At 61.3% G+C, this 57671-nt stretch carries 40 protein-coding genes and 1 other RNA gene (2 of these 41 running past the window's edge); 25 read left to right on the top strand and 16 right to left on the bottom strand.

All coding sequences use genetic code 11. The features are described 5' to 3' along the window. From prpB to prpD, 5 genes are all read left to right on the top strand, one after another. Positions 1 to 750, top strand: partial view of a methylisocitrate lyase gene (prpB, locus tag CAF79_RS21855; protein WP_007951973.1) — the 3' portion only. 141 nt of this gene lie to the left of the window's left edge; only the last 750 of its 891 coding nucleotides appear in the window; its start codon lies off the left edge, out of view; it ends in the stop codon at positions 748 to 750. 43 nt (positions 751 to 793) lie between these two features. Continuing rightward, positions 794 to 1921: a 2-methylcitrate synthase gene (gene prpC, locus CAF79_RS21850; RefSeq protein ID WP_085700251.1), complete on the top strand. Its 1128-nt coding sequence runs from the start codon at positions 794 to 796 to the stop codon at positions 1919 to 1921. Between the two features lie 202 nt (positions 1922 to 2123). Next, the gene (gene acnD, locus CAF79_RS21845; RefSeq protein WP_085700250.1) at positions 2124 to 4718 is read left to right on the top strand and encodes a Fe/S-dependent 2-methylisocitrate dehydratase AcnD; all 2595 of its coding nucleotides are present in this window, start codon (positions 2124 to 2126) and stop codon (positions 4716 to 4718) included. Between the two features lie 54 nt (positions 4719 to 4772). After that, positions 4773 to 5975 (top strand): 2-methylaconitate cis-trans isomerase PrpF, encoded by a 1203-nt coding sequence (gene prpF / locus CAF79_RS21840; protein WP_085700249.1) that lies wholly within the window; start codon positions 4773 to 4775, stop codon positions 5973 to 5975. Positions 5976 to 6093: 118 nt separating this feature from the next. Further along, positions 6094 to 7578: a 2-methylcitrate dehydratase gene (prpD, locus tag CAF79_RS21835; protein WP_085700248.1), complete on the top strand. Its 1485-nt coding sequence runs from the start codon at positions 6094 to 6096 to the stop codon at positions 7576 to 7578. Positions 7579 to 7710: 132 nt separating this feature from the next. Here the strand turns inward: prpD and CAF79_RS21830 are convergent, their stop codons facing one another. Then, the gene (locus CAF79_RS21830) at positions 7711 to 8529 is read right to left on the bottom strand and encodes a pyruvate, water dikinase regulatory protein (RefSeq protein ID WP_011333245.1); all 819 of its coding nucleotides are present in this window, start codon (positions 8527 to 8529) and stop codon (positions 7711 to 7713) included. A gap of 174 nt (positions 8530 to 8703) precedes the next feature. Between CAF79_RS21830 and ppsA the strand changes: the two genes are divergently transcribed. From ppsA to CAF79_RS21790, 8 genes are all read left to right on the top strand, one after another. Continuing rightward, a complete protein-coding gene (ppsA, locus tag CAF79_RS21825) occupies positions 8704 to 11079 on the top strand; it encodes a phosphoenolpyruvate synthase (RefSeq protein ID WP_085700247.1) in 2376 nt (791 codons plus the stop codon). A gap of 98 nt (positions 11080 to 11177) precedes the next feature. After that, positions 11178 to 12167, top strand: coding sequence for an alpha/beta fold hydrolase (locus CAF79_RS21820; RefSeq protein WP_085700246.1), 990 nt, complete (start codon positions 11178 to 11180; stop codon positions 12165 to 12167). Positions 12168 to 12393: 226 nt separating this feature from the next. After that, entirely contained in the window at positions 12394 to 12885 is a 492-nt protein-coding gene (rraA, locus tag CAF79_RS21815) for a ribonuclease E activity regulator RraA (RefSeq protein WP_007951984.1), read from the top strand. A gap of 24 nt (positions 12886 to 12909) precedes the next feature. Further along, positions 12910 to 13905: a zinc transporter ZntB gene (locus tag CAF79_RS21810; protein WP_085700245.1), complete on the top strand. Its 996-nt coding sequence runs from the start codon at positions 12910 to 12912 to the stop codon at positions 13903 to 13905. Positions 13906 to 13968: 63 nt separating this feature from the next. After that, the gene (locus CAF79_RS21805) at positions 13969 to 14217 is read left to right on the top strand and encodes a CrfX protein (RefSeq protein ID WP_085700244.1); all 249 of its coding nucleotides are present in this window, start codon (positions 13969 to 13971) and stop codon (positions 14215 to 14217) included. A gap of 2 nt (positions 14218 to 14219) precedes the next feature. Next, a complete protein-coding gene (locus tag CAF79_RS21800; protein ID WP_007951987.1) occupies positions 14220 to 15044 on the top strand; it encodes a mechanosensitive ion channel domain-containing protein in 825 nt (274 codons plus the stop codon). Positions 15045 to 15134: 90 nt separating this feature from the next. Then, positions 15135 to 15725, top strand: coding sequence for an RNA polymerase sigma factor SigX (gene sigX / locus CAF79_RS21795; protein ID WP_011333251.1), 591 nt, complete (start codon positions 15135 to 15137; stop codon positions 15723 to 15725). A 107-nt stretch (positions 15726 to 15832) separates the two neighbouring features. Next, a complete protein-coding gene (locus tag CAF79_RS21790; RefSeq protein WP_085700243.1) occupies positions 15833 to 16867 on the top strand; it encodes an OmpA family protein in 1035 nt (344 codons plus the stop codon). Positions 16868 to 16942: 75 nt separating this feature from the next. On the opposite strand, the gene cobA is transcribed toward CAF79_RS21790, so the two are convergent. From cobA to CAF79_RS21745, 8 genes are all read right to left on the bottom strand, one after another. Then, positions 16943 to 17695, bottom strand: a complete 753-nt coding sequence (cobA, locus tag CAF79_RS21785) for a uroporphyrinogen-III C-methyltransferase (protein WP_085700242.1) — start codon at positions 17693 to 17695, stop codon at positions 16943 to 16945. 12 nt (positions 17696 to 17707) lie between these two features. Continuing rightward, the gene (locus tag CAF79_RS21780; protein ID WP_085700241.1) at positions 17708 to 20422 is read right to left on the bottom strand and encodes a nitrate reductase; all 2715 of its coding nucleotides are present in this window, start codon (positions 20420 to 20422) and stop codon (positions 17708 to 17710) included. Then, a complete protein-coding gene (gene nirD / locus CAF79_RS21775; protein ID WP_007951992.1) occupies positions 20422 to 20739 on the bottom strand; it encodes a nitrite reductase small subunit NirD in 318 nt (105 codons plus the stop codon). The genes CAF79_RS21780 and nirD overlap by 1 nt, the downstream gene beginning before the upstream one ends. Continuing rightward, positions 20736 to 23189 carry a nitrite reductase large subunit NirB gene (gene nirB / locus CAF79_RS21770; RefSeq protein ID WP_085700263.1) on the bottom strand — a complete coding sequence of 818 codons (2454 nt, stop codon included), beginning with the start codon at positions 23187 to 23189 and terminating at the stop codon, positions 20736 to 20738. The genes nirD and nirB overlap by 4 nt, the downstream gene beginning before the upstream one ends. A 310-nt stretch (positions 23190 to 23499) precedes the next feature. Continuing rightward, entirely contained in the window at positions 23500 to 25170 is a 1671-nt protein-coding gene (locus tag CAF79_RS21765; RefSeq protein ID WP_085700240.1) for a bifunctional protein-serine/threonine kinase/phosphatase, read from the bottom strand. 7 nt (positions 25171 to 25177) lie between these two features. Beyond that, the gene (locus CAF79_RS21760; protein WP_085690197.1) at positions 25178 to 26389 is read right to left on the bottom strand and encodes a NarK/NasA family nitrate transporter; all 1212 of its coding nucleotides are present in this window, start codon (positions 26387 to 26389) and stop codon (positions 25178 to 25180) included. 342 nt (positions 26390 to 26731) lie between these two features. Then, on the bottom strand, positions 26732 to 27307 hold the full coding sequence (locus CAF79_RS21750; RefSeq protein ID WP_007916390.1) for an ANTAR domain-containing response regulator: 576 nt from the start codon (positions 27305 to 27307) through the stop codon (positions 26732 to 26734). A 15-nt stretch (positions 27308 to 27322) separates the two neighbouring features. Next, positions 27323 to 28534, bottom strand: coding sequence for a CmpA/NrtA family ABC transporter substrate-binding protein (locus CAF79_RS21745; RefSeq protein ID WP_085700238.1), 1212 nt, complete (start codon positions 28532 to 28534; stop codon positions 27323 to 27325). 222 nt (positions 28535 to 28756) lie between these two features. Here CAF79_RS21745 and CAF79_RS21740 point away from each other — a divergent pair, with 222 nt between their 5' ends. Next, positions 28757 to 29776 (top strand): quinone-dependent dihydroorotate dehydrogenase, encoded by a 1020-nt coding sequence (locus tag CAF79_RS21740; RefSeq protein ID WP_085700237.1) that lies wholly within the window; start codon positions 28757 to 28759, stop codon positions 29774 to 29776. Between the two features lie 259 nt (positions 29777 to 30035). Here CAF79_RS21740 and rmf read toward each other — a convergent pair whose 3' ends face one another. Further along, positions 30036 to 30251, bottom strand: a complete 216-nt coding sequence (rmf, locus tag CAF79_RS21735; RefSeq protein WP_003223300.1) for a ribosome modulation factor — start codon at positions 30249 to 30251, stop codon at positions 30036 to 30038. Between the two features lie 530 nt (positions 30252 to 30781). On the opposite strand from rmf, the gene rlmKL reads away from it, so the two are divergent. Further along, the gene (gene rlmKL / locus CAF79_RS21730; RefSeq protein WP_085700236.1) at positions 30782 to 33052 is read left to right on the top strand and encodes a bifunctional 23S rRNA (guanine(2069)-N(7))-methyltransferase RlmK/23S rRNA (guanine(2445)-N(2))-methyltransferase RlmL; all 2271 of its coding nucleotides are present in this window, start codon (positions 30782 to 30784) and stop codon (positions 33050 to 33052) included. Positions 33053 to 33198: 146 nt separating this feature from the next. Beyond that, complete coding sequence (locus CAF79_RS21725; RefSeq protein WP_085700235.1) at positions 33199 to 35583, top strand: diguanylate cyclase; 2385 nt, start codon at positions 33199 to 33201, stop codon at positions 35581 to 35583. A 127-nt stretch (positions 35584 to 35710) separates the two neighbouring features. Here the strand turns inward: CAF79_RS21725 and dacB are convergent, their stop codons facing one another. Beyond that, positions 35711 to 37171 carry a D-alanyl-D-alanine carboxypeptidase/D-alanyl-D-alanine-endopeptidase gene (gene dacB / locus CAF79_RS21720; RefSeq protein WP_085700234.1) on the bottom strand — a complete coding sequence of 487 codons (1461 nt, stop codon included), beginning with the start codon at positions 37169 to 37171 and terminating at the stop codon, positions 35711 to 35713. Positions 37172 to 37405: 234 nt separating this feature from the next. On the opposite strand from dacB, the gene CAF79_RS21715 reads away from it, so the two are divergent. Next, entirely contained in the window at positions 37406 to 37747 is a 342-nt protein-coding gene (locus CAF79_RS21715; RefSeq protein ID WP_085700233.1) for a YggL family protein, read from the top strand. A 40-nt stretch (positions 37748 to 37787) separates the two neighbouring features. Here CAF79_RS21715 and CAF79_RS21710 read toward each other — a convergent pair whose 3' ends face one another. Beyond that, positions 37788 to 38978, bottom strand: coding sequence for a benzoate/H(+) symporter BenE family transporter (locus CAF79_RS21710; protein ID WP_085700232.1), 1191 nt, complete (start codon positions 38976 to 38978; stop codon positions 37788 to 37790). A 347-nt stretch (positions 38979 to 39325) separates the two neighbouring features. On the opposite strand from CAF79_RS21710, the gene CAF79_RS21705 reads away from it, so the two are divergent. Beyond that, the gene (locus CAF79_RS21705) at positions 39326 to 40090 is read left to right on the top strand and encodes a GntR family transcriptional regulator (RefSeq protein WP_007952027.1); all 765 of its coding nucleotides are present in this window, start codon (positions 39326 to 39328) and stop codon (positions 40088 to 40090) included. A gap of 192 nt (positions 40091 to 40282) precedes the next feature. Here the strand turns inward: CAF79_RS21705 and guaD are convergent, their stop codons facing one another. The 4 genes from guaD to xdhA all read right to left on the bottom strand — a co-directional run bounded on the left by guaD (position 40283) and on the right by xdhA (position 46438). Next, the gene (gene guaD, locus CAF79_RS21700; RefSeq protein WP_085700231.1) at positions 40283 to 41587 is read right to left on the bottom strand and encodes a guanine deaminase; all 1305 of its coding nucleotides are present in this window, start codon (positions 41585 to 41587) and stop codon (positions 40283 to 40285) included. Positions 41588 to 41600: 13 nt separating this feature from the next. Then, the gene (gene xdhC, locus CAF79_RS21695) at positions 41601 to 42458 is read right to left on the bottom strand and encodes a xanthine dehydrogenase accessory protein XdhC (RefSeq protein WP_007952025.1); all 858 of its coding nucleotides are present in this window, start codon (positions 42456 to 42458) and stop codon (positions 41601 to 41603) included. Between the two features lie 139 nt (positions 42459 to 42597). Further along, positions 42598 to 44991 (bottom strand): xanthine dehydrogenase molybdopterin binding subunit, encoded by a 2394-nt coding sequence (gene xdhB / locus CAF79_RS21690; RefSeq protein WP_085700230.1) that lies wholly within the window; start codon positions 44989 to 44991, stop codon positions 42598 to 42600. Continuing rightward, entirely contained in the window at positions 44984 to 46438 is a 1455-nt protein-coding gene (xdhA, locus tag CAF79_RS21685) for a xanthine dehydrogenase small subunit (protein ID WP_085700229.1), read from the bottom strand. The genes xdhB and xdhA overlap by 8 nt, the downstream gene beginning before the upstream one ends. A gap of 266 nt (positions 46439 to 46704) precedes the next feature. Here xdhA and CAF79_RS21680 point away from each other — a divergent pair, with 266 nt between their 5' ends. The 7 genes from CAF79_RS21680 to CAF79_RS21650 all read left to right on the top strand — a co-directional run. Beyond that, entirely contained in the window at positions 46705 to 47364 is a 660-nt protein-coding gene (locus tag CAF79_RS21680; RefSeq protein ID WP_085700228.1) for a GntR family transcriptional regulator, read from the top strand. Positions 47365 to 47366: 2 nt separating this feature from the next. Further along, positions 47367 to 50855 (top strand): chromosome segregation protein SMC, encoded by a 3489-nt coding sequence (smc, locus tag CAF79_RS21675; RefSeq protein WP_085700227.1) that lies wholly within the window; start codon positions 47367 to 47369, stop codon positions 50853 to 50855. A 258-nt stretch (positions 50856 to 51113) separates the two neighbouring features. Then, on the top strand, positions 51114 to 51980 hold the full coding sequence (gene zipA, locus CAF79_RS21670) for a cell division protein ZipA (protein ID WP_064378762.1): 867 nt from the start codon (positions 51114 to 51116) through the stop codon (positions 51978 to 51980). A gap of 87 nt (positions 51981 to 52067) precedes the next feature. Then, a complete protein-coding gene (gene ligA / locus CAF79_RS21665) occupies positions 52068 to 54425 on the top strand; it encodes an NAD-dependent DNA ligase LigA (RefSeq protein WP_085700226.1) in 2358 nt (785 codons plus the stop codon). 154 nt (positions 54426 to 54579) lie between these two features. After that, on the top strand, positions 54580 to 55746 hold the full coding sequence (locus CAF79_RS21660; protein WP_085700225.1) for a putative zinc-binding metallopeptidase: 1167 nt from the start codon (positions 54580 to 54582) through the stop codon (positions 55744 to 55746). A 111-nt stretch (positions 55747 to 55857) separates the two neighbouring features. Further along, an RNA gene (gene ffs, locus CAF79_RS21655) (signal recognition particle sRNA small type) lies at positions 55858 to 55954 on the top strand. A gap of 228 nt (positions 55955 to 56182) precedes the next feature. Next, positions 56183 to 57671: the 5' portion of a hypothetical protein gene (locus CAF79_RS21650; RefSeq protein ID WP_085700224.1), read on the top strand. Its footprint extends 467 nt past the window's final position; the window shows 1489 of its 1956 coding nt (coding positions 1-1489); it begins with the start codon at positions 56183 to 56185; the stop codon falls past the right edge of the window.

Raw genomic sequence — 57671 nt, 5'->3', positions numbered from 1 at the left:
GGTGGCGGGGTGGCTGCCGGCTCCCTCGGCGTACCGGACCTGGGCATCACCGGCCTGGATGACGTACTGACCGACGTGCGCCGCATCACCGATGTCTGCGACCTGCCGCTGCTGGTAGACGTGGACACCGGTTTCGGCGCCTCGGCGTTCAACGTGGCCCGCACCGTGAAGTCGATGATCAAGTTCGGCGCGGCGGCGATTCACATCGAAGACCAGGTCGGCGCCAAGCGCTGCGGCCACCGCCCCAATAAAGAGATCGTGACCCAGCAGGAAATGGTCGACCGCATCAAGGCCGCCGTCGATGCCCGCACCGACGACAGCTTCGTGATCATGGCCCGCACCGACGCGTTGGCCGTTGAAGGTCTGGAATCGGCACTGGATCGCGCTGCCGCGTGCATCGAGGCCGGCGCCGACATGATCTTCCCGGAAGCCATCACTGAACTGGAGATGTACAAGCTGTTCGCCAGCCGCGTGAAAGCGCCGATCCTGGCCAACATCACCGAATTCGGCTCGACGCCGCTGTACACCACCGAGCAGCTTGCGGGAGCAGATGTGTCGCTGGTGCTGTACCCGCTGTCGGCGTTCCGCGCGATGAACAAGGCTGCGGAAAACGTCTACACCGCGATCCGCCGCGACGGCACTCAGCAGAATGTCATCGACACCATGCAGACTCGCATGGAGCTTTACGATCGCATCGATTACCACACCTTCGAGCAGAAGCTCGACGCGTTGTTTGCGGCGAAGAAGTAAGCCGCAACCGTACTCCCTAATAAATTCAAGATTGGAGACAACAATGGCTGAAGCAAAAGTACTCAGTGGCGCCGGGCTCCGGGGCCAGGTTGCCGGGCAAACCGCACTGTCCACCGTGGGCCAGGCCGGTGCCGGGCTGACCTATCGCGGCTATGACGTGCGCGAACTGGCGGCAGACGCACAATTTGAAGAAGTGGCGTACCTGCTGCTCTACGGAGAGCTGCCGACCCAGGCACAACTCGCCGACTATCAAGGCAAACTGAGCAAGCTGCGCGACCTGCCGCAAGCGCTGAAAGAAGTGCTGGAACGCATCCCCGCCGACGCCCACCCGATGGACGTGATGCGTACCGGTTGCTCGTTCCTGGGCAACATCGAGCCGGAGAAAGACTTCTCCGAGCAACGCGACAAGACCGACCGCCTGCTGGCCGCGTTCCCGGCGATCATGTGCTACTGGTATCGCTTCAGCCACGACGGCAAACGCATCAATTGCGTGACGGACGAGCCGTCCATCGGCGGCCACTTCCTGCACCTGCTGCACGACAAGAAACCGAGCGAACTGCACGTCAAAGTGATGAACGTGTCGCTGATCCTCTACGCCGAGCACGAATTCAACGCCTCGACCTTCACCGCTCGGGTGTGTGCTTCGACCCTGTCCGATCTGTACTCGTGCGTCACGGCAGCCATCGGCTCGCTGCGCGGCCCGCTGCACGGCGGCGCCAACGAAGCGGCGATGGAAATGATCGAGCGCTTCTCGTCGCCGGAAGAGGCGATCAAAGGCACCCTCGGCATGCTCGAGCGCAAGGACAAGATCATGGGCTTCGGCCACGCGATCTATAAGGACAGCGATCCGCGCAACGAGGTGATCAAGGGCTGGTCGAAAAAACTCGCCGACGAAGTGGGCGACAAGGTGTTGTTCCCCGTTTCCGAAGCCATCGACAAGACCATGTGGGAGCAGAAGAAACTGTTCCCCAACGCCGACTTCTACCATGCCTCGGCGTACCACTTCATGGGCATCCCGACCAAGCTGTTCACCCCGATCTTCGTCTGCTCGCGCCTGACCGGCTGGGCGGCGCACGTGTTCGAACAGCGCGCCAACAACCGCATCATCCGTCCAAGCGCCGAGTATGTAGGCGTCGAACAGCGCAAGTTCGTGCCAATCGAACGTCGCTGAATGGTGGGCTGACCTGGAGCTTGAGAACACCGATACACCCTGTGGGAGCGAGCTTGCTCGCGATTGCGGTACATCAGTCGACATCAGTGTTGAATGTCAGTCCGCTTTCGCGAGCAAGCTCGCTCCCACAAGGGGCTGTGTGAATCTTGAGACCCGTGCCAGGCCCCACCTTTTTGTTATCACCGTGACCGAGTCCTGACCGATGAACACAGAATTTCGCAAGAACCTGCCCGGCACGCCGCTGGACTTTTTCGACGTCCGTGCGGCTGTCGATGCGATCCAGCCCGGCAGCTACGACACCCTGCCGTACACCTCCCGCGTGCTGGCGGAAAACCTCGTGCGTCGCTGCGACCCGGCCACGCTCACCGATTCCCTGAAACAACTGATCGAGCGCAAACGCGACCTCGACTTCCCGTGGTTCCCGGCTCGCGTGGTGTGCCACGACATTCTCGGCCAGACCGCGCTGGTGGATCTGGCCGGCCTGCGCGACGCGATTGCCCAGCAGGGCGGCGACCCGGCGCAGGTCAACCCGGTGGTGCCGACCCAACTGATCGTCGACCACTCGCTGGCGGTAGAGGCGGGCGGTTTTGACAAGCAGGCGTTCGAGAAAAACCGCGCCATCGAAGACCGTCGCAACGAAGACCGATTCCACTTCATCAACTGGACCAGGAAGGCGTTCAAAAACGTCGACGTGATCCCGCCGGGCAACGGCATCATGCACCAGATCAACCTGGAGAAAATGTCCCCGGTGATCCAGGTGCGCGACGGCGTGGCATTCCCGGATACCTGCGTCGGCACCGACAGCCACACCCCGCACGTCGATGCACTGGGCGTGATCGCCATCGGTGTCGGTGGGCTTGAAGCCGAGAGCGTGATGCTTGGCCGCGCGTCGTGGATGCGCCTGCCGGAAAGCGTCGGCGTCGAACTGACCGGCAAGCTGCAACCGGGTATCACCGCCACCGACATGGTACTGGCGCTGACCGAGTACCTGCGCAAACAGAAAGTGGTCGGCGCATGGCTGGAGTTCTTCGGTGAAGGTGCTAGCGCGTTGACCCTAGGCGATCGCGCCACGATCTCCAACATGGCTCCGGAATACGGCGCTACGGCGGCGATGTTCTACATTGACCAGCAGACCATCGATTACCTGAAACTCACCGGCCGTGAAGACCAGCAAGTGCAACTGGTCGAGCAGTACGCCAAACAGATCGGTCTGTGGGCCGACAGCCTGAAAGGTGCGCAGTACGAGCGCGGCCTGACCTTCGATCTGTCTTCTGTGGTGCGCAACATGGCCGGCCCGAGCAATCCGCACGCCCGTGTGGCGGTGTCGGATCTGGCGGCCAAAGGTATCGCCGGCCAGTGGGAAGACGTGCCGGGGCAAATGCCCGACGGCGCAGTGATCATCGCTGCCATCACCAGTTGCACCAACACCAGCAACCCGCGCAACGTGATTGCCGCCGGCCTGCTGGCGCGCAATGCCAACAAGCTCGGGCTGACCCGCAAGCCGTGGGTCAAGTCGTCGCTGGCCCCGGGTTCGAAAACCGTGGCGCTGTACCTCGATGAAGCGGGGCTGACCACGGAGCTGGAGCAGCTCGGTTTCGGCGTCGTCGCGTTTGCCTGCACAACCTGCAACGGCATGTCCGGGGCACTGGATCCGGTGATTCAACAAGAAATCATCGACCGCGATCTGTACGCCACCGCTGTGCTGTCCGGCAACCGCAACTTCGACGGGCGGATTCACCCGTACGCCAAGCAGGCGTTCCTCGCTTCGCCGCCGCTGGTGGTGGCCTACGCGATTGCCGGGACCATCCGTTTCGACATCGAAAAAGACGTGCTCGGCGTGGTCGACGGCAAGGAAATCCGCCTGAAAGACATCTGGCCGAGCGACGAAGAAATCGACGCGGTGGTGAAATCTTCGGTCAAGCCTGAGCAGTTCCGTCAGGTCTACATTCCGATGTTCGCCGTCCATGAAGACACCGGCCCGAAAGTCACGCCGCTGTACGACTGGCGCGAAATGAGTACCTACATCCGCCGCCCGCCTTACTGGGAAGGTGCGCTGGCCGGGGCGCGGCCGCTCAAGGGCATGCGCCCGCTGGCGGTGCTGCCGGACAACATCACCACCGATCACCTGTCGCCGTCGAACGCGATCATGCTTGACAGCGCCGCCGGTGAGTACCTGGCGAAAATGGGCCTGCCGGAAGAGGACTTCAACTCCTACGCGACCCACCGTGGCGACCACTTGACCGCGCAGCGTGCGACCTTCGCCAACCCGAAACTGTTCAACGAAATGGTCGTGGAAAACGGCAAGGTCAAGCAGGGTTCGCTGGCGCGCGTTGAGCCGGAAGGCAAAGTGATGCGCATGTGGGAAGCCATCGAAACCTACATGGAGCGCAAGCAGCCGCTGATCATCATCGCCGGCGCCGACTACGGCCAAGGTTCATCCCGCGACTGGGCGGCCAAAGGCGTGCGTCTGGCGGGTGTGGAAGCGATTGTCGCCGAAGGTTTCGAGCGCATTCACCGCACCAACCTGGTGGGCATGGGCGTGTTGCCGCTGGAATTCAAACCGGGCACCGACCGCAAGATCCTGGGCATCGACGGCAGCGAAACCTACGACGTGATCGGCGAGCGCACCCCTCGCGCCGACCTGACGCTGGTGATCCATCGCAAGAACGGCGAACGCGTCGAAGTGCCGGTGACCTGCCGCCTCGACACCGCCGAAGAAGTGTCGATCTACGAGGCCGGCGGCGTGTTGCAGCGCTTCGCTCAGGACTTCCTCGAAGAGTCGGCGGTTGCCGTTTAAATCAGTTAGTGCGAGCGCGGGTCGGTAGACCCGCGTTTGCGGATAAGGAGCACCATGGCTCACGCAGCTAAGTTCGCACCGCAGATCAAAATCCCCGCCACCTACATGCGCGGCGGTACCAGCAAAGGCGTGTTTTTCAGCCTCACCGACCTGCCTGAAGCGGCGCAGATTCCCGGCCCGACCCGCGATGCCCTGTTGTTGCGGGTAATCGGCAGCCCCGACCCCTACGACAAACAGATCGACGGCATGGGCGGCGCCACTTCCAGCACCAGCAAAACCGTGATCCTGTCGAAAAGCATCAAGGCCGATCACGACGTCGATTACCTGTTCGGTCAGGTGTCCATCGACAAGCCGTTCGTGGACTGGAGCGGCAACTGCGGCAACCTGTCGGCAGCGGTCGGTTCGTTCGCCATCAGCAATGGCCTGGTGGACGCCAGCCGCATTCCGCACAACGGCGTGGCGGTGGTTCGCGTGTGGCAGGCCAATATCAGCAAAACCATCATTGCCCACGTGCCGATCACCAATGGCGAAGTCCAGGAAACCGGTGATTTCGAACTCGACGGCGTGACCTTTCCGGCGGCCGAAGTCCAGGTCGAATTCCTCGACCCGGCGGCGGAAGAAGAGGGCGGCGGTGGCTCGATGTTCCCCACCGGCAACCTGATCGATGAGCTGGAAGTGCCGGGCGTCGGCACGTTCAAGGCGACGATGATCAACGCGGGTATCCCGACGATCTTCGTCAACGCTGAAGATATTGGTTACACCGGGACCGAATTGCAGAGCGCGATCAACAGCGACCCGAAAGCGTTGCAGATGTTCGAAACCATTCGCGCTTACGGTGCTTTGCGCATGGGGCTGATTTCCAATCTGGATGAAGCGGCCAAGCGTCAGCACACGCCTAAGGTGGCTTTCGTGGCCAAGCCTGCGGATTACGTGGCGTCCAGTGGCAAGACGATTGGCGCCGGTGATGTGGATTTGCTGGTGCGGGCGTTGTCGATGGGCAAGCTGCACCACGCGATGATGGGCACGGCGGCGGTGGCGATTGGTACCGCAGCGGCCATTTCCGGCACCTTGGTAAACCTCGCGGCGGGCGGTATTGAGCGGAATGCGGTGCGGTTCGGGCATCCGTCCGGAACGTTGCGCGTCGGGGCTGAGGCCAGTCTGGAAAACGGTGAATGGATCGTGAAGAAAGCGATCATGAGCCGTAGTGCGCGCGTCCTGATGGAAGGTTACGTCCGCGTGCCTGGGGATTCGTTCTGACGAACATTCGCTGAGAGCGAGCCTGATCGCTCTCAGCGCTTTGCGCATTTCAATAACAAGAAAAATTAGCCCTGAACCGAGGTCCCATCAACGAACCACTTTGAAGAGTGAATCGAACATGAGCGCCAACGTCGACCTGAACAACCGTCCCGACTACGACCGTGTCCTGCAGGACATCGCCGATTACGTCCTCACCTGTAAAATCGAATCCGCCGAAGCCCTCGACACCGCCCGCAACTGCCTGATGGACACCCTGGGCTGCGGCCTGCTGGCCCTGCGTTTCCCTGAATGCACCAAACACCTTGGCCCCATCGTCGAGGGCACCGTCGTGCCGTTCGGCGCCCGAGTGCCTGGCACGTCCTACCGCCTCGACCCGGTGAAAGCCGCGTGGGACATCGGCTGCATCGTTCGCTGGCTCGATTACAACGACACCTGGCTCGCCGCTGAATGGGGTCATCCGTCGGACAATCTCGGCGGGATTCTTGCGGTGGCCGATCACCTGTCGCAAAAGCGTCTGGCCAATGGCGAGGCGCCGCTGACGGTGCGCGATGTGCTTGAAGCGATGATCATGGCCCACGAGATTCAGGGCGTGATTGCCCTGGAAAACTCCTTCAACCGCGTAGGACTCGATCACGTCATTCTGGTGAAAGTCGCCTCGACTGCCGTGACCGCCAAACTGATGGGCGCCAACCGTGAGCAGCTGTTATCCGCGTTGTCCCATGCGTTCGCCGATGGTCAGGCATTGCGTACTTACCGCCATGCGCCGAACGCCGGCTCGCGAAAATCCTGGGCGGCAGGGGATGCATCGAGCCGGGGCGTGCGGCTGGCGGATATCGCGATGCGTGGAGAAATGGGGATTCCCGGCGTCTTGACTGCCAGACAATGGGGCTTTTACGACGTTCTGTTCAGCCACACCAACAACGATCTGGCGCTCAAGCCCGAAGACAAACGCGCCTTCAGCTTCTCGCGGCCGTTCGGCAGTTACGTGATGGAAAACGTTTTGTTCAAGATCAGTTTCCCCGCCGAATTCCACGCGCAAACCGCCTGCGAAGCCGCCGTGGCCCTGCACCCGCAAGTGCGCAATCGTCTGCATGAAATCGACCGGATCGTCATCACCACCCACGAATCGGCGATCCGCATCATTTCCAAGGTCGGGCCGTTGGCCAACGCCGCCGACCGTGATCACTGTCTCCAGTACATGACCGCTGTGCCGCTGGCGTTCGGCAATCTGGTGGCCGAGCACTACGAGGATGATTTCCACAAGGCCCATCCGGTCATCGACGTGCTGCGCGAGAAAATGGTCATCGTCGAGGATCCGCGTTTCACCCGCGAATACCTCGAAGCCGACAAACGCTCGATTGCCAATGCGGTGCAGGTGTTTTTCAAGGACGGTTCGAGCACGGAAAACGTGGTGGTGGAATACCCGATCGGGCATCGCCGGCGCCGCGCCGAGGGTATCCCATTGCTGGAGGACAAGTTCAGAGCAAATCTGGCCACCCGGTTCACCGGGCAGCGCAGCGGGGAGATTGTGGCGCTGTGCAAGGATCAGGCGCGGCTTGAAGCCACGCCGGTGAACCGGTTTGTCGATTTGTTTGTTATCTGAGGGACTGCGTGATCGTTCTTCGCGGGCAAGCCACGCTCCCGCAGGGTTGTTGTGAATGCAAGATCTGCGTACACCACAAAACCCTGTGGGAGCTGGCTTGCCAGCAATGGCGGCTGCAAGGGCGCTACAAATCTATTTGAAACGCCGCTCCACGCCTTTCTCCACAAGGATCTTCGCGGAGATTTCTTCAACGGAGAAATGCGTGGAGTTGATGTGCGGAATGTTCTCGCGGCGGAACAGGTTTTCCACCTCGCGGACTTCGAACTCGCACTGGGCGTAGCTCGAATAACGGCTGTTGGGCTTGCGTTCGTTGCGGATCGCGGTGAGGCGGTCCGGGTCGATGGTCAGGCCGAACAGCTTGTGCTGGTGGGCGCGCAGGGCGGCCGGCAGTTGCAGGCGTTCCATGTCGTCTTCGGTCAGCGGGTAGTTGGCCGCGCGGATGCCGAACTGCATCGCCATGTACAGGCACGTCGGCGTCTTACCACAACGCGACACGCCCACTAGTATCAGATCGGCCTTGTCGTAATAGTGCGTACGGGCGCCATCGTCGTTGTCGAGGGCGAAGTTCACCGCTTCGATCCGCTCCATGTAGTTGGAGTTGTGGCCGATGGAGTGGGATTTGCCGACGGTGTAGGAAGAATGCTCGGTCAATTCCTGCTCGAGCGGGGCGAGGAACGTCGAGAAGATGTCGATCATGAAACCATTGGAGGTTGCGAGAATCTCACGGATGTCCTGATTGACGATGGTGTCGAAGATGATCGGCCGGAAACCGTCGGTTTCAGCGGCTTTGTTGATTTGTTGTACCATGGCCCGCGCTTTTTCAACGCTGTCGATGTACGGCCGCGTGAATTTGCTGAAGGTAATGTTTTCGAACTGCGCCAGAAGGCTTTGACCCAGGGTTTCGGCGGTGATACCGGTGCCATCGGAGATAAAGAAAGCAGATCGTTTCATTTGCACCTTGGGCCTTAAGCTAATGAGCATTTCTGGATATGATAGGCGCGATTTGCCGGCCGCCATCGGCCCGCATTCTCACTTATTTTCCAGGTCCAGGCCATACAGCCGGCCAACGCTCCCCCGAGCCGCCGGTTTCTGAGCTTTTCCAACACAGTTAGTGGAGAGATCACCTTGGTAGAGTACGTAGTTTCCCTCGATAAGCTCGGCAAACACGATGTTGAGCATGTGGGGGGCAAGAACGCATCCCTGGGCGAGATGATCAGTAACCTGGCCGGTGCCGGTGTTTCGGTCCCCGGCGGCTTCGCCACCACGGCGCAAGCCTATCGCGACTTCCTGGAACTGAGCGGTCTGAACGATCAGATCCACAAGGCCCTCGATGCGCTGGACGTCGATGACGTCAATGCCCTGGCCAAGACCGGCGCCCAGATCCGCCAATGGATCATGGAGGCCGAATTCCCTGAAAAACTGAACACCGAGATCCGCACCGCGTTCGCCGCGCTGTCGGCCGGTAATCCTGATGTGGCCGTGGCCGTGCGTTCCTCCGCCACCGCCGAAGACTTGCCGGACGCTTCGTTCGCCGGTCAGCAGGAAACCTTCCTGAACATCCGTGGCGTTGACAACGTCATCCGCGCGGCCAAGGAAGTGTTCGCCTCCCTTTTCAACGACCGTGCCATTTCCTACCGCGTGCACCAGGGCTTCGACCACAAGCTGGTCGCCCTGTCGGCCGGCGTGCAGCGCATGGTGCGTTCGGAAACCGGCACCGCCGGCGTGATGTTCACCCTCGATACCGAATCCGGCTTCCGTGACGTAGTGTTTATCACCGGCGCCTACGGTCTGGGCGAAACCGTCGTACAAGGCGCGGTGAACCCGGACGAATTCTATGTCCACAAGGGCACGCTGGCTGCCGGTCGTCCGGCGATCCTGCGTCGCAACCTGGGCAGCAAAGCCATCAAGATGATCTACGGCGACGAGGCCAAGGCCGGTCGTTCCGTGAAAACCGTTGAAGTCGACAAGACCGATCGCGCACGTTTCTGCCTGACCGACGCTGAAGTCAGCGAGCTGGCCAAGCAGGCGATGATCATCGAGAAGCACTATGGCTGCCCGATGGACATCGAGTGGGCCAAGGACGGTGACGACGGCAAGCTCTACATCGTGCAGGCCCGTCCGGAAACCGTGAAAAGCCGCACCCAGGCCAACGTCATGGAACGTTACCTGCTGAAAGAAACCGGCACCGTATTGGTTGAAGGCCGTGCCATCGGTCAGCGCATCGGCGCGGGCAAGGTACGGATCATCAAGGACGTCTCCGAGATGGACAAGGTCCAGCCGGGCGACGTGCTGGTCTCCGACATGACCGACCCGGACTGGGAACCGGTCATGAAGCGCGCCAGCGCCATCGTGACCAACCGTGGCGGCCGTACCTGCCACGCGGCGATCATCGCCCGTGAGCTGGGTATTCCGGCAGTGGTCGGTTGCGGCAACGCCACCCAACTGCTGAAGGATGGCCAGGGCGTGACCGTGTCCTGCGCCGAAGGCGACACCGGTTACATCTTCGAAGGCGAACTGGGCTTCGACGTCAAGAAGAACTCCGTGGACGCCATGCCGGAGCTGCCGTTCAAGATCATGATGAACGTCGGCAACCCGGACCGCGCCTTCGACTTCGCGCAACTGCCGAACGCCGGTGTGGGCCTGGCCCGCCTGGAATTCATCATCAACCGCATGATCGGTGTCCACCCGAAAGCGCTGCTGAACTACGACGGCCTGCCGCAGGACATCAAGGAAAGCGTCGACAAACGCATCGCCGGTTACGACGATCCGGTCGGCTTCTACGTCGAAAAACTGGTTGAGGGCATCAGCACCCTGGCTGCTGCGTTCGCACCGAAGAAGGTCATCGTGCGTCTGTCGGACTTCAAGTCCAACGAATACGCCAACCTGATCGGCGGCAAACTGTACGAGCCGGAAGAAGAAAACCCGATGCTGGGCTTCCGTGGCGCTTCGCGTTACATCAGCGAATCGTTCCGTGACTGCTTCGAACTCGAGTGCCGTGCGCTGAAGCGCGTGCGCAACGAGATGGGCCTGACCAACGTCGAAATCATGGTGCCGTTCGTCCGTACCCTCGGCGAAGCCAGCCAGGTGGTGGATCTGCTCGCCGAAAACGGCCTGGCCCGTGGCGACAACGGTCTGCGCGTGATCATGATGTGCGAACTGCCATCCAACGCGATCCTGGCTGAAGAATTCCTCGAATTCTTCGACGGTTTCTCGATCGGCTCCAACGACCTGACTCAACTGACGCTGGGTCTGGACCGTGACTCCGGGATCATCGCGCACCTGTTCGACGAGCGTAATCCGGCGGTCAAGAAGCTGTTGGCCAACGCGATTGCCGCGTGCAACAAGGCCGGCAAGTACATCGGCATCTGCGGTCAGGGCCCTTCGGACCACCCGGACCTCGCCAAGTGGCTGATGGAGCAGGGCATCGAAAGCGTGTCGCTGAACCCGGACACCGTGCTGGAAACCTGGTTCTTCCTTGCCGAAGGCCAGGCGGCGGAATAAGCCGTGAATGAAGCCTCGGCCCGGTGAACCGGTTCGGGGCTTTAAGATTGAAGTAGGGCGAGCTCTCCGGATGCCGCCCTTTTTTGTGCAAGAGCATCATGCAAAGCAGCAGCAACCTATTTCCTGTCGCCCTGATCAGCGCCGAACGACGCGGTGATCTGAGCGAAGACGTTTACCGTTTGAAACCGGGCAACAGCCCTGACTGGTCCGTGGAAATCGCAGTGACCCGTCTCGGCATGGCCGATGAGCCGGCATCGCGCGGCGTGCCGGTGATCTTGCTGCACGGCAGTTTTTCCAACCGGCGCTTCTGGTTTTCGCCGAAGGGCCTGGGCCTGGGCGCGTATCTGACGCGTCTGGGATTCGATGTGTGGATCCCGGAAATGCGCGGTCACGGTTTGTCCCAGCGTAACGAGGACTACCGCCGCAACCGCGTCGCCGACTACGCCCGTTACGATCTGCCGGCGATTGCCGCGTTTGTGCGTGAGCAGAGCGGGCAGATTCCGCACTGGATCGGCCACTCGCTGGGGGGCATCACGTTGGCCGCCGCACTGGGCGGCGAATACCTGGGTGAGCCTGCGGTGGCGTCGGCGGCGTTTTTCGGCACCCAGGTCAGCCGCACGTACTGGCCGCTGAAGATTCCGCCGGTGGAATGGAGCGGGCGCTTCATTCTCAAGCGTTTTGCCCAATTGTCAGGCTCGCGGCTCAAGCGCGGCCCGGAAGACGAACCGATCGGTCTGGCGCTGGAAAGCATGCGCTGGTACGGCCTGTTCGGTCGTTTCGGCGACAAGGACAAGGATTGGTGGGCAGGCCTTGCCGATGTGCGGGTACCGGTGTTGGCGGTGAGCGCGGCAGGCGATCACCAGGATCCGGCCTGGGCGTGCCGCAAGCTGTTCGAGCAGATCGGTTCCGAGCACAAGCAGTTCATCAACCTGGGCCGTGAGCAGGGTTTCAATGATCAGTTCGGGCATGTCGAAATGCTGGTGAGCAAGGCGGCGCAGGCTGAAGTCTGGCCGCTGGTGGCGCGTTGGCTGGCGGATCAGCACACGTCGTTGCTCGGTGAGAAGCCGGATCTGGCGGCAGCGGTCTGAGTGCGGCGCCCTGAAAAGGGCATTTCGTTCGGGTCGGCTTGCGGCTAACATATGACGCGCTGGACGGTTCTGGTCATATTTAGTGACTGTTTCGCTATTCCGTTTCAGCTTGTGTTCAGGTTCGTTCAGTGACCATGACATGGGCTAAGGTAAACAGCGACCGCCGGAACTCGTCTCAGAAGTGTGCGACATCCTTGATCGTCTTCCTTGTTACAGGAGTTATTCGATGAACCATTACCTTACGCCTGACCTGTGCGACGCCTATCCGGAGCTGGTTCAGGTGCTGGACCCGATGTTCAGCAATTTCGGCGGCCGTGATTCGTTCGGCGGCGAGATCGTGACCATCAAGTGCTTCGAAGACAATTCGCTGGTCAAGGAGCAGGTCGAACTCAAGGGTAATGGCAAGGTGCTGGTGGTGGATGGTGGCGGTTCACTGCGCCGTGCATTGCTGGGCGACATGCTCGCCGAGAAAGCCTCGAAAAACGGGTGGGAAGGGCTGGTCATCTACGGCTGCATCCGTGACGTCGACGTCATCGCCCAGACCGATCTTGGCGTGCAGGCCCTGGCCAGTCACCCAATGAAAACGGACAAGCGCGGTATCGGCGACCTCAACGTGCCGGTGACGTTCGCGGGTGTCACTTTCCATCCCGGCCAGTACATCTATGCGGACAACAATGGCGTGATCATCTCGCCAAGTCCGCTGAAAATGCCTGAATAAATCGCGGTAACCATAGGGGTGAGGATGTTCGAGGAAGAAAACGCGCAGTGGGGGCTGGTGCATGCCCTGGTGCTGGACGGTAAAGGCGGTGCGCGTTCGATAGCCCGGACTGATCTCGACGATCTGCAGTTGCAGGCTCATGAAAGCCTGTGGCTGCACTGGGATCGCAGTCACCCGCAGACCCAGACCTGGCTGCGCAAATCCAGTGGGCTCAACGAGTTCGCTTGCGATCTATTGCTGGAAGAAAATACTCGTCCACGTCTGTTGCCGTTGCCGGATTCCGAGCTGCTGCTGTTTTTGCGCGGGGTCAATCTCAACCCGGGCGCCGAGCCGGAAGATATGGTGTCGGTGCGCATTTTCGCTTCGGCCCAGCGAGTGATTTCCCTGCGATTGCGTCCGCTGCGAGCCACCGACGAGTTGCTGGTGATGTTGGGCGAGGGCAAAGGGCCGAAAACCTCGTCCGAACTGATGCTGTATCTGGCGCAACTCCTCACCAACAAGGTGCAGGATCTGGTGACTTGCCTCTCTGAAGTGGTCGATGAAGAGGAAGAAAAACTGGATGCCGACGAACGGTATACCCCCGAGCATGGCGCCATTTTGCACATCCGTCGCAGGGCCGCCGGACTCAAGCGTTTTCTGGCACCGCAGCGGGATATTTTCGGACAGCTGACAAGGATAAAACTGCCGTGGTTCGTCGATGACGATGCCGACTACTGGAACGAATTGAACAACAGCCTGACCCGTTATCTCGAAGAGCTCGAATTGACCCGAGAGCGCGTGGGGCTTGTGCTGGACGCCGAAGACCGGCGCTTGAGCGTGCGCATGAACCGCACCATGTACCGCTTCGGGATCATCACCTGCATCTTTCTGCCGATGAGTTTTCTGACCGGTCTGCTGGGCATCAACGTTGGCGGCATTCCGTTCTCGAGCAGCCCTTATGGTTTCCTGATCGCCTGCCTGACAGTGCTCGCCCTGGCCCTCGGACAATGGTGGTTGTTCCGCCGTTTGCGCTGGGTATGAAGATGCGCCATGTGACCCGACCAAATTTGCCCGCGTCTTTCACAGACATCACGAGAGGTGCGTATGCACGATCCGTTTGAACAGTCTTTGCGCGACATGCTCAACGCCTCGCCGTCCGGCCGCGACGACGATGCCTGCCTGGGCCGCGTACTCAAAACCGCCAACCGCCAGGTGGGCGCCGGCGATCTGTTCAGCCTGCTGGGCCGCTGGCTGCCCGCGCTGATGATCGCCCTGAACAACGGCTCGGCCCATGTCGCGCCGGTCTCCCGTCTCCGTAAACCTACCGCTCGCACTGCTGATAAGGCTGATTGAATATGGAACTTGATCTCTGGACTCAGAGCCTCGTCACTGCAATGACTGCGTTGTGGACCAAAGTCGCTAATTTCATTCCGAACCTGTTCGGCGCACTGGTTGTGCTGCTGTTGGGTTTTGTCGTGGCCAAGCTGCTGGACACCTTGCTGTCCAAATTGCTGGCCAAACTGGGTCTCGATCGCCTGATGGGCGGCACCGGCCTGACAAAGTTGATGTCCCGCGCGGGGCTGCAAGTGCCGATCTCGACCCTGATCGGCAAGATCGTCTATTGGTTCGTTCTGCTGATTTTCCTGGTATCGGCAGCAGAATCCCTTGGACTTGAACGAGTTTCAGCTACGCTTGACATGCTCGCGCTGTATTTGCCGAAAGTATTCGGTGCCGCGCTGGTGTTGCTGGTGGGCGTCCTGCTCGCGCAACTGGCCAATGGCCTGGTTCGCGGGGCGGCAGAAGGCGTAGGTCTGGACTACGCTTCAGGACTTGGGCGAATCGCCCAGGGCCTGGTGATCATCATCAGCATTTCGGTCGCGATCAGTCAGTTGGAGGTCAAGACCGACCTGCTGAACCATGTGATCGTCATCGTATTGATTACCGTTGGTCTGGCTGTTGCCTTGGCCATGGGTTTGGGAAGCCGGGAAATTGCCGGTCAGATTCTTGCGGGAATCTATGTGCGTGAGTTGTATCAGGTTGGGCAACAAGTGCGTATTGGCGAGGTCGAAGGCCAGATCGAAGAGATCGGCACGGTTAAGACCACATTGCTGACCGATGAGGGTGAGCTAGTCTCTCTCTCGAATCGGATCCTGCTGGAGCAGCATGTGAGTAGCCGCTAACCCGGCAAACCCTGCTAATGTATGCCGCCGCAAAATGCCAGCTGATGCTGGCTGCGGTGGACATTGACCTGACTGTCGGCACGACTTGTTTTGAATAAAGCCCAAACGCTATCCACGCGCTACGACCCCCGCGAGCTCTCTGACGAGGAGTTGGTCGCGCGCTCGCATACCGAGCTGTTTCACGTGACGCGCGCCTATGAAGAACTGATGCGGCGTTACCAGCGGACATTATTTAACGTCTGTGCACGATATCTTGGGAACGATCGCGATGCAGACGATGTCTGTCAGGAAGTGATGCTTAAGGTGCTGTACGGCCTGAAGAACTTCGAGGGGAAATCAAAGTTCAAGACATGGCTCTACAGCATCACGTACAACGAATGCATCACACAGTATCGGAAGGAACGGCGAAAGCGTCGCTTGATGGACGCACTGAGTCTTGACCCCCTTGAGGAAGCGTCTGAAGAAAAGGCGCCAAAACCCGAGGAAAAGGGTGGACTGGATCGCTGGCTGGTGTATGTGAACCCGATTGATCGGGAAATTCTGGTGCTACGATTTGTCGCAGAGCTGGAGTTCCAGGAGATCGCAGACATCATGCACATGGGTTTGAGTGCGACAAAAATGCGTTACAAACGTGCTCTTGATAAATTGCGTGAGAAATTTGCAGGCATTGCTGAAACTTAGTTCGGCGCAAATATCTCTTACGTGTAGGCAAGTTCTGATAGACTTGCCGCCGAGTTGTCCCCCGGTTTGCGGGACTGCTTCACAATCACCAGATGGGGATTTAACGGATGAAACTGAAAAACACCTTGGGCTTGGCCATTGGTTCTTTGATTGCCGCCACTTCTTTCGGCGCTCTGGCACAAGGCCAAGGCGCAGTTGAAATCGAAGGCTTCGCAAAGAAAGAACAATTCGACAGCGCTCGTAACTTCAAGAACAACGGCAACCTGTTCGGCGGTTCGATCGGTTACTTCCTGACCGACGACGTTGAACTGCGTCTGGGCTACGACGAAGTGCACAACGTGCGTTCCGACGACGGTCGTAACATCAAGGGCGCCAACACCGCTCTGGACGCTCTGTACCACTTCAACAACCCAGGCGACATGCTGCGTCCATACGTATCGGCTGGTTTCTCCGATCAGAGCATCGGCCAGAACGGCACTGGCGGTCGTAACCGTTCTACCTTCGCCAACGTTGGCGGCGGTGCCAAGCTGTACTTCACCGAGAACTTCTACGCCCGTGCTGGCGTTGAAGCTCAATACAACATCGACCAGGGCGACACCGAGTGGGCTCCTAGCGTCGGTATCGGTGTGAACTTCGGTGGCGGCTCCAAGCCAGCTGCTGCTCCAGTTCCAGCTCCGGCTGAAGTCTGCTCCGACAGCGACAACGACGGCGTATGCGACAACGTTGACAAGTGCCCAGACACCCCAGCCAACGTAACTGTTGACGCTGATGGCTGCCCGGCAGTTGCTGAAGTTGTTCGTGTTGAGCTGGACGTGAAGTTCGACTTCGACAAGTCGGTTGTGAAGCCAAACAGCTACGGCGACATCAAAAACCTGGCTGACTTCATGAAGCAGTACCCATCCACCACCACTACTGTTGAAGGTCACACTGACTCCGTCGGTCCTGACGCTTACAACCAGAAACTGTCCGAGCGTCGTGCAAACGCCGTTAAGCAAGTTCTGACCAACCAGTACGGTGTTGAATCGTCCCGCATTCAGTCGATCGGCTACGGCGAATCCCGCCCAGTTGCTGACAACAAAACTGAAGCTGGCCGTGCTGTTAACCGTCGCGTAGAAGCGCAGGTTGAAGCTCAAGCTAAGTAATTAGCTGCCGCTGCGAGAAAAGCCCGGCTTATGCCGGGCTTTTCTTTGCCTGCGATTTGGGTAAACCGAGGATTGTCAGGCCAGGCGTTCGGCTGCCCAGTCAATCGAATCGACCTGGGTCGCAGCGGCTGCGACGGCGCCTATGACCAGAATCGCAGGGCTCTTGAGCCGGAAATCAAGGGCATCGTTTTCCATGGCTGCCAGGTCGCTACGGCATTCGCGTTGTTCCGGCAACGAGGCATTCTCGATCATCGCCACTGGCGTATCCGCCGCCATCCCCCCCGCCAAGAGCTGCTCGCGAATCTCGCCGAGCTTCGCCACCCCCATGTAAATCACCAGCGTCGTTCCGCCTTGCGCCAGCGCCCGCCAGTTCAACTGGCTGTCGTCCTGGGTGTGAGCGGTGACCAGCGTCACGCCCCGGGCCACGCCGCGCAACGTCAGCGGAATATCACATTGGGTCGCGCCCGCCAGCCCGGCGGTGATGCCATTGACCAACTCCACCTCGACCCCGCGCTCACGCAACCACTGCGCTTCTTCACCGCCACGCCCGAAAATGCACGGATCGCCGCCCTTGAGTCGCACCACGCATTTGCCCTGACGGGCGTAACGCAGCATCAGCCGATGGATGAACGCTTGGGGCGTTGAGCGGCAGCCGCCGCGTTTGCCGACCGCAATGATTCGCGCAGCAGGGCAGTGCTCAAGTACCGCCTCATTGACCAGATCGTCGATCAGCACCACCTCGGCTTCGCGCAAGGCACGCACTGCTTTAAGCGTCAGCAGCTCAGGATCACCGGGACCTGCGCCCACCAACCAGACTTTCGCGCTCATGGTGTTTCCTCTTCAAATGACGGCGACCGGACGCACTTCGGCGGCCAGCAAACGCTTGATTTCCGGGACGCAGGAACCGCATTGCGTGCCGCATCCCAACTTGTTTTTCAAACCCTGCAGATCCAGACCTTCACCAATACCGGCGCAGACCGCGCTGTGGCTGACGTTCTTGCAGTTGCACAGGGTTTTGTCCGCCACAACCGGCGCGCCGGCATTGCCCGGCGGTGCACTCATCGGTGCCAGCAGCCAGCGCCGCAGTTGTTCGTCGGCGCGACCCTCCAGCCACAGGCCTTGCAACCAGTGCTGAGCGAGGGTTTCGCCAGCAAGGCGAATCGCAGTGATTCGTCCGTTTTCGATGCGTACCCGCTTGCCGATGGCACGGCGTGGATCGTCATAAGCCAGCACCGGCCCCTCGATCAGGGCCAGGCATTGGTCGATTTCATGCAGCAATTGCGGCTCTGGCGCCATAACGCTGGCTGCACGTATCAACAACGCAGGCCGTTCACGTCCGACAAGGCTGATACTTGTGTAGGAAAAAGCCTCACAGAGCGGTCGAAGCGCCTCGAAGTGCCGTTGAACATCGCCCTCGATCAGTGCGAACAGTTGCCATGGCAACTCCACCGGTTCCAGCCGCACACCGCTGTGCTTGAGTTCCGGTTGTTTCGACAAAGGATCAAAAGCCGGCAGGGTCAGGCTGTTCACGCCGCCCTTGAGGAAACGATCGCCCCAGTGCATCGGCAGGAACGCCTGGCCCGGACGTACGCTGTCATCGCTGGCGACCGCCACGATCACCGCGCCCCGACGACTTTTCAGATTCACCAAATCCCCCGACTGCAAGCGGTGGCGGCGCAACTCGTCCGGGTGCAGGCCCAACACCGCTTCGCTGACATGGCCGAACAACTGCGCCGCCGTACCCGTGCGGCTCATACCGTGCCATTGATCACGCAGGCGGCCGGTGATCAGGGTCAGGGGAAAGCGCGCGTCGCGTTGTTCCTTGGCGGCGCGATAGGGATCGGCAACGAATTGCGCGCGCCCGTTCGGCGTAGGAAAGATCCCGTCGCCATACAACCGGGCCGTACCCAGGCGGGCGCCAGCGGGGAAGGGCCATTGCTGTGGCCCCAGCTCATCAATCAATCCGTGGCTGATCCCGGACAAATCCAGATCGCGCCCCCGGGTCAGTTGTTTGTACTCGTCAAACAGCTGCGCCGATTGCTCGAAGGCAAACAGCCCCGGTTGTTGCGGGCGCAGACGTTTCTCCAGGCGTTGTGCGAAATCTACCGTGATCGCCCAGTCCGGACGCGCTTCACCCGGTGCGGCAATAGCTTTGCGTACGTGGGAAATCCGCCGTTCAGAGTTGGTCACCGAACCTTCCTTCTCGCCCCAACTGGCCGCCGGCAACAGCAGGTCGGCAAACGCCGCGGTTTCGGTGGTACGAAACGCTTCCTGCAATACCACGAACGGACAAGCTTCCAGCGCGGCGCGCACGGCGTTCTGGTCCGGCATCGATTGCGCGGGGTTGGTGCAGGCGATCCACAGCGCCTTGATCCGGCCGCTGCGCACCTGTTCAAACAGTTCGATGGCGCTGAGCCCGGTGTTTTCCGGCAGCTTATCCACACCCCAGTACGCTGCCACTTCGGCGCGATGCTCCGGATTGGTCACTTCGCGATGACCGGGCAACAGGTTGGAGAGACTGCCGGTTTCCCGTCCTCCCATGGCATTCGGCTGACCGGTCAAAGAGAAAGGTCCTGCCCCCGGTCGGCCGATCTGCCCGGTGGCCAGGTGCAGGTTGATCAGCGCACTGTTCTTCGCGCTGCCGGCGGTGGACTGGTTCAGGCCCATGCACCACAGCGAGAGAAAACTCGGCGCGGTGCCGATCCATTCGGCGCATTGCTGCAACTGCTCGGCACTGATCCCGCACAGCTGCGAAACCATGGCCGGGGTGTAATCGCGCACCAGACTTTTCAGCCCGGCGAGTCCTTCGGTGTGGGCCTTGATGAAGTCACGGTCGATCCAGTCTTCCCACAACAGCAGATGCAAAATCCCATGGAACAAGGCGACATCGGTGCCCGGCAGAATCGCCAGATGCAGGTCGGCCAGATCGCAGGTGTCGGTGCGTCGAGGGTCGATGACGACGACTTTCATGTGAGGGCGGTGGGACTTGGCTTCTTCGAGGCGGCGAAAAAGTACCGGATGGGCGTAAGCCATATTACTGCCGACGATCACCACGCAATCGCTCGATTCCAGGTCTTCATAGCTGCACGGTGGGGCGTCGGCGCCGAGGCTGCGCTTGTAGCCGACCACCGCCGAAGACATGCACAGCCGCGAATTACTGTCGATGTTGTTGGTACCGACCAGCGCCCGCGCCAGTTTGTTGAAGGCGTAGTAGTCCTCGGTCAGCAACTGCCCGGAGATGTAGAACGCCACGCTGTCCGGGCCGTGTTCAGCGATGGTTTCGGCGAAGACCTGGGTGGCATGGTCCAGCGCGGTGTCCCAGTCGCAGCGGCTGCGCGCCAGGCCTTTGCCCAGGCGCAATTCCGGGTACAACGCCCGGGCCGCAAGATCACCGGTCAGATGCAGGGTCGAGCCTTTGCTGCACAGTTTGCCGAAGTTGGCCGGGTGCGCCGGATCGCCGCTGACGCCGAGGATGCGCTCGCCGTCATGCTCGATCAGCACGCCGCAGCCGACCCCGCAATAGCAGCAGGTCGAGGCGGTCGTCTGGCGGTTCATCAGACGGCGTCCCGCAGGGCCAGTTGCACGCGGCCGTTTTCCACCCGGGCCGGGTGATGATGTGCGCAACCGACGTCCGGCGCCTGGGCTTCGCCGGATTGCAGATCGATCTGCCAGTTATGCAGTGGGCAGGCCACGCGCTTGCCGTAAATCAGGCCTTGGGACAATGGGCCGCCCTTGTGCGGGCAGCGGTCATCGAGTGCGAAGACTTCGTCGTCGCTTGTACGAAAGATCGCAATGTCACCTTTGGGCCCGGCGATGATCCGCGAACCGAGGGCGTTGATCTCTTCCAGGGCACAGATATCGAGCCAGTTCATGCCGGCACCTCCAGGTTTTTCACAGGGATCACGTCGAATTCTTTCTTAAGTTGCGGCTGGGCGAGGCGTTCTTTCCAAGGGTCCTGTTCGAACGACAGGGAGAATTGCAGGCGCTCGTTCAGGGCCTTGCGGCGCTCGGGATCTTCCAGCACGGCTTTCTTGATGTGCTCCATGCCGACCCGTTGCAGGTAATGCACGGTGCGTTCGAGGTAGAAGGCTTCTTCGCGGTACAGCTGCAGGAACGCGCCGTTGTATTCGCGGACCTCCTCGGCAGTCTTGAGCTTGACGAAGAATTCGGCGACTTCGGTCTTGATCCCGCCGTTGCCACCGATGTACATCTCCCAGCCGGAATCGACTCCGATGATTCCTACGTCTTTAATCCCCGCTTCCGAACAGTTGCGTGGGCATCCGGAGACCGCCAGTTTCACTTTGTGCGGCGACCACATGTTGAACAGGTCGTGTTCGAGGTCGATGCCCAACTGGGTCGAATTCTGCGTGCCGAAGCGGCAGAACTCGCTGCCGACGCAGGTTTTCACGGTGCGGATCGATTTGCCGTAGGCGTGGCCCGACGGCATGTCGAGGTCTTTCCACACGCCGGGCAGATCCTGCTTCTTGATCCCCAGCAAGTCGATGCGCTGACCGCCGGTGACCTTGACCATCGGCACCTGATATTTGTCCGCCACGTCGGCGATCCGCCGCAGTTCCGACGGGTTGGTCACGCCGCCCCACATCCGTGGTACCACCGAGTAGGTGCCGTCCTTCTGGATGTTGGCGTGGGCCCGTTCGTTGATCAGGCGCGACTGCGGATCGTCCTTGGCTTCGCCGGGCCAGGTGGAAATCAGGTAGTAGTTGAGGGCCGGCCGGCAAGTGGCGCAACCGTTCGGCGTGCGCCAGTTGAGGTAGCTCATGGTGCCGGCGATGGTCAGCAAATGCTGTTCGCGAATGGCCTGGCGAATCTGGCCATGGTTGAGATCGCTGCAACCGCAGATGGCTTTTTCGCTTTTCGGTTTGACGTCTGCCGCGCCGCCGACGGTGTTGATCAGGATCTGCTCGACCAGGCCGGCGCAAGAGCCACAGGAGCTGGCGGCCTTGGTGTGTTTCTTCACTTCGTCGACGCTGAACAGCCCGTGTTCCTGAATCGCCTTGACGATGGTGCCCTTGCACACGCCGTTACAGCCGCAGACTTCGGCGTTGTCGGCCATGCTCATGGCTTTGTCCTGGCCCTGATGTCCTACGTCGCCAATCGCGTTTTCTCCGAACATTAAGTGATCGCGGATCTCGCCGATGGCGTGATTCTCACGAATCTGCCGGAAATACCAACCGCCATCTGCCGTATCGCCGTACAGACACGCGCCGACCAGCACGTCATCCTTGATCACCAGTTTTTTGTACACCCCGCCGATCGGGTCGGAGAGGGTGATGGTCTCGGTGCCTTCGCCGCCCATGAAGTCGCCGGCGGAAAACAGGTCGATGCCGGTGACTTTCAACTTGGTCGACGTCACTGAGCCCTGATAGCGCGCGAAACCCAGTTGCGCCAAGTGGTTGGCGCAGACCTTGGCCTGTTCGAACAGCGGCGCCACCAGGCCGTAGGCAATGCCACGGTGGCTGGCGCATTCGCCGATGGCATAGATGCGCGGGTCGTAGGTTTGCAGGGTGTCGTTGACCAGAATCCCGCGATTGCACGGGATGCCGGCCTTTTCCGCGAGTTCGGTGTTGGGGCGAATGCCGGCGGCCATGACGACCAGATCGGCAGGAATGATGTCGCCGTTCTTGAATTGCACCGCGCCGACCCGACCATTGCCGGCGTCGTGCAGGGCCTGGGTCTGTTCGCACAGGCGAAAGTGCAGGCCACGGGATTCGAGGGCGGTTTGCAGGAGCTGGCCACTGGTCTTGTCCAGTTGCCGCTCCAGCAGCCATTCACCGAGGTGCACCACGGTGACGTGCATGCCGCGCAGCATCAGGCCGTTGGCCGCTTCGAGCCCGAGCAGACCGCCACCGATCACCACGGCGTGTTTGTGAGTCTTGGCGGTATCGATCATCGCCTGGGTGTCGGCGATGTCGCGGTACCCGATCACGCCCTGCAAGGTGTTCCCGGGGATCGGCAGGATGAACGGGGTCGAGCCAGTGGCGATCAGCAGGCGGTCGTATTCGGCCTCAGTGCCATCCTCGGCGATCACCCGGCGTTTGACCCGGTCGATCTCGACCACTTTGCGGTTGAGCAGCAGTTTGATGCCGTTTTCCAGGTACCAGTCGAGGTCGTTGAGCACGATCTCTTCGAAGGTCTGTTCGCCGGCCAATACCGGCGACAACAGGATGCGGTTGTAGTTGGTGTGCGGTTCGGCGCCGAAGACTGTGATGTCGTACAGCTCGTTGCTGAGCTTGAGCAGTTCTTCCAGGGTACGAACCCCGGCCATGCCATTGCCGATCATCACCAGTTTGAGTTTTTTCATCAGATTCTCCGGGAGCATCGGGCTTGCCTCCTGTGGGCAGTCAGGCCTTGCTCGACAAAAATGGCGCAAACAAAAAAGGCGTCCCGCCAGTTACCTGGCGAGGACGCCTTTGTCCTTGTCCCGTTCTCTCGGGAAGCCCGGCCTTCGTCGTTGAAGGTCGGGCTTTTATGTCAGTTGAAAACGTTAATGCAGTGGCTGTGCCAAGTCGCGGTAAGCCGCGAATTCACTGGGGTAATGCAGGAATTGGCCAGATGTTCATTGTGGTTTTTGCACTGAATGGAAGCGGCACGCCCGTTTATGGAGCGCCGCATCAGCCATGAAACAACAGAAACAGCAGCACCAGATTGCCCAGCAACGCCAGCAACGCCAAAGTCCGCCAGACCTTCAGCGGCTCACGTTCCAGCAAGGGGCGAGGGCGTACGTTCAGGCTGCGGCGCTCACCTTGCTCCAGAATCAACAGCCATTCCTCGGCGGTTTCATAGCGTTGCAAGGGATCGGCCGCCACACCGCGCTCCAGACACTGCGCCAGCCACTCCGGCAGATCCGGGCGATATCGCCCGGCACTCACCGGCACCCCGAAACGCGGGCGCTGGAAGGCTTCGATCTCGCCATAGGGAAAGTGCCCGGTGAGCAGGAAATACAAGGTCACGCCCACCGCATACAGATCCTGTTGCGCGCTGGGTGCTACGCCTTGAAAGGCTTCCGGCGCGATGTAGCTCGGGGATCCGGGCAAGGTCGACGGTGCGTCCTGCGACAGGCCGGGGCAATACGCCAGGCCGAAATCCAGCAGACGCAGCTCGCCGTCGTCCCCCAGATGCAGGTTTTCCGGTTTGATGTCGCGGTGCAGGATCTGCCGTCGATGCAACAGGCCGACTGCCCGCAGCAGACGTTCGGCCAGATCCTGCCATTGAGCCAGTGGCAGCGGGCCGCGTTGTTCAAACAACTGCGCCAGGGTTGTTCCCGAATATTCACGCATCACGTAGTACAAATGCTGACGCTGTCCGGCGCTATGGACTTCAGGAAAATGCCGCCCGGCGACGCGTTTGAGAAACCATTCTTCCGCCAGCAAGGCCTGGCCGGCCTGGGCATCGTCCGCCCATTGTGCGGGCAAGGTTTTCAACAGCCAGGCCTGGCCCTGACCATCGAGCACTCGATACAGCAACGATTGTTGGCTGCGCCCTATAACCTCCTGAACCCGCCAGCCTTCAAAGACCTGACCCGGTTTCAGCTGCGGGGGCAGAGGCCACTGCTGCAAATGAACCAGCGCATCGCCAAGGCTGGCCTCCCCGACGGCATCTACCCGCACCAACAGCGCACTGGCGTTGTCCTGACTGCCGGCCAGGTGCGCAGCGTTGACCAGTGTTTGCGCAGCGCTGTGCAGGTCCGGCTGATCGCGCAAAATTGCGGCGATGGCGGTGTCGCCGAGCGCTGCCCACACGCCATCACTGAGCAGCACGAAACATTCGCCGTCACGCAGCTCGCCGTCGAGAAAATCCAGCACCAGATGCTGATCCAGTCCCAGTGCGCGCTTGAGCACGTGCTGCATGCCCGGCTGATCCCAGACGTGATCCTCGCTGATCCGCTGCAAGGTCGCTGCGTGCCAGCGATAGACCCGGCAATCACCGACGTGCGCCAGGGTAAACCGCCGGCCACGCAGGACCAGTGCACTGATCGTGGTGAGCAGCGGCTGACCGCCACCGTTGGCCTGCAACCAGCGGTTTTGTGCGAGCAACAGACGATCGAGGGCCTGGGCCACGCTCCAGGTTTCCGGGGTGGCGTAGTAATCCAGCGCCAATGCCTGCAAAGTCGAGCGCGCGGCCAGCCCGCCATCGGCGCACTGGCTGACGCCGTCGGCGATGGCGAACAGAAAACCTTTGCTCGCAGCCAGCGCCGGGGCCGGCGTGACCAGGCGCAAGGCATCCTGGTTTTCCGCGCGTGGTCCGGTGGCGCTGGCTTCGGCGAAACTCAGTTGCAGAGCCATTCGGGCCTCAGACCCGGGCAGCGGTCACGGCCGCCGAACCCCAAGTGGTTCGCCAGCGACGTTTGACACCGTGCAGACCGAACCACGCCAATACGCCAAGGCTGGCGAACAACCACAGCGCCAGTTGATAGCTGCCGGTGCTCTGTTTGATCGCGCCCATGCCTGCCGCCAGGGCAAACCCGCCGATGCCGCCGGCCATGCCGATCAGCCCGGTCATCACGCCGATTTCGCGACGGAAACGCTGCGGCACCAGTTGAAAAACCGCGCCATTACCTGCGCCGAGGCCGAGCATGGTGCAGACGAAAAGTGCCAGCGCCGCGTAGGAACTTGGCAGGTTGAAGCCGACCGCTGCAATACAAACCGCTGCAACCGTGTACATCGCCAAGAGGGTGCGGATGCCACCGAAACGGTCAGCCAGCGCGCCGCCCAGTGGACGCATCAGGCTGCCACCGAACACGCAGGCGGCGGTGTAGTAACCGGCGGTCACCGGGCTCAGGCCGTATTGATCGTTGAAGTAGCCGGGCAGGGCGCTGGCCAGGCCGATGAAGCCGCCGAAGGTGACGCTGTAAAAAAACATGAACCACCAGCTGTCGCGATCACCCAGGGCCTTGAAATAGTCGGCCATGGATTTGGCTTTCGGCCGCTCGGGCGCGTTCTTCGCCAGCCAGGCGAACAGCACCAGGGTCAGGATCAGCGGAATCAGGGCGAAACCGAACACATTGCTCCAGCCGAACGCCGCCGCCAAAACCGGGGCAATCAACGCCGCGAACACGGTGCCGGAATTGCCCGCCCCGGCGATGCCCATCGCCTTGCCTTGATGCTCCGGGGGATACCACTGCGAGGCCAGCGGCAGGGCCACAGCGAACGAGGCGCCGGCCATGCCGAGGAACAGGCCAAGCAGCAAAGCCTGTTCATAACTGTGGATGCCGAGTTTCCAGGCGCCGAGCAGCGCGCAGATCACGATCACCTGACCGATCAGCCCGGCGGTTTTCGGCGACAGGCGATCGGCGAGCATGCCCATCGCAAAGCGCAGCACCGCGCCGGCCAGAATCGGCGTCGCCACCACGAGCCCGCGCTGTTGGGTGGTCAGATGCAGGTCGGCGGCAATCTGCACCGCCAGCGGGCCGAGCAGGTACCAGACCATGAAGCTCAGGTCGAAATACAGGAAGGCCGCGAACAGAGTCGGGGTGTGGCCGGATTTCCAGAAGCTTTTATTCATCGCGCACCTCAGCTGTAGAGAATCTCGAGAAGGAGTCAGAACCAGCACAGTGGGGCGCCGCCACGGCCGCACCACCGGCCCCGGGCTGTGGGGCCAAAACGCAAAAACGCCGCTACCCGGATCGCCGAAGGGGGCGAAGAAGGTGAGCGACGTCTTTGTCGTGGGTGGGGCAACCGCCGTTGGTTACCTGTGCGTAATGCTTAGCGAGATTTGTGCCAGATCGGTGTGGCTTGTTTCCACGCTTTGCGTGCAAACGCATCCGTCACGTTCAGAAGCGGACGCGGAGCGTCCATGGCTGCATTCCCACGCGGAGCGTGGGAACGATCAATGTGGGGGAGCACTTCAGCCCAGCAACTCGCTCATGGCAATGATCTGTTCAGCGACCTGAATCAGTTTCTGCTGACGGCTCATGGCCTGGCGGCGCATCAGGGTGTAGGCCTCTTCTTCGTTGCAGTCCTTCATTTTCATCAGTAACCCCTTGGCCAGTTCGATGCGCTTGCGCTCGGCCAGTTGCTGGTCGCGGGCCTGTAGCTGGGCGCGCAAGGCCTGATCGCTTTCGAAGCGGGCCATGGCCACATCGAGAATCGGCTGCAAGCGTTGTGCGTGAATGCCTTCAACAATGTAGGCACTGACCCCGGACTTGATCGCCTGACGCATCACGCCAGGATCATGTTCGTCGGTGAACATCACGATCGGCCGGGGCTGGTCGCGGCTGACCAGCACCACTTGCTCCATTACATCGCGGCTCGGTGACTCGGTATCGATCAGGATTACGTCCGGACGCACCGTTTCGACGCGCGCCGGCAGGTCGATGGTCAGACCCGACTCGTCGATCACCTCGAAACCGGCCTCGGTCAGCGCGGCTTTCAGGCGTCCGACTTTTTTCGCGGTGTCGTTGATCAGCAGAATGCGCAACATGTTCGCGGTCTCCTGTCAGCGCTGGGCGAGAAGGGGCGCGCTGTCGCTCAGCGCGTGCAGCTTGAAGCTTCGGGCATAGGCGGCCGGGTCGCTGCCGTCCCAGATTTTGCCGTCGATCAACTGGCTGCTGCGCATGTCCTTGCCCCGGGCCGCGACGCCCATGGCAGTCGCCGCGTCGCGATAGATCTCCAGTTGTTGCACCTGACGGGCGACGGCGAGGTAATCCGGGTCATCGCGCAGCAAACCCCAGCGGCGGAACTGGGTCATGAACCACATCCCATCTGACAGGTACGGCAGATTCACCGCGCCATCGTCATGAAAACGCAGTGCGTGCGGATCCTGCCAGCGATGACCGAGGCCATCGTCGTAGTCGCCGAGAAAGCGCGGTTCGATGCAGGACAGCGGGGCGTCGAGGTATTCCGCCGCGCTCAGCAACTGGGCGGTGCTGCGGCGGTTTTCCGGGCTTTCTTCGATGAAGCGGCTGGCCTCGAGGATCGCCATCACCAGCGCGCGGGCGGTGTTGGGATATTGGTCGACGAAGGCGCGGGTGCAGCCAAGGACTTTCTCCGGGTGATCGGGCCAGATGGTCTGGCTTGTCGCCAATGTGAAGCCGAGATCCTGCTGTACGGCGCTGGCCGCCCACGGCTCGCCGACGCAGAAGCCATCAATGCGTCCGGCTTGCAAGTGCGCGACCATTTGCGGCGGCGGCACGACCACGCTGTCGACATCCTGCAACGGATGAATGCCCTGGCTCGCCAGCCAGTAATAAAGCCACATGGCATGGGTGCCGGTCGGGAAGGTCTGGGCGAAGGTCAGTTTTGCGCGGGTTTGGTGCACATGCCGGTGCAGCGCTTCAGGACCGGTCACGCCCAGGCCCTGCAAACCGTGGGACAGGTTGAGGCTCTGACCGTTCTGGTTCAGGCCCATCAGCACCGCCATGTCGGTCGGCGCGACACCGCCGATGCCCAGGTGCACCGCGTAGATCAGGCCGTAGAGGCTGTGGGCGGCATCGAGGTCGCCGCTGACCAGGTTGTCCCGCAGGTTGGCCCAGGAGCTTTGGCGCTTGAGGTTCAGGGTCAGGCCGTAAGGCTGGGCAAAGCCTTGGGTGGCGGCGACCACCAGCGAGGCGCAGTCGCTCAAGGCCATGAAGCCGAGGTTGATCGCGCTTTTTTCCGGGGCATCGCTGCCGTTGACCCAGGCCAGCGGCCCGGCGGAGGTTAGAGTCATAAAAGCCACCCTCAAAAAAAACGTCGTCCTAGGCTTTGCCCGCGCAAAACCGAGAGACGACGCCATTGTCCTTGCCTGCACGCCACCATTGGCCTGCGGGCTGATGCCGGGGAGGGTGCAAGGCATATGCCATGCGCACGGATTTACCCGTGCGCCTCGCGCGGTGGGGCGATGCCCGGCTATAATCGCCGCCTCTTTTCGCCGCCCGAGTCATAGCCGCCCATGTACACCCTGGCCCGTCAGCTGTTGTTCAAACTTTCCCCGGAAACCTCCCACGATCTGTCGCTGGATCTGATCGGCGCGGGCGGGCGTTTGGGCCTCAACGGCTTGCTGTGCAAGGCTCCGGCGTCGCTGCCGGTGAATGTCATGGGCCTGCAATTCCCGAACCCTGTCGGTCTGGCGGCCGGTCTGGACAAGAACGGCGCGGCCATCGACGGCTTCGCGCAGCTGGGTTTCGGTTTTGTCGAAATCGGCACCGTGACCCCGCGCCCGCAGCCGGGCAACCCGAAACCACGGATTTTCCGCCTGCCGGAAGCCGAGGCGATCATCAATCGCATGGGGTTCAACAACCTCGGTGTGGATAACCTGCTGGCGCGGGTGGCGGCGGCCAAATACAAGGGCGTGCTGGGGATCAACATCGGCAAGAACTTCGACACCCCGGTCGAGCGCGCGGTTGAGGACTATCTGATCTGCCTGGACAAGGTCTACGCCCACGCCAGTTACGTCACGGTCAACGTCAGTTCGCCGAACACTCCGGGCCTGCGCAGCCTGCAATTCGGCGATTCGCTCAAGCAATTGCTGGCAGACCTGGCCACCCGCCGCGCCGAACTGGCCCTGCGCCACGGCAAACATGTACCGCTGGCGATCAAGATCGCGCCGGACATGACCGACGAAGAAACCGCGCAAGTCGCCCAGGCGTTGATCGAAACCGGGATGGACGCGGTGATCGCCACCAACACCACCCTCAGCCGCGTGGGTGTCGAAGGCATGGAACACGGTGACGAGGCGGGCGGTCTGTCCGGCGCTCCGGTGCGTGAGAAGAGCACCCACACCGTGAAAGTGCTGGCGTCCGAGCTGGGCGGCAAGCTGCCGATCATCGCGGCGGGCGGCATCACCGAAGGCAAGCATGCGGCCGAGAAGATCGCTGCCGGCGCGAGCCTGGTGCAGATTTATTCCGGCTTCATCTACAAGGGCCCGGCGCTGATCCGCGAATCGGTGGACGCCATCGCCGCCAAACGCTGATCCTTTGTGAGAGCGAGCTTGCTCGCGATGGCGTCCGTTCAGTCAACATTTCGTGTGACTGATGCACCGCCATCGCGAGCAAGTCGAGTCGTCGCAACGTCGCTCCCACAGGTTTTGTGTATGGCATAAATAATGTGGCAGGCATAAAAAAGGGCTCCTCGAAGGAGCCCCTGGGCCGTGGCCCGCCGTCCGGGAAGGACGTGCATGGTGATCAGGTTTTTACGAAATCAGATTGTCGTGTCGCAATAAGTGCCCTGTGTCAGCCGACGGCGTGAAGTTCGTTGAGTCTGTGGATTCCCGCAGTGCCGGTCATACCGTCCCAGTTGTCGCCGCGTCCTTCTCGCCAGCCGTTGATCCAGGCTTGACGTACCGACGGTAGAGTAAATGGGCAAAGCTCACGGGATTTGCCACCAACGCCATATTGATATCCGCGCAAAAAAGCTCTTTCCAACGGATCACGCTTAAGTCTTCTCATAGGGTGTTTCCCTCACTTGTTGACTGTTTTTGTCGCGTCGACCTCAATTGAGGTCTGGCAGAAAAACTCTGCCGTTGGCGGCTCGCTGCCGGCGTGGCGAGCCAAGGTGTTGACGCCGTTGCGACGTCAACCTGTGTGCAGTTCTAACCAATGAGTCACATCGATGGAATGACCGTTTTGTCATAAGGACGTAACGAAAAAGATGCTATGGCCATAAGTAACCGCGTATTTATCCAGTGTTTATTGGCCAAACCCCGGTATGATCGGCCCCGCGCTGGATGATGAGGTTAATCCTTTAGTGAGAATGACCCACGTTTACGCTGGGTTACTATTCGACGAAGGGTTGCTTTGAGTCATTTTGTTGCTTCAACTTCTTTATCTGTCCCGGCATCTAAGCTCTTTTAACCCGAGCAGCGGGGATGGAACGGCACACCTTCGTGCCACGCGGGCGTTCTTGTAGAAAAGCGCCTGATTGAAAACCGGACCGGCAATGCGTTGCCGGTTCATTAGCCAAAGGCTGTGAAAAAACCATGTCCGACCGTTTCGAACTCTTCCTCACTTGCCCCAAAGGCCTTGAAGGCCTGCTCATCGAGGAAGCCGTCGGGCTTGGCCTTGAAGAGGCCCGCGAACACACCTCCGCCGTGCGTGGCATGGCGACCATGGAAACCGCTTATCGTCTGTGCCTCTGGTCGCGTCTGGCCAACCGGGTGCTGCTGGTGCTCAAGCGTTTCCCGATGAAAAACGCCGAAGACCTGTACCACGGCGTACTCGACCTCGACTGGCAGGATCACATGCTGGCCGACGGCACCCTGGCCGTGGAATTCAGCGGCCACGGTTCAGGCATCGACAACACTCACTTCGGCGCCCTGAAGGTCAAGGACGCCATCGTCGACAAACTCCGCACCCCGCAGGGCGACCGACCAAGCATCGACAAGCTCAACCCGGACCTGCGCATTCACCTGCGTCTGGATCGCGGCGAAGCGATTCTGTCCCTCGACCTTTCCGGCCACAGCCTGCACCAGCGCGGCTACCGCTTGCAGCAGGGCGCTGCGCCGCTGAAGGAAAACCTCGCGGCCGCGATCCTGATCCGTTCCGGCTGGCCGCGCATTGCCGCCGAAGGTGGCGCGCTGGCTGACCCGATGTGTGGTGTCGGCACGTTCCTGGTAGAAGCCGGCATGATCGCCGCCGATATGGCGCCGAACCTGCGTCGCGAGCAATGGGGCTTCACCGCCTGGCTCGGTCACGTACCGGCGCTGTGGAAAAAACTCCACGAAGAAGCCGTCGAGCGCGCCGCCGCCGGTCTGGCCAAACCACCGCTGTGGATCCGTGGTTATGAAGCCGACCCACGGCTGATTCAGCCAGGCCGCAACAACGTCGAGCGCGCCGGCCTGAGCGAGTGGATCAAGATCTATCAGGGCGAAGTCGCGACCTTCGAACCGCGTCCGGATCAGAACCAGAAAGGTCTGGTCATCTGCAATCCGCCGTACGGTGAGCGTCTGGGTGATGAAGCCAGCCTGTTGTACCTCTACCAGAACCTTGGCGAGCGTCTGCGTCAGGCCTGCCTGAACTGGGAGGCGGCGGTGTTCACCGGTGCACCGGACCTCGGCAAGCGCATGGGCATCCGCAGCCACAAACAGTATTCGTTCTGGAACGGCGCGCTGCCGTGCAAGCTGCTGTTGATCAAAGTCCTGCCGGATCAGTTTGTCACTGGCGAGCGCCGTACTCCGGAGCAACGTCAGGCCGAGCGCGAGCAAGCCGCTTACGACCAGACGCCGAACGAGCCGCAAGAGCGCAAGTTCAACAAGAACGGCAACCCGATCAAACCGACGCCGGCCCCGGCGCCAGTGATCGAGCAGCCGCGCCTGAGCGAAGGCGGGCAGATGTTTGCCAACCGCCTGCAAAAGAACCTCAAGGCGTTGGGCAAGTGGGTCAAGCGCGAAGGCATCGATTGCTACCGCGTCTACGATGCGGACATGCCGGAATACGCGATGGCCATCGACCTGTACCACGACTGGGTGCACGTTCAGGAGTACGCCGCGCCGAAGTCGATCGACCCGGAAAAGGCCTCGATCCGCATGTTCGATGCGTTGGCGGCCATCCCGCAGGCGCTGAACATCGACAAGAGCCGCGTGGTGGTCAAGCGCCGCGAGCGTCAGAGCGGCACCAGGCAGTACGAGCGTCAGGCGGCCCAGGGCAAGTTCAATGAAGTGACCGAGGGCGGCGTGAAGTTGCTGGTCAACCTCACCGATTACCTCGACACCGGACTGTTCCTCGATCACCGGCCGATGCGCATGCGGATCCAGAAAGAGGCCGCCGGCAAGCGCTTCCTCAACCTGTTCTGCTACACCGCGACCGCTTCCGTCCACGCAGCCAAGGGTGGCGCGCGCAGTACCACCAGCGTCGACCTGTCGAAAACCTACCTCGACTGGGCGCGCCGCAACTTGTCGCTCAACGGCTTCTCCGACAAAAACCGTCTGGAGCAGGGCGACGTGATGGCGTGGCTGGAAAACTGCCGCGAAGAGTACGACCTGATCTTCATCGATCCACCGACCTTCTCCAACTCCAAGCGCATGGAAGGCATCTTCGACGTGCAGCGTGACCAGGTGCAGTTGATCGACCTGGCCATGGCGCGCCTGGCAGCGGGCGGGGTGTTGTACTTCTCCAACAACTTCCGCAAGTTCCAGCTCGAGGACAACCTGGCCGAGCGTTACGCGGTCGAGGAAATCACCGCCAGCACCATCGACCCGGATTTCGCCCGCAACGGCAAGATCCATCGCGCCTGGAAAATCACGGCTCGTTGACACTCTGCAAAATTGGATCCACAGAGCCTTGATTTTTAAAGGCTCTTGGATCCGTCCAGAGCTAGCCAAATTAGTGGCTAATAGCTATAACTCACACACGGCCGATGGGGTTTTTCCCGCAGATGCTGACGTAGTGAGTGGCTTTTATGTCGTTGCACCCCGTGCGCCCGAAGATATTGGGTTTCATCAGCGAAGAAGTCTCGGCCTGGCTGGTCGCGCTGCTGGTATTGCTCGCCGGCGGGATTCTCACGGGGCTGCTCGCCTGGGGCACCCTCAATCAGTTTCACAGCCAGTTGCGCCAACGCTTTCAGCTACTGGCCAACGAGCGCTACAGCCGCATCGAAGAACGTTTTCAGGATCAGGAGCAACGCCTCGATGGCCTGCGACGGTTCTTCGCCAACTCCGAATCGGTGTCCCGCGCCGAATTCGACGGCTACACCCGACCTTTGTTACTGCGTACCCAGGCCTATTCGTTCGCCTTGCGGGTGAGCGGCGCCGAGCGTGCAGCGTTCGAGAAACAGGTGCGAGACGAGGGCCTGACCACCTTCAGCGTGCGCGAACTCAATGCACGCGGCGAACTGCAACTGGCCGCGGCTCGCGATGAATACGTCGTGGTGGTGTACAGCCAGACCCAGAGTCGGCTCGGATCTCCGCTGGGGTATGACTTGCTGGCGCAACCTTTGCGCCGATCGACCCTTGAACGGGCTGACCAGCTGCACGGGCTGGCGGTTTCGCAGCCGATGCATCTGGTGTCTATCGAGCCGGCTTATGCACGCGGCGTCCTGCTGGTCGCGCCAGTGGTTCGTCAGGGCGAAAACGTCTCTTTCGGTTATGTGATGGCAGTGATCAGCATGCGTCAACTGCTGGCGGACGGCTTGCCGGACGCACTCAATGACTATCTGTCAGTGCGCATTCTCGATCTGTCCAACAGCGATCAACATGAAGTGTTGTTCGAGTCGACCAATGAACCGGCGACAAGCGATCTGTCCGCCACCCGGCTGGTGCGCATGGCCGATCACGACTATCAGGTGGATATTCTTCCCAGCGAAGCGTTCATGCAGGCCAACCATTCGTCGGTTGGCAGCGTGGTGGTGCTGGGCGGATTGCTCAGTCTCCTGCTGAGCGCGCTGCTTTATGTGCTGGTCAGTCAGCGCCAGCGCGCGTTGCGCATGGTCGAGTTGCGCACTCAGGAACTGCATGAGCGTGAACAGGAACTGCGCGGCACTCACGGCCAGTTGCGCGGGGTGCTGAACGCGGCAACCCAGGTTGCAATCATCGCCACCGATCTGCGCGGCGTGATCAACACCTTCAACCCCGGCGCCGAGCAGATGCTCGGTTATCACAGCAACGAAGTGGTCGGCCACATGACCCTGGAAAATCTGCACTTTCCACGGGAACTGGTGGCTCGTGCGGCGGAGCTCAGCACCCGTTATGGCAAGGTCATTCCGACCTGTCAGGCGATGCTGGTGGAGGGCGGCGAAGTCGGCGGGCACGAAGCGCGGGAGTGGACGCTGGTACGCAAGGATGGCAGCCACCTGCCGGTGAACATGCTTGCCACACCGGTGCTGGACGAGCAGGGGCTGTGGGTCGGACACCTGGCGATCTGCATCGACATCACCGAGCGCAAGCGCGTGCACGAAGCGCTGGCCGCACGGGACGTGCTGTTGAAGAAGCTCAGCGCCCACGTTCCCGGCGGGATCTATCAATTCAAAATGGAGTTCGACGGGCGCTTCAGTGTGATCTACGCCAGCGACGGGATTCGCGAAATCTACGAGCTGGAGCCGGACGTGCTGCTGCTCAACGCCGAAGCGATCTTCACCCGCATCCATCCGCAGGACGTCAGTCGTGTGCGCAAGTCGATCCGCGCCTCGGCGGACAACCTCAGTCCGTGGCGCGAGGAATACCGCGTGCAGTTGCCCGAACGCGGCCTGCGCTGGGTTCGTGGCGAGGCGACCCCGGAGGAACTGCCGGGCGGCGGCGTGCTGTGGCACGGTTACATTTCCGACATCTCCGATCTGAAGCGCGTCGAAGAAGAGTTGCGTGCATTGTCGGTGACCGACGCTCTGACCGGGATTCACAACCGGCGCTATTTCCAGGAGCGCCTGACCACCGAAATGGCGCGGGTAGAGCGTGGCGGCGGTGAGTTGTCGGTAATCATGCTCGACATCGACCACTTCAAACGGATCAACGATCAGTACGGTCATGCGGTGGGCGACCGCGTGTTGCAGGCGGTCTGCGAGCGCATCGGCCATCGTCTGCGGCGTACCGACGTGTTCTGCCGGTTGGGCGGCGAGGAGTTCATGGTGCTGTGCCCGGACATCGACGGTGATCACGCCCTCATGCTGGCCGAAGAGTTATGGCACAGCCTGCGCAGTGCGCCGATCGACGTGGTGGGGGTGGTGACGGCCAGTTTCGGGATTGCCAGCTGGCGACCGGGAGAGGGCGCGGACGCGCTGTTGCTGCGGGCGGATTCCGGGGTGTATGCGGCGAAGCAGGGCGGACGGGATCGGGTCGAGCGGCAGATGAACTGAGCCCCTCTGCCACCTGATCGTTCCCACGCTCTGCGTGGGAATGCCTCCGGGGGCGCTCCGCGTCCAGTGACGCAGAGCGTCACGGGCTGTATTCCCACGCGGAGCGTGGGAGCAATCATTTACAGGGTTACAAAACCGAAGCGGTCTGCGGCGTCCGCGGCTGTTTATACAGATCCAGCAGCACCTGATCCAGCACCGACGAGGCGCCGAACGGGGCCTTGTCGTTGAGGATCGCCACCACCGCCCAGGTGTTGCCGTTGACGTCGCGGCTGAAGCCGGCAATCGCCCGTACGGTGTTCAGGGTACCGGTCTTGACGTGGGCTTCGCCGCGCATCGCGGTGGTCTTCAGGCGTTTGCGCATGGTGCCGTCGGTGCCGGCAATCGGCAGCGAGCTGATGTATTCGGCAGCATATGGGCTGTGCCAGGCCGCTTGCAGCATGTTGGCCATTTCCCGGGCGCTGACTCGCTCGGAACGCGACAGACCGGAGCCGTTCTCCATCACCAGGTGCGGCGCGGTGATGCCTTTCTTCGCCAGCCACTGACGGACCACGCGTTGCGCAGCCTTGGCGTCATCGCCATCGGCGTCGTTGCGGAATCTCTGGCCCAGGCTCAGGAACAGTTGCTGAGCCATGGTGTTGTTACTGTATTTGTTGATGTCGCGGATGATTTCCGCCAGATCCGGCGAGAACGCCCGGGCCAGCACTTTGGCGCTGCTCGGGGTCGGGGCCAGACGATCCTTGCCCTGGATGCTGCCGCCCAGTTCCTTCCAGATCGCCCGCACGGCGCCGGCGGTGTAGGTTGCGTGGTCGAGCAGCGACAGATAAGTCTGCGAGCTGCAGCCTTCGCCCAATTGGCCGGCCACGGTCACGGTCACGCTGCCATCGGCCTGCGGCACCGGGTTGTAGCGCACGCCGCCGGTGCATTGTTTGGAATTGAGTGCCTTGACGGTGTTTTGGATATTGATGCTGGCAATCGGCGGCTCGACCGAGATCAACACCCGGCCATTGTCATTGCGGGCCACGAAACGCAGGGCCTTGAGGTTGACCAGCAGCGAATCCGGCTTGACCAGAAACGGCTTGTTCTCGTCGTTGCCGTCATCGTTGAATTCCGGCAGTTGCGGCTGCACAAAGAAGCTGCGATCCAGTACCAGATCACCGGTGACCTGAGTCACGCCGTTGGCGCGCAGGTCGCGCATCAGCAGCCAGAGTTTTTCCATGTTCAGTTTCGGATCGCCACCACCCTTGAGGTAGAGGTTGCCGTTGAGAATCCCGCCGTTAAGGTCGCCGTCGGTGTAGAACTCGGTTTTCCACTGGTGGTTGGGGCCGAGCATTTCCAGCGCCGCGTAAGTGGTGACCAGCTTCATGGTCGAGGCCGGGTTGACCGACACGTCGGCGTTGTACACGGTCGGCGTGCCCGGGCCGTCCAGCGGCACCATCACCAGCGACAGGGCAGTGGGCTGCAGCTTGCTGGCCTTGAGGGCTTTTTCGACGTTGGGGGTCAGGGCGGTGTTGATGGTGGCAGCGGAGACGGGCAGGGCCAGCGGGAGAAGAAGACCGGCCAGGAGCAGAGGACGCAACGATTTGATCATATGAAATAAAACCCTACAGCCGAGGGGAAAAAAGACGAGGACATGGATGAAAAGGCCCTCAGTGGTCATGAAAGTGTCGGCATTATGCCCCAAGGTGTAACAGCTTGTGCCTTTCGCAAGGGCGTCAATTCGTTATTTTTTTACAGGCGGTCGTACGCACGTCCCGGATAGGCGGGCAATCGCCGCCTTAAACTGGTAAAGTGCCGGCCGTTATTACTTAAGAGGATTGTTCCAATGGCGACTAACCGTTCCCAGCGTCTGCGCAAAAAACTGTGCGTCGATGAATTTCAAGAGCTGGGTTTCGAACTGAACCTGGACTTCAAAGAAGATCTGTCCGAAGAAGCCATTGATGCTTTCCTCGAAGCTTTCATCAAAGAAGCCATGGACGCCAATGGTCTGGGCTATGTCGGCGGCGAAGGCTTCGGTCTGGTTTGCCTGCAGAAGCGTGGTTCGGTTTCCGAAGAGCAGCGCGCTGCCGTGGAAGCCTGGCTGAAAACCCGCACCGAGCTGACCAAGACTGAAATCAGCCCGCTGCTGGACGTCTGGTATCCGGAAAAGCCGATCAACAAGGCTTGATTCCGAAATGAAGAACGGCGACCCGAAGGTCGCCGTTTTTTTATGCCTTTCGCCAGTTGAGGATCAGCAAGGTCAACACCCCCGCGACAATCCCCCAGAAGGCCGAACCGATGGAAAACAGCGTCAGCCCCGACGCCGTGACCATGAAGGTGATCAGCGCCGCTTCCCGTTCCTTCACTTCGGTCATGGCGATGCTCAAGCCGTTGATGATCGAGCCGAACAGGGCCAAAGCGGCAATCGACAGCACCAATTCCTTGGGCAGCGCGGCAAACAGCGCCGCCAGTGTGGCGCCGAACACCCCGGCAATCCCGTAGAAAATCCCGCACCACACGGCTGCCGTGTAGCGTTTGTTGCGATCCTCATGGGCATGCGGCCCGGTGCAGATCGCCGCGCTAATCGCTGCGAGGTTGATGCCGTGGGAACCGAACGGCGCCAGCAGCAGCGACGCGATGCCGGTGGCGGTGATCAGCGGCGAGGCCGGAACGTTGTAGCCATCGGCCCGCAATACGGCGATGCCGGGCATGTTTTGCGAGGTCATGGCTACCACAAACAGCGGGATGCCGATGCTGATGGTCGCGGCCAGGGAAAAATGCGGCGTGGTCCAGACCGGTGTCGCCACCTCCAGGTGAAAACCGCTGAAGTCCAGCAACCCCATGACGCCCGACAGCGCGGTGCCGATCAGCAGCGCAGCGAGCACCGCATAACGGGGCGACAGGCGTTTGACGATCAGATAAGTGAAGAACATCCCCAGCACCAGGCCGGTGCGGTGCTGCGCAGCGACGAAGATTTCGCTGCCGATCTTGAACAGAATCCCTGCCAGCAGCGCCGCGGCGAGGGAGGCCGGGATCTTTTTCACCAGCCGTTCGAAGCTGCCGGTCAAGCCGCAAATGGTCACCAGCACCGCGCAGGTGATATAGGCGCCAATCGCTTCGCCATAGGTCACGCCGCCAAGACTGGTGATCAACAGCGCCGCGCCGGGCGTTGACCAGGCGATGGTGATCGGCGTGCGATAACGCAGCGACAGGCCGATCGAACACACCGCCATGCCGATGGAGATCGCCCAGATCCACGAAGAAATCTGCCCGCTGGTCAGGCCCGCCGCTTGCCCTGCCTGGAACATCAGCACCAGCGAACTGGTGTAGCCGGTCATCATCGCGATGAACCCGGCGACGATGGCGGAGGGCGATGTGTCCGCCAGCGGGCGCAGTCGGGTGTGGGTAATTTCGTTCATGACAGCGGTATTCCTTGTACCAATGAAGATATTTGCTGCTATGCGAAATCCTTGTGGGAGCGAGCTTGCTCGCGATGACGGCGGAACAGTCGACATTGGAGTTGAATGTCCAACCGCTATCGCGAGCAAGCTCGCTCCCACAGGGATCGCGGATTCTGCGATCAAGCCTAAACTCAAACGTAACGAAGCGTTGCAATACAGCCAAAGCCACAAACAGCCGTACAGTCGTGTTGCCACCTTCCATTGTGTACAATCGCGCTGTTTTTTACGCGATACTTGCCAGCGACCCACTGTGCCGTATTACAGTCACGGTCAATTCGCCGCCGTTCTTCCCGACTCGAGTGCCCATGAACGAACAGTTGCAACCCCTCAAGAAACAACCGCGAGCAGGCAAAGCCGGCCGCAGCGGAACCCAGGACGATATTGTCTATGCGCATATCTTCGAGGCCATCCTCGAACAGCGCCTGGCGCCCGGCACAAAGTTGAGCGAAGAAGCGCTGGGGGAAATTTTCGGGGTCAGCCGCACCATCATTCGCCGCGCGCTCTCGCGTCTGGCCCATGAAGGCGTGGTGCTGTTGCGGCCGAACCGTGGCGCGGTCGTCGCCAGCCCGAGCGTTGAAGAGGCGCGTCAGGTGTTTCTCGCCCGGCGTCTGGTGGAGCGCGCGATCACCGAGCTGGCCGTGCAACACGCCACCGCCGAGCAGATCGCCGAATTGCGCCAGATGGTCAACGACGAGCGCGACAGCTTCTCCCGTGGCGATCGCGGCGCCGGCATCCGTCTTTCGGGTGAATTCCACCTGAAACTGGCCGAGGCAGCGAAGAATGCGCCGTTGATCAGTTTCCAGCGCAGCCTGGTTTCGCAGACGTCGCTGATCATCGCCCAATATGAAAGCGGCAACCGTTCGCACTGTTCCTACGACGAGCACACCCAGTTGATCGACGCCATCGAAGCGCGCAACGGCGAGCTGGCAGTGGACCTGATGATGCATCACATGGATCACATCGACAGCAAGCTCAACCTCGACGAAGAAAGCGCTTCGGACGATCTGCATGCAGTGTTCTCGCACCTGTTGCAGACCAAGAAGCCGGGGCGGCCGGCGGTCAAGCTCTGAGGCGAATCGACAGGCAATAAAAATCCCCCGGACTGCAAAGTGCCGGGGGATTTTTTTGCTCTCCTGATCGTTCCCACGTCGAGGCGTCGAACCGTCCGCGTGGGAATGCAGCCCGTGACGCTCCGCGTCACTGGACGCGGAGCGTCCCCAGAGGCATTCCCACGCAGAGCGTGGGAACAATCGAGCAATCAGTTAGCGCTGGTGCACCAGCGCGCCCGCCGCGTAGGTCTGAGCTATGGTGCGGTCATCGCCCAGGGTCATCAGCACGAACAGCGTTTCAGCAATGTTGTTGGCCTGCTTCAAGCGATAGCTCATCAGCGGCGTGGCGTTGTAGTCCAGCACCAGGAAGTCGGCGTCGGAGCCCGGTTGCAGGTTGCCGATCTTGTCTTCCAGACGCAGGGCCCGCGCGCCACCGAGGGTGGCGAGGTACAGCGACTTGAACGGGCTCAGGCGTGCGCCTTGCAACTGCATCACCTTGTAGGCTTCGTTCAGGGTTTGCAGCAACGAAAAACTGGTGCCGCCGCCGACGTCAGTCCCGAGCCCGACGTTCAGTTTGTGCTTCTCGGCCATCGGCAGGTTGAACAGGCCGCTGCCGAGGAAGAAGTTCGAGGTCGGGCAGAACGCGACCGCCGAACCGGTCTGCGCCAGGCGTGCGCATTCGTCGTCGCACAGGTGCACGCCGTGGGCGAACACCGAGCGCTCGCCGAGCAATTGGTAGTGATCGTAGACGTCCAGATAGCCCTTGCGCTCCGGAAACAGCTCCTTGACCCACTCGACTTCCTTGAGGTTTTCGCTGATGTGGGTCTGCATGTACAGATCCGGGTATTCGCTGAGCAACTGACCGGCGAGCGTCAACTGTTCCGGGGTGCTGGTCGGGGCGAATCGCGGGGTGACGGCATAGTGCAGACGGCCCTTGCCGTGCCAGCGCTCGATCAGCGCCTTACTGTCGACGTAGCTCGATTCCGGGGTGTCGGTCAGGTAGTCCGGCGCGTTGCGGTCCATCATCACTTTGCCGGCGATCATCCGCAGGTCCAGTTTCTCTGCCGCTTCGAAGAACGAGTTCACCGATTGCGGATGCACGCTGCCGAACACCAGCGCGGTGGTGGTGCCGTTGCGCAGCAGTTCCTTGATGAAGATGTCCGCCACTTCATCGGCGTGGGCCTTGTCGGCGAACTGGCTTTCGCACGGGAAGGTGTAGGTGTTCAGCCAGTCCAGCAGTTGCTCGCCGTAGGCGCCGACCATGCCGGTCTGCGGCAGGTGGATGTGGGTGTCGATGAAGCCCGGGGTGATCAGCGCATCCTTGTGATGCGTGATCTCGATGTCCGCCGGCAGGGTCGGCAGCAGTTCGCTGGCGTGGCCGAGGGCGCTGATCTTGCCGCCATCGACCACCAGCAGGCCGTCCTCGAAATACTCGTAGGAGGCTTCGATGCCGACCTCGGCGGGGTCGGCGATGCTGTGCAGGATGGCGGCGCGGTAGGCTTTGCGAGTCAGAGGCATGAGGGTTCTCTAATCAGTTTGAGGCTTTGAGTGTGGCGGCCTGACTGCGCCGGGAAACCGGCAGCAGTTTGGCAATCGGTTCGGCACTGGCGGTGTGCTGGCCGAAATTGGCGTTATAGGTGGCGATGATTTCGCCGGCGATGGAGATGGCGATTTCTACAGGTAACTTGCCTTTGACTTCACCGATGCCCATCGGGCAGCGCATGCGTTGCACGACGCTGGCGTCGAAACCACGGTCACGCAGGCGATGTTCGAACTTGGCCCGTTTGGTTTTCGAGCCGATCAGGCCGAACCAGGTGAAGTCGTTGCGCTTGAGGATCGCGGCGGTGAGTTCCAGATCCAGCTGATGGTTGTGGGTCATGACGATGCAATAGCTGCCGGCGGGCAGGTCGTCGATTTCATCCACAGGCTCCTCGGCGACGATTTTGCGCACGCCGTGGGGAATCTGCTCGGGGAATTCCTCCTCCCGGGAATCGATCCAGCGCACCCGGCAGGGCAGGCTGGCGAGCAAGGGCACCAGTGCGCGACCGACATGACCGGCGCCGAACACGGCGATCTGCGCCTGCACCTGGCCCATCGGTTCGAACAGCAGCACCGTCGCGCCGCCGCAGCACTGGCCCAGACTGGCGCCGAGGCTGAAGCGCTCCAGATGGGTATCCTGCTTGCCGCTGGCGAGCATCTCGCGGGCGATCTGCATGGCTTTGTATTCCAGGTGCCCGCCACCGATGGTGTCGAACGTCTGGCGGGCGCTGACGACCATTTTCGAGCCGGCATTGCGCGGCGTCGAGCCGAGCTCTTCGATGATCGTCACCAGAACACAGGGTTCGCCCTGGTTCTGCAGGTCGGCGAGGGCGTCGATCCAGTTGTACATATCTCACCTCTCAGATCGTTCCCACGTCGAGGCGTCGAACCGTCGCGTGGGAATGCATCACTGGACGCTCCGCGTCCGCTGTTCAGGATGCGACGCAGAGCGTCGCGGCTGCATTCCCACGCAGGCGTGGGAACGATCATCAAACAACCTCGGTTTCAGCTTCGACGGCCTTGACCGCCTTGAGCTGGCGCATCTGCTCGCAACCCCACAACACCCGCTCCGGGGTCGCCGGCGCGTCGATCTTCGGTTGATGCTTGTAGTCGCCGAGGCTGGCCACCGCATCCTTGATCGCGCACCACGCGGCGATGCCGAGCATGAACGGCGGCTCACCCACAGCCTTGGAGTGGAACACCGTGTCTTCCGGGTTCTTGCGGTTTTCCACCAGTTTCACCCGCAGGTCCAGCGGCATGTCCGCCACGGCCGGGATCTTGTAGCTGGCCGGGCCGTTGGTCATCAGCTTGCCCTTGTTGTTCCACACCAGTTCTTCCATGGTCAGCCAGCCCATGCCCTGGACAAAGCCGCCCTCGACCTGGCCGATGTCGATGGCCGGGTTCAGCGAGGCGCCGACGTCGTGGAGGATGTCGGTGCGCAGCATCTTGTACTCGCCGGTCAGGGTGTCGACGATCACTTCGCAGCACGCCGCGCCGAAGGCGAAGTAGTAGAACGGCCGACCACGGGCCTGGCTGCGGTCGTAGTAGATTTTCGGGGTCTTGTAGAACCCGGTGCTCGACAGCGACACCTGATTGAAATACGCCAGCTGAATCAACGCTTCGAAGGTCATGATGTGGTCGCGCACACGGACGTGGCCGTTGTGGAATTCCACATCTTCTTCGCTGACCTTGTAGTGCCGCGCCGCAAATTCAACGAGGCGTTGCTTGATGATTTCCGCCGCGTTCTGTGCGGCTTTACCGTTCAGGTCAGCACCGCTGGAGGCCGCCGTCGGCGAGGTGTTCGGCACCTTGTCGGTGTTGGTCGCGGTGATCTGCACGCGATCCATTTCCACCTGGAACACTTCGGCCACGACCTGCGCGACTTTGGTGTTCAGGCCCTGGCCCATTTCCGTGCCGCCGTGGTTCAGGTGGATGCTGCCGTCGGTATAGACGTGCACCAGCGCACCCGCCTGGTTGAGGAAGCTGGCGGTGAAGGAAATGCCGAACTTCACCGGGGTCAGCGCCAGGCCTTTTTTCAGGATCGGGCTATTGGCGTTGTAGCGACGGATCGCTTCGCGGCGTTCGGCATACTGGCTGCTTTCTTCCAGCTCGGCGGTCATCTCTTCGAGCATGTTGTGCTCGACAGTCTGGTAGTAGTGGGTGACGTTGCGCTCGGTCTTGCCGTAGTAGTTGGCCTTGCGCACGGCCAGCGGATCGAGGTTGAGGTGACGGGCGATGGCGTCCATCACTTCTTCGATCGCGACCATTCCTTGCGGGCCGCCGAAACCCCGATACGCGGTGTTCGACGCGGTGTTGGTCTTGCAGCGGTGACCGTTGATGGTCGCATCGCCGAGGTAGTACGAGTTGTCCGAGTGGAACATCGCGCGGTCAACGATCGAGGCCGACAGGTCAGGCGAGCAGCCGCAGTTGCCGGCCAGATCCATCGCGATCCCGTGCAGGCGCCCGTTGCTGTCGAAGCCCACGTCGTACTCGACATAGAACGGGTGACGCTTGCCGGTCATCAGCATGTCTTCGACCCGTGGCAGGCGCATCTTGGTCGGCTGGCCGGTGAGGTGCGCGATCACTGCGCACAGGCATGCCGGGCTTGCGGCCTGGGTTTCCTTGCCGCCGAAACCACCGCCCATGCGGCGCATGTCGACCACGATCTTGTTCATCGACACGTCGAGGACTTCGGCCACCAGCTTCTGCACTTCGGTGGGGTTCTGGGTCGAGCAGTAGACGATCATGCCGCCGTCTTCGGTCGGCATTACCGAGGAAATCTGCGTCTCCAGATAAAAGTGTTCCTGACCGCCGATGTGCAGCGTGCCTTGGATGCGGTGCTCGGCCGTGGCCAAGGCGTTGGCCGAATCGCCGCGCTGGTGGGTGTGGCTGTCGAGTACGAAGTGGCGTTTGCGCAGGGCTTCGACCACATCCAGCACCGGCTCCAGATCTTCGTATTCGATGATCGCGGCCATCGCGGCCTTGCGTGCGGTTTCGAGGTCTTTGGCGGCCACCGCCAGTACCGGTTGACCGACGAACTGCACGTCATCGATGGCCAGCAGCGGATCGCCCGGCATCAATGGGCCGATGTCTTTCAGGCCCGGCACGTCTTCGTGAGTGATGGCGATGCGCACACCTTCGAAGGCATAGCAGGGTTTGGTATCGATGCTGATGATTTTTGCGTGGGCGCGATCCGACAACCGTGCGTAAACGTGCAACTGGTTAGGGAATTCCAGGCGGTCATCGATGTACTGCGCTTCACCGGACACATGCTTGGCGGCGCTGTCGTGCTTGACGCTGCGGCCGACGCCGGTGGTCAGGTCCCTGGCGAACAGTTCAGCCAGTTCAGCTTGTGTTTTCTCTACGCCGTGATGGTTAGACATAAGCGGTCACCCGAGTCTCGATGTGCGGTGTTTGCAGTTCGATGAAGTATTTGCGCAGCAGGTTCTGCGCGCTGAGCAGGCGGTACTCCTTGCTGGCGCGGAAGTCCGAGAGCGGAGTGAAATCCTCGCCCAGCGCAGTGCAGGCACGTTCGACCACCGCGTTGCTGAACGGCTGGCCGAGCAGCACGGCTTCACAATGAGCGGCGCGTTTCGGGATCGCGGCCATGCCGCCGAAGGCGACGCGGGCGTCGGTGATCACGCCGTTTTCGACGCGCAGGTTGAACGCGGCGCAGACGGCGGAGATGTCATCGTCCAGACGCTTGGAGACTTTGTAGGCCCGGAAACGCTGCTCGGCCGTGGCGCGAGGCACGATGATTTTCTCGATGAATTCGCTTTCCTGGCGCGCGGTGACCCGGTAATCGATGAAGTAATCCTCGAGCGCCAGCGTGCGGCGGGTCTCGCCCTTGCACAACACGATCTGCGCGCCGAGGGCGATCAGCAGGGGTGGCGAGTCACCAATGGGCGAGGCGTTGCCGATGTTGCCGCCGAGGGTGCCCTGGTTGCGGATCTGCAGGGAGGCGAAGCGGTGCAGCAGCTCGCCGAAGTCCGGGTACTCGGCGTTCAACACTTCGTAGCAGTCGGAGAGGGCGGTGGCGGCGCCGATTTCGATGCGATCCTCGAAGTGCTCGATGCGCTTCATTTCGGCGACGTTGCCCACGTAGATCATCACCGGCAGGGTGCGGTGGAACTGCGTGACTTCCAGCGCCAGGTCGGTGCCGCCGGCCAACAGGCGGGCCTGTGGATAAGCATCGTAGAGGTCGGCCAGATCGGCCACGGTCAGCGGCACCAGGCAGCGTTTGTCGCCGCTGTTGAGTTCGCCGATCGATGTCGGGGCAATGGCTTTGAGGCGGGCAATGGTTTGCGCCTCACCGGCGTCGAACTGGTCAGGCTGCTTGCCGCAGCAGGATTGCTCGGCGGCGGCCAGGATCGGCCGGTAGCCGGTGCAGCGGCAGAGATTGCCGGCCAGCGCTTCGTGGGCCTTGGCATGATCCGGCGCATCGCTGTTCTTTTGCAGGGCGAACAGCGACATCACGAAACCGGGGGTGCAGAAACCGCACTGCGAACCATGACACTCGACCATGGCTTTCTGCACGCTGTGCAGTTCGCCCTTGTGCTTGAGGTCTTCGACGCTGATGAGTTGTTTGCCGTGCAGCGACGAGACGAACGTCAGGCACGAGTTGAGGCTGCGATAGCGAATGTGCTCGCGGCCATCGTCATCCGTCTGCAACTCGCCGACCACCACCGTACAGGCGCCGCAGTCACCGCTGGCGCAGCCTTCTTTGGTGCCGGGTTTACCCACGTGTTCGCGCAGGTAGTTGAGCACAGTCAGGTTCGGGTCCAGGGCGTGCTCGCTACGGAGTTCCTGGTTAAGTAAAAACTGGATCACGGAAGGCCTCGCAGACTCATTATTGTTGTTGAGCGACTTGAGCCGAATTTAGCAGGTCTGACTTTTCGGTCAATGGTTTTCTGACTTAAAGGTCAGGAAAAACCGTTTTGTCGCTCAACCACGTGTCTCTTCAGTATTGACCCTTATGGGATCAAGCGCTTTTTTGCGGGATTCGTGCCAAAAACCGCTGTGCGGGCACTCCGCCATGACCGCGCATTGCGCTACACTGCGCCGCTTGTGCAGATCGAAGAGTTTGAAGGACAACCATGACGTTCAAGGCGCCGGACAGCCTCGCCGAGCAAATCGCTCACCACCTCGCCGAACGGATCATTCGCGGCGAAATGAAGCCGGGAGAGCGCATCCAGGAACAGAAGGTCACGCTGGCGCTGAACGTCAGCCGCGGCTCGGTCCGCGAAGCCTTGCTGATCCTCGAGCGCCGTCACCTGATCGCGATCCTGCCGCGCCGCGGCGCCCACGTCACTGAGCTTACGGCGCACAAGGTGCAGAGCCTGTGCACGTTGATGAGCGAGCTGTACATCCTGCTCGGCAACGCGGTGGCCAATGGCTGGCAAGTCCAGTCCGACATGGCGCCGTTCGTGCAGATCCAGCAGCGCCTGACCGCCAGCTACGAGCGTCAGGACATTCGCACCTTCGTCGACGAAAGCTTCAATGTGATGCGCGCCGCGTACCCGTTCGCCAACAACCCGTACCTGCAGGAAACCGTCGAGAACCTGCAACCGGCCATGAGCCGTGCGTATTTCCTTGCGCTGGAGCAGCGCAAGGCCGAGATGAGCGAATTCCTTGAACTGTTCGAACGCTTGCTCGCCGCCGTCCTCGCCCGTGACCTGCCGCAGATCCGCATCGTGCTGACGGCTTACGCCCAGCGCAGCTGCGATCTGGTGGTGGCCGCCCTGACGGTTGCCTGACCTTGCGGCTCAAGTGCATCAAACTGGCGGGGTTCAAATCCTTCGTCGATCCGACCACGGTGAACTTCCCCAGCAACATGGCGGCGGTCGTCGGGCCGAACGGTTGCGGCAAGTCGAACATCATCGACGCCGTGCGCTGGGTAATGGGCGAAAGCTCGGCCAAGAACCTGCGCGGCGAGTCGATGACCGACGTCATCTTCAACGGCTCGACCAGTCGCAAACCGGTAAGCCAGGCCAGCATCGAACTGGTATTCGACAACTCCGACGGCACCCTGCTGGGCGAGTGGGCGGCGTACGCGGAAATTTCGATCCGCCGCAAAGTGACCCGCGACAGCCAGACCACTTATTACCTGAACGGCGCCAAATGCCGTCGCCGCGACATCACCGACATCTTCCTCGGCACCGGCCTCGGCCCGCGCAGCTACTCGATCATCGAGCAGGGGATGATCTCCAAGCTGATCGAGTCCAAGCCGGAAGACCTGCGCAACTTCATCGAAGAAGCCGCTGGTATTTCCAAATACAAGGAGCGCCGGCGCGAGACCGAGAACCGCATCCGCCGCACCCACGAAAACCTTGCCCGTCTGACCGACCTGCGCGAAGAACTCGAACGCCAGCTCGAACGCCTTCACCGTCAGGCCGAGGCCGCCAAGAAGTATCAGGAATACAAGGCCGAAGAGCGCCAGCTCAAGGCGCAACTGTCGGCCCTGCGCTGGCAGGATCTGAACGATCAGGTCGGCCAGCGCGAATCGATCATCGGCAACCAGGAGATCAGCTTCGAAGCGCTGGTCGCCGAGCAGCGCAACGCCGACGCGGCCATTGAACGCCTGCGCGACGGTCACCATGACCTGTCCGAGCGCTTCAATCTGGTGCAGGGGCGCTTCTATTCGGTCGGCGGCGACATCGCCCGGGTCGAGCAGAGCATCCAGCACGGCCAGCAGCGTTTACGCCAATTGCAGGACGATCTGAAAGAGGCAGAGCGCGCGCGCCTGGAAACCGAATCGCACCTGGGCCACGACCGTACCTTGCTGCTGACCCTCGGCGAAGAGCTCGATCAACTGACCCCCGAGCAGGAAATCACCAACGCCGCCGCCGAAGAGGCCGCCGCGGCGCTGGAAGATTCCGAAACCGTCATGCACGGCTGGCAGGAGCAGTGGGACGCCTTCAACCTGACCGCCGCCGAACCCCGCCGTCAGGCCGAAGTGCAGCAGTCGCGCATCCAACAGCTGGAAACCAGCCTGGAGCGTCTGGCCGATCGGCAAAAACGTCTGGGCGAAGAGCGGGCGTTGCTCTCGGCTGATCCGGAAGACGCGGCGATCATGGAGCTCAGCGAACAGCTCGCGGAGTCCGAAGCCACCCTTGAAGATTTGCAGACCAGCGAAGCAGCCCAGGTCGAAAAACTTGAGCAACTGCGCCAGGAGTTGCAGCAGGCGCTGACCGCGCAGCAGCAGGCGCAGGGCGATTTGCAGCGTCTCAACGGTCGCCTGGCATCGCTGGAAGCCTTGCAGCAGGCCGCGCTCGATCCGGGCACGGGCACCGCTGAATGGCTGAAGGAACACAACCTTGCCGAGCGTCCGCGTCTGGCCGAAGGCCTGAAGGTCGAGGCCGGTTGGGAGCTGGCGGTGGAGACCGTGCTCGGTGCCGACCTGCAAGCGGTGCTGGTGGACGATTTCGACGGCTTCGATCTGTCCGGTTTCGCCCAGGGTGATCTGCGTTTGCTCAGCCCCGGCAATGACGGCGTGCGCGTGGCCGGCAGCCTGCTGGACAAGGTCGAGGCACTGGTTGATCTGTCGCCCTGGCTCGCTCAGGTCAAACCGGTCGACAGTCTTGAGCAGGCGCTGGCCCTGCGCGGCCAGCTGGCTGCCGGGCAGAGCCTGATCAGCCGCGACGGTTACTGGGTCGGCCGGCATTTCCTGCGGGTGCGCCGCGCCAGCGAAGCCGAAAGCGGCATGCTTGCGCGTGGCCAGGAAATCGAAACGCTGCATGCGGAGCGCGAAGAGCGCGAAGCCACGGTCGAGGCCATGGAAACCCGTTTACAGACTCTGCGCGCGCAACAGCGTCAGCAGGAAAACGGTCGCGAGCATTTGCGTCGTTTGCTGCAAGACGAGGCCCGTCAGCAAGGCGAGCTGAAAGCTCAACTGTCCGCCGGCAAAGCCAAGGCCGAGCAGTTGAATCTGCGTCGCACCCGACTCGACGAAGAACTGGTCGAGCTCGCCGAACAGCGCGAACTGGAACACGAAAACATCGGCGAAGCGCGGATCCAGCTGCAGGACGCCCTCGACGCCATGGCCCTGGACACCGAACAGCGCGAATTGCTGCTGGCCCAGCGAGACAGCCTGCGCGAGCGGCTGGATCGGGTGCGTCAGGAAGCGCGCCAACACAAGGATCACGCCCATCAATTGGCCGTGCGTCTGGGCTCGCTGCGCGCGCAGCATGATTCGACCCGCCAGGCCCTTGAACGTCTGGAAATGCAGGCCGAGCGCCTCACCGAAAAACGTGAACAGCTCAGCCTGAATCTGGAGGAGGGCGAGGCGCCGCTGGAAGAGTTGCGCCTCAAACTCGAAGAGTTGCTCGACAAGCGCATGAGCGTCGACGATGAACTCAAGACCGCCCAGATCGCGCTGGAAGACGCCGACCGCGAACTGCGCGACGCGGAAAAACGCCGGACCCAGGCCGAGCAGCAATCGCAAATGATCCGTGGCCAGCTCGAACAGCAACGCATGGAATGGCAGGCCCTGACCGTGCGCCGCAAGGCTCTGCAGGATCAACTGCTGGAAGACGGCTACGATCTGCACGGCGTGCTCAACACCCTGACCGCCGAGGCCAGCGAGAAGGGCGCCGAAGAAGAACTCGAGCGCATCGCCGCGCGCATTCAGCGCCTGGGCGCGATCAACCTCGCGGCGATCGACGAATACCAGCAACAATCCGAGCGTAAACGTTATCTGGATGCTCAGGACGCCGATCTGGTCGAAGCCCTCGAGACGCTGGAAAACGTCATCCGCAAGATCGACAAGGAAACCCGTAACCGTTTCAAAGATACCTTTGATCAGATCAATGGCGGTTTACAGGCGCTTTTCCCGAAAGTTTTCGGTGGTGGACGCGCGTATTTGGAACTGACGGGCGAAGATCTACTCGATACAGGGGTGACGATCATGGCGCAACCGCCCGGCAAGAAGAACAGCACCATCCATTTGCTCTCCGGTGGCGAGAAAGCCCTGACGGCACTGGCACTGGTTTTTGCGATCTTCAAGTTGAATCCGGCGCCGTTCTGCATGCTCGATGAAGTTGACGCACCACTGGATGACGCTAACGTTGGACGCTACGCACGATTGGTCAAGGAGATGTCGCAGACTGTGCAGTTCATCTATATCACCCACAACAAGATCGCCATGGAAATGGCTGACCAGTTGATGGGCGTGACGATGCACGAGCCGGGTTGTTCGCGACTGGTAGCCGTGGATGTCGAGGAGGCGATGGCGATGGTGGATGCCTGAGCCGGCGCTGTCGGAAAAGGTATTTGTAGTCTGTAGGACGTATTTACCGGTTTCGAATGGCTGGCCAATCGACATAATCGCGCAAGCCAATGAGACAGACGGTGTAAAGTTGTCTTTGGTCGTGCTAGTTTAATGTCAATTTTTCGTATACGTGGGCAAAACGCCTGTCAGAACATAGAGTTGGCGCCACGTTTTAAAGCGGTTTGCACAGTGTAAACCCCTTATTTTTCAGCATTTTTTATAGAGGCACGGGATTACATGGAAATCGGTCTGCGCGAGTGGCTGATCGTCATCGGCATCATTGTGATAGCCGGTATTCTTTTCGATGGCTGGCGCCGTATGCGCGGCGGCAAGGGAAAACTGAAATTCCGTCTTGACCGAAGTCTGTCCAACCTGCCGGACGAGGACACCAGCGCCGAGCTGTTGGGCCCGGCCCGTGTGCTGGACACCCATAAAGAGCCGCAACTGGACGAACACGATCTGCCATCGGTGAGCATGCCGGCCCGCGAAGCACGCGAGCCTCGCGAATCCGGTTCCAAGCGCGGCAAGCGTGGCAGCAACGGTCCGGCCCAGGGCGACCTGAACCTCGATCTGGATCTGGACGGCGGTCCGAGCTTCAGCAGCCGCGACGATGATTTCGTCGAGCCTGCCGCCAAGTCGTCGCCGGCAGTGGCCGATAAAGATCAGCCGCAAGCCGAAGAAGTGCTGGTGATCAGCGTGATCTGCCGCGACCCGGCCGGCTTCAAGGGCCCGGCACTGCTGCAGAACATTCTGGAAAGCGGTCTGCGTTTCGGCGAGATGGATATCTTCCACCGTCACGAAAGCATGGCCGGCAATGGCGAAGTGCTGTTCTCCATGGCTAACGCGGTCAAGCCGGGCATCTTCGATCTGGACGACATCGACCACTTCAGCACCCCGGCGGTGAGCTTCTTCCTCGGCCTGCCAGGCCCGCGTCATCCGAAGCAGGCCTTCGACGTGATGGTGGCGGCAGCCCGCAAGCTGTCCCAGGAACTGAACGGCGAGTTGAAAGATGACCAGCGCAGCGTCCTGACCGCGCAGACCATCGAGCACTACCGTCAGCGCATCGTCGAATTCGAACGCCGCGCCCTGACCCAGAAGCGTTGATTGAAAAGGTTGCCTCGCAATAAAAGGGGCAATCGGCAAATAGATTGAGCAGCCTCGGCTGCTCTTTTGCTTTATGAGAGAACACCCATGACTGCCGCCAAAGACCGCATTCTAGAGCTGCGCGCTGAGCTCGATCAGCACAACTACCGTTACCACGTCCTCGATGAGCCGAGCATTCCGGATGCCGAGTACGACCGGTTGTTCCACGAGCTCAAGGCGCTGGAAGCGGCCAATCCGGAACTGATCACCAGCGACTCGCCTACCCAGCGTGTCGGTAGCGTGGCCCTGACCGCGTTCACCCAGGTGCGTCACGAGGTGCCGATGCTCAGCCTCGGCAACGCCTTCGAAGAAACCGACATGCGCGAGTTCGACCGCCGGGTGACCGAAGGTCTGGATCTGCCGGCCGGTGACCTGTTCGGCGGTGGCGCGGCGGTGGAATACAGTTGCGAACCGAAACTCGATGGCCTGGCGGTCAGCCTGCTGTATCAGGACGGTGTGCTGGTGCGTGGCGCCACACGCGGCGACGGCACCACCGGTGAAGACATCAGCGTCAACGTGCGCACCGTGCGCAACATCCCGCTGAAGCTGCACGGCACGGGCTGGCCGGCGACCCTGGAAGTGCGCGGCGAAGTGTTCATGTCCAAGGCCGGTTTCGAGCGCCTCAACGCCTCGCAACTGGAAATCGGCGGCAAGACCTTCGCCAACCCGCGCAACGCCGCCGCCGGCAGCCTGCGTCAGCTGGATTCGAAGATCACCGCCAACCGTCCGCTGGAATTCTGCTGCTACGGCATCGGCCAGGTCTCTCACGATATTTCCGACACTCACATCGGCAACCTCAAGCAGCTGCAAGCCTGGGGGCTGCCGATCAGCCATGAATTGAAACTGGCCAAAGGCATCGGCGAATGCCTGGATTACTACCGCGATATCGGCGAGCGCCGTAATTCGCTGGCTTACGAAATCGACGGTGTGGTGTTCAAGGTCAACAGCATTGCCGACCAGCGCGAGCTGGGCTTCCGCGCCCGCGAACCGCGCTGGGCCATCGCCCACAAATTCCCGGCCATGGAAGAGCTCACCGAACTGCTCGATGTGGAATTCCAGGTCGGCCGCACCGGCGCCGTCACGCCTGTGGCGCGCTTGAAACCGGTCAAGGTCGCTGGTGTGACCGTGGCCAATGCCACGCTGCACAACATGGACGAAGTCGCCCGGCTGGGCCTGATGATCGGCGACACGGTGATCATTCGCCGCGCCGGTGATGTGATTCCGCAAGTGGTGCAAGTCGTTGCCGAGCGTCGCCCGGAAGACGCGCGGCCGGTGCAGATTCCCGAGAATTGTCCGGTGTGCGGCTCACACGTCGAGCGCACGCAACTGGTCAAGCGCAGCAAGGGCAAGGAAACCATCAGTGAGGGCGCGGTGTATCGTTGCGTCGGCCGACTGGCCTGCGGTGCGCAACTCAAGCAGGCGATCATTCACTTCGTATCGCGCCGGGCGATGGACATCGAAGGCCTTGGCGACAAGAGTGTCGAGCAACTGGTGGACGAAGGTCTGGTCAGTTCGCCGGCTGATCTTTACGCGCTGAAGTTCGAGGACATCGTCGACCTCGAAGGCTTCGCCGAAGTGTCGAGCAACAAGTTGCTGGCTGCTATCGAAGACAGCAAGAAGCCGGGTCTGGCGCGCTTCATCTATGCGCTGGGCATTCCGGATGTCGGCGAGGAGACGGCCAAAGTGCTGGCGCGTTCGCTGGGATCGCTGGAGCGCGTCCAGCAAGCCTTGCCGCAAGTGCTGACGTACCTGCCGGACATCGGCCTGGAAGTGGCGCACGAGATTCACAGCTTCTTCGAGGATGCGCACAACCGGCAGGTGATCAGCGAACTGCTGGGCCACGGTTTGCAGATTCAGGACCAGGGCGAGTTGGGCGCCGAGTTTGCCGCGAGTACCACGCTGGGCGGCTTCCTCGACAAGCTGCATATTCCTTCGGTGGGCCCGGGCGGGGCGCAGAAACTGGCGGACAAGTTCGAAACGCTGGAAGGGGTGATGAACGCTGACTGGCTGGACATGCGTCAGGCATTGCCGGAGAAACAGGCCAACTCGGTTCGCGGGTTCTTCGCCTTGCCCGAGCATCGTCAACTGGCCGAAGACGCCGAGAAGCAGCTGCGCGATTTCGGCATGCACTGGCAGAGCGAAAAGAAAGTCGTCGAAGGCCTGCCGCTGGCCGGCGAAACCTGGGTGCTGACCGGCAAGGTCGAGCTGATGAGTCGCGATGTCGCCAAGGAACACCTGGAAAGCCTCGGCGCCAAGGTTGCGGGTTCCGTGTCGGCCAAGACCCATTGCGTGGTGGCCGGACCGGGCGCCGGGTCGAAACTGACCAAGGCCAACGAGCTGGGCGTGAAAGTGATGGATGAAGAGGCGTTTATCGGGTTCCTGAAAGGGCACGGTATCAGTGCCTGATTGATCGACAGATGCGCTCCGCGTGGGAATACCGCCCGGACGCTCCGCGTCCGCTGTGACGCAGAGCGTCACGGTATGCATTCCCACGCAGAGCGCGGGAACGATCTGCGTGCGGGAATGATCTAGTCTTGGCAAGCCCCAGGGAGAGATCGCCATGTACCGCTTTTTCGAGCAGCTCAGTTCCCGCATCGTCGCGCCGTTCATGGGCGAATCCTCGCGCAACAGCAAGGTCTGGCCGTGCCGCTGCGGCCAGTCGCTGTTCTTTCGCAACAGCCAGTGCCTGGCCTGCAACGCGGCGCTGGGTTATCAACCGGAACACAGTCGGCTGACCTCGCTGCAACCGGGGCCGCAAGAGAACACCTGGACGCTGGACGTCGATCCCGAGGCCGGGCTGTTCCGGCGTTGCGCCAATCTCGACACTCCGGCCGGCTGCAACTGGCTGCTGCCCGCCAACGATCACGACACCCTGTGCGCGGCCTGCGCTCTGAATCGCACCATTCCCGACCTGTCCGTCCCGGAAAACCCCGAGCGCTGGCGCAAAGTGGAAATCGCCAAGCGGCGACTGGTGGCGCAACTGATTGGCCTCGGCCTGCCGGTCATCCCGAAAACCGTCGACGAAGAAACCGGCCTGGCCTTCGATTTCATCGGCGTCGATCTTCAAGGCAACGCGCCGATGACCGGCCACGCCAATGGCCTGATCACCCTCGACATCGCAGAAGCCGACGACGCCCACCGCGAGCAGGTCCGGGCGCAGATGCACGAACCCTATCGCACGCTGCTCGGGCATTTTCGCCATGAGGTCGGGCATTACTACTGGGATCGGTTGATCGCCAACAGCCCTTGGCTGGGCTCATTCCGCAACCTGTTCGGCGACGAACGCGCCAGTTATGCCGAGGCACTGGAGCGCCATTATCAGCAGGGCGCACCGGCCGACTGGTCGCAGCATTACGTCAGCGCCTACGCCACCATGCACCCATGGGAAGACTGGGCGGAAACCTGGGCGCATTACCTGCACATGATGGACGCGGTGGATACCGCGCTGGGCTTTGGCATGAGCGCCCGGGAGATGGACCTGGATTACCAGCCGTTCCCGTCCAGTACGCTGTACGACCCCGAGCATCCCGGCGGCGCGGCGTTCCTGTCGTTCGTCAATGCGTGGATCGAACTGGCCGGCATGCTCAACGAACTGTCGCGCAGCATGGGCCAGCCGGATTTCTATCCATTCGTCCTGCCGCCTGCGGCGATCGCCAAGCTGCACTTCATTCATCTGGTGATCCAGCAAGAGGGCGGCCGCGCGGACGAGGTGCTTCAGGCGCAATAGCAAGTGCTTGAAGCCCTTCATGTTTTTTATCTGCAACGAGCGGTTGTAACTTCGTCTCAGATAGGTACAATGGCGCGGCTCGCCGACAGGCGAGTGTCGTTATGGTGACCCTATCGGTCCCCCCGCAACGATTACCCGTGAACCTGGTCAGAGCCGGAAGGCAGCAGCCACAGCGGGAACATTGTGTGCCGGGGTGTGGCTGGTAGGGTTACCACCTTAACGAACATCGAACGAGTCAGACAGAACTGCATGGGTTTCGCCCACTGCGGTTTTTTTATGCCTGCGATTCGTCGTTCGAGTCAGCACACCCTGCTCGCGATGGCGTCGACACGGGGTAATCATTTCTTCTGCAATCGCGCATACTCGCCACAACCGAAATGAATGAAGAGTCTGACCGGGATCGACCTCAGGGGTTGTGCCCAGGTCGCGAGGTTTTATGCTCCCGGAACATTCCGATTTATCCAGCCCTGTGTTCTTGCCCGTCACGGATGAAACCTGCGCGAACCTGTTGCAGGCGGAGGGCGCAACAGCGCTCGAGAGCCTGACCGATCCGGAATTGGCGGCGGTGCTGGTTATTCAGAATCTGGTGCAGACGAAAGAGCAGGATCTCGGCGCAATTGCGGCAGAAAAGATTCTGGCCAAACTCTTGGCCTGGGCTGTCGAAAAACGTCAGTCAGCGACGGCTGGTCTGTTGTCAGAAGCCCGGCGGCTGTTCGACCCGCGCAAATTGTATTTCGGCCTGAAGGTTCTTAATCCTCTGAACCTGCGTTTTCTGTTGGCTGAAGAAATATCGGCGCGCGACTACTTGTTGCCCGATGGTCAGTGGGATTTCGAATACAAAGTCCGGCGTCATCGCCGCCATGACCCGTTCAGCCAGCCGATAGTGACGCCCCGTTACCGCGAGCGCTGGTTGAGCCCGGCCCAGGACAAACTGGTCAGAACCTTCCGCGCCAACCTGGACGAAGATCTGCACGTTCAAGGTTACGCAGGGATCGGCAAAAGCCATCTGCTGGTGGCCTTGCTGGAACATCTGCGCCCCGAAAAGACCCTGTTGCTGGCGCGCACCCCGGCCAAACTGGAGGTGCTTCGCCAGCGGATGGCGGGGCCGAGCGAGAAGAAGGCCGGCAAGACCTTCCTGGCGTTTGCGCAGTCGCTGATGCTCGGGCGCAGGCCGCAGGCGGAGGGAGGGCGAATCCCGACCCGGCAGGCGCTGGCGCAGGAACTGAATATCTTCGGTTTTCGCCACCACGACGGGCAGGCGACCCTTGAACTCTGCCTCAAAGTGATCGAACGCTACTGCCGCTTCCGCGATCACACCTTTTCGGCGAAGCATCTGCCGCATTTCAACCAGCCGCTCTCCAGCGTCGACGCTCAGGTGTTGCTGGAATATTCGAGCCGGGTGTGGGGCTACCTCGAACTCAATCCGGCGTGGGGCAGCCAGACCGGCTTCGAAGCGCTACTGATGATCAAGCGGGCCTGCATCGCTGGTTGCGTGGTGCCGGCGCGCTACACGCACGTGCTGGTCGACGAGAGTCAGGACATTCCCGGGTCGCTGTTGCAGATCATCGAGCGCGGGCGTCAGGTGCTGATCACCCTCGGCGACGAGTATCAGCAGGCCAGCGGCGTGCCGGTCAAGCGGCACCGTGAGGTTCGCCAGAGCGATATCAGCTATTCCGTGCGTTCGGGGCGCAATGTCGAACGGCTGGTCAATCCGCTGATCGCCCGGCACTCGCAGAAGGGCAAGATTCCGTTCGAGGGTGCCAGTGATGCTGACGTCGTCATCAAGGAATACCCGGAAGGCTTCGTGCCGTCCGAAGGTTGCGTGGTGCTGACGGCATCGCCATGGGACAGCATGATCTGGGCGATCCATCTGCACGATTCCAACCGCAAGTTCAGATTCCCGGACAAGCGAACCCAGGATGATC

Source organism: Pseudomonas sp. B26(2017) (genome assembly GCF_002113045.1).
Lineage (GTDB): Bacteria > Pseudomonadota > Gammaproteobacteria > Pseudomonadales > Pseudomonadaceae > Aquipseudomonas.
Note: the sequence above shows the minus strand (reverse complement) of the source record. Positions and strands in the feature narration are given on the sequence as shown.

Excerpts from the sequence above, each read along its gene's own strand:
- prpC (WP_085700251.1), top strand. The coding sequence starts at position 794 with ATGGCTGAAGCAAAAGTACTCAGTGGCGCCGGGCTCCGGGGCCAGGTT.
- acnD (WP_085700250.1), top strand. The coding sequence starts at position 2,124 with ATGAACACAGAATTTCGCAAGAACCTGCCCGGCACGCCGCTGGACTTT.
- prpF (WP_085700249.1), top strand. The coding sequence starts at position 4,773 with ATGGCTCACGCAGCTAAGTTCGCACCGCAGATCAAAATCCCCGCCACC.
- prpD (WP_085700248.1), top strand. The coding sequence starts at position 6,094 with ATGAGCGCCAACGTCGACCTGAACAACCGTCCCGACTACGACCGTGTC.
- CAF79_RS21830 (WP_011333245.1), bottom strand. The coding sequence starts at position 8,529 with ATGAAACGATCTGCTTTCTTTATCTCCGATGGCACCGGTATCACCGCC.
- CAF79_RS21820 (WP_085700246.1), top strand. The coding sequence starts at position 11,178 with ATGCAAAGCAGCAGCAACCTATTTCCTGTCGCCCTGATCAGCGCCGAA.
- rraA (WP_007951984.1), top strand. The coding sequence starts at position 12,394 with ATGAACCATTACCTTACGCCTGACCTGTGCGACGCCTATCCGGAGCTG.
- CAF79_RS21810 (WP_085700245.1), top strand. The coding sequence starts at position 12,910 with ATGTTCGAGGAAGAAAACGCGCAGTGGGGGCTGGTGCATGCCCTGGTG.
- CAF79_RS21805 (WP_085700244.1), top strand. The coding sequence starts at position 13,969 with ATGCACGATCCGTTTGAACAGTCTTTGCGCGACATGCTCAACGCCTCG.
- CAF79_RS21800 (WP_007951987.1), top strand. The coding sequence starts at position 14,220 with ATGGAACTTGATCTCTGGACTCAGAGCCTCGTCACTGCAATGACTGCG.
- CAF79_RS21790 (WP_085700243.1), top strand. The coding sequence starts at position 15,833 with ATGAAACTGAAAAACACCTTGGGCTTGGCCATTGGTTCTTTGATTGCC.
- cobA (WP_085700242.1), bottom strand. The coding sequence starts at position 17,695 with ATGAGCGCGAAAGTCTGGTTGGTGGGCGCAGGTCCCGGTGATCCTGAG.
- CAF79_RS21780 (WP_085700241.1), bottom strand. The coding sequence starts at position 20,422 with ATGAACCGCCAGACGACCGCCTCGACCTGCTGCTATTGCGGGGTCGGC.
- nirD (WP_007951992.1), bottom strand. The coding sequence starts at position 20,739 with ATGAACTGGCTCGATATCTGTGCCCTGGAAGAGATCAACGCCCTCGGT.
- nirB (WP_085700263.1), bottom strand. The coding sequence starts at position 23,189 with ATGAAAAAACTCAAACTGGTGATGATCGGCAATGGCATGGCCGGGGTT.
- CAF79_RS21765 (WP_085700240.1), bottom strand. The coding sequence starts at position 25,170 with ATGGCTCTGCAACTGAGTTTCGCCGAAGCCAGCGCCACCGGACCACGC.
- CAF79_RS21760 (WP_085690197.1), bottom strand. The coding sequence starts at position 26,389 with ATGAATAAAAGCTTCTGGAAATCCGGCCACACCCCGACTCTGTTCGCG.
- CAF79_RS21750 (WP_007916390.1), bottom strand. The coding sequence starts at position 27,307 with ATGTTGCGCATTCTGCTGATCAACGACACCGCGAAAAAAGTCGGACGC.
- CAF79_RS21745 (WP_085700238.1), bottom strand. The coding sequence starts at position 28,534 with ATGACTCTAACCTCCGCCGGGCCGCTGGCCTGGGTCAACGGCAGCGAT.
- CAF79_RS21740 (WP_085700237.1), top strand. The coding sequence starts at position 28,757 with ATGTACACCCTGGCCCGTCAGCTGTTGTTCAAACTTTCCCCGGAAACC.
- rmf (WP_003223300.1), bottom strand. The coding sequence starts at position 30,251 with ATGAGAAGACTTAAGCGTGATCCGTTGGAAAGAGCTTTTTTGCGCGGA.
- rlmKL (WP_085700236.1), top strand. The coding sequence starts at position 30,782 with ATGTCCGACCGTTTCGAACTCTTCCTCACTTGCCCCAAAGGCCTTGAA.
- CAF79_RS21725 (WP_085700235.1), top strand. The coding sequence starts at position 33,199 with ATGTCGTTGCACCCCGTGCGCCCGAAGATATTGGGTTTCATCAGCGAA.
- dacB (WP_085700234.1), bottom strand. The coding sequence starts at position 37,171 with ATGATCAAATCGTTGCGTCCTCTGCTCCTGGCCGGTCTTCTTCTCCCG.
- CAF79_RS21715 (WP_085700233.1), top strand. The coding sequence starts at position 37,406 with ATGGCGACTAACCGTTCCCAGCGTCTGCGCAAAAAACTGTGCGTCGAT.
- CAF79_RS21710 (WP_085700232.1), bottom strand. The coding sequence starts at position 38,978 with ATGAACGAAATTACCCACACCCGACTGCGCCCGCTGGCGGACACATCG.
- CAF79_RS21705 (WP_007952027.1), top strand. The coding sequence starts at position 39,326 with ATGAACGAACAGTTGCAACCCCTCAAGAAACAACCGCGAGCAGGCAAA.
- guaD (WP_085700231.1), bottom strand. The coding sequence starts at position 41,587 with ATGCCTCTGACTCGCAAAGCCTACCGCGCCGCCATCCTGCACAGCATC.
- xdhC (WP_007952025.1), bottom strand. The coding sequence starts at position 42,458 with ATGTACAACTGGATCGACGCCCTCGCCGACCTGCAGAACCAGGGCGAA.
- xdhB (WP_085700230.1), bottom strand. The coding sequence starts at position 44,991 with ATGTCTAACCATCACGGCGTAGAGAAAACACAAGCTGAACTGGCTGAA.
- CAF79_RS21680 (WP_085700228.1), top strand. The coding sequence starts at position 46,705 with ATGACGTTCAAGGCGCCGGACAGCCTCGCCGAGCAAATCGCTCACCAC.
- zipA (WP_064378762.1), top strand. The coding sequence starts at position 51,114 with ATGGAAATCGGTCTGCGCGAGTGGCTGATCGTCATCGGCATCATTGTG.
- ligA (WP_085700226.1), top strand. The coding sequence starts at position 52,068 with ATGACTGCCGCCAAAGACCGCATTCTAGAGCTGCGCGCTGAGCTCGAT.
- CAF79_RS21660 (WP_085700225.1), top strand. The coding sequence starts at position 54,580 with ATGTACCGCTTTTTCGAGCAGCTCAGTTCCCGCATCGTCGCGCCGTTC.